Here is a 57,671-nt window from a genome sequence, read left to right as displayed (position 1 = left end):
GCCGTCTGTGGAAACATATCAATTGGCTCGACACTTTGCAGTGCATAGCCGCCATCCACCAGTTGGCGCAGGTCACGCGCAAGTGTGGCTGGATTACAAGAAATATATACGATGCGTTGTGGAGAAGCTTGCAAGAGCGCTGTGATGACTTCTGGACCACAACCAGCACGCGGTGGATCGAGTAAAATGACATTGGGGTGCACCTCGGAGGAAAGCAGTTGGGGCGCCACTTGTTCGACAAATCCTGCATAAAAGTGCGCATTGGTCAGACCATTTTGCCTCGCATTAAACTTGGCATCTTCAACCGCAGCTGACACACTTTCCACTCCATATACGGCTTTTGCCTGTCTACCCGCTAACAGTGACAACGTTCCAACCCCGCAATAGAAATCAAATACGACATCCTGTGAGGAAATCGCGGCGGCATTGAGCGCTTTCTCGTATAAAATACGCGTTTGAATAGGGTTCACCTGCAAAAAGGCAGAAGCCGAGATACGGAAAGTGAGCCCATCAATCTGTTCTTGAATCGATGCATCACCGTAAAGAACTTCTTCGGAAGCGTCCCTCTTTCGTACTCCATTTTTCCCGTCATTGCGCTTTTGTTGAATGACACTCACCAGGCGGTATCCCTGTGGCATCTGTTTTGCCCATGCGGCAGCAAGCTCACGACCATGCACAAGCTCGTGCATTCCAGTGAGAATGACGATCATCACCTCATGCTTATGGTTGGAGCGCACAATCAGTTGTCGCACGTCCCCGCTTTGCGACTGCTCATCATAAGCACGTACTCCATGCTGTTCGAATTGGGTAATGATGATTTGCAATAGCTCATCATAAGCGTGTGGACGAATCAAACAGGTCGTAGACTCGACGGGTTCATGCGTCCCTTCTTCAACAAACCCCGCAACAAAGCGACCAGCTCGCGCGGTAGCCGTAAGGCTGACTTTATTGCGGTAGCGCCATGGTTCTTCTTGACCAATCACAGGTTGCACCCATCGCTGTACATCCTCTGCAGCAAACTTCCCAATTCGAACAAGCGCATCCTTCACGACTTGACGCTTAAATTGTAATTGTGCTGCATAAGACAGATGTTGCAACTGACAACCGCCACAGACGTCAAAAACGGGACACAACGGCACGACCCGTTCGCTTGTTGGATGTACAATTGCTCGCAACTCTGCGATCGCAAACGAACGTTTGACTTGCGTGATTTGTGCCTCCACTGTTTCCCCTGGTAAAGCACCTTCAACGAAGATGGTAAATCCACGGTAGCGTGCCACACCTTCCCCGCGATAGCCAAGCCGCTCCACTTGCAATGTCACCGGATCCCCCATCGCTACAGGCGGCACAATTGCTTTCTCTTTACCCAAAATAAAAAACCTCACGATCTTCAGCGACTCATATTCATTGTTTTACAATAACCGACAAATGTTGAGGCATCACACGTACCTTTTGAGGTAACTTGCCACCGTATTCTCCGTCAATATTCAAATCCACTTCATCTTCTGAAGAAAGCATGATTTCGCTGCTGTGAAAATACAATACACGCTCATCACGCGTATGCTCACCACGCAGCGCTGCACTCACCAAGCGAATCATATCCCCAAGATTCGTCGGTTTCACAATCATGACGTCAAGCAGCCCATCATACACAAGCGCCTGCGGGGCAATATGTTCAAATCCACCCACAGAACGCGAATTTGTAATCAGACAAAGCATGGCTTTCCCTTCATAAGAGACATCCCCTGCCTGTACGTGCAGATGAATCGGGCGCAATCCCGGAAGTCGTTCAAGACTTTTCATATAATAAGCAAGTTGCCCAAGTACCGTTTTTAATTTGCTAGGCACATCGTATGTGATCTCTGCTAAACGCCCGCAAGCCGCGATGTTGACAAAGTAATGGTCAAGACCAATCTGCCCAAGATCCAGTGGCATCGTCCGCCGCCTTGCGACAATCTTTGCGGCATGTTCGATCTGAAAGGGAATTCCGAGGGCGCGCGCGAGATCATTGGTCGTCCCTGCTGGAATAATGCCAAGAACAGGGCGCTTATGCTGATCACACTGCGCGAGACCATTGACCACCTCATGCACCGTTCCATCTCCACCGCAAGCCACAACATAAGAAAAACCCTCTTGCGCCGCTGCAATTGCCGCTTTTGTCGCATCGCCAGCTCCTCTTGTCGCATGGCAAGACGCCTCCAGCCCCCCTTCCTCTTCGAGGATAGCAAGGACGTCTGCAAGATGCTGTTTAAACGCTTCCTTCCCTGCTGTAGGGTTGTAGATCACACGGATGCGCTCACGCACGTACCTCACACTCCTTAGCTTCCAATCAGCTCAAGGATGATGCGATTGACCAGTTGCGGATTCGCTTTACCTCTAGTCTCTTTCATCATTTGCCCGACGAGAGCGCCTAGCGCCTTTTCCTTCCCCGCTTGAAAATCCGCTACGGATTTAGGATTTGCCGCAATCACACGCTCTGCAATCTCGCGCAACTGCGCTTCATCCGAGATCTGGATCAGTCCCTGCTCAGCAATAACGACTTTCGCATCCTTGCCTGTCTCAAGCATCGTCTTTAAGACACTTTTGGCGATCTTAGAAGAAATCGTCCCATCATCAAGCAACCCGATGAGCTCAGCAAACTGCTCAGGCGTTACCTCAATTTGTTCAATCTCCAAACTATTTGCTTTTAAATACGCGAGTAAATCCCCCATCATCCAGTTGCTCGCACTTTTTGCATCGCGCACTCTACGTGCTGTGCCATCAAAAAAATCTGCAAGAGCGCGCGTTGCAGTTAACACTTCCGCATCATAAACAGGGATCCCGTACTCTTTCACAAACCGCTGCTTGCGTGCAGCGGGCAATTCCGGAATTTCTTTTAGCCTTGCTGCAATATATTCATCACTTAACTGGATACGTGGCAGATCGGGTTCCGGGAAATAGCGATAGTCATGCGCATCTTCCTTTGAACGCATGGCCAAAGTTACACCCGTTTCCTCATCGAAGCGCATCGTTTGTTGTACAACCGCTTCACCGCGCTGCAAAAGCTTTGCTTGTCGTTGCTCTTCATATTCTAAACCGCGCTGGACATTGCGAAAGCTATTCATGTTTTTAATTTCCGTCTTGGTTCCAAATTCCACATGTCCCACTGGACGCAGAGAAATATTCGCATCACAGCGCAGTGAGCCTTCCTCCATCTTACATTCAGAAATTCCACAATACTGCATGATCGTTTTTAGTTCTTCGAGATATAGACGCGCCTCCTCCGCTGAACGCAAATCCGGTTCGCTCACAATCTCAATCAGTGGAATCCCTACGCGATTGAGATCGACAAGTGATCCATCCCCGTACGGTGAATGCGTCAATTTCCCTGCATCCTCCTCTAAATGGACGCGGGTTATCCCGATGCGCTTTTTCTCTCCTTGTACAGTAATCTCTAAATAACCATGTTCACCTATCGGTTCATCATACTGTGAAATTTGATAAGCTTTCGGGCTATCTGGATAAAAGTAATTCTTTCGGTCAAATTTGCTGTGAGTTCGTACTGTGCAATGAAGAGCGAGTGCCGCGCGAATCGCAAGCTTGAGCGCCTCCTCATTTAACACAGGGAGAGCCCCCGGACTCCCTAAACAGATGGGACACACGTGTGTGTTAGGCGGTGCACCAAATTCGACTGCACAATCACAAAAAATCTTTGTCTTTGTCCCCAGTTCCACATGCACTTCCAGCCCGATGACAGTTTCCCAATTAGCCATTATGCCTGCACCCCCAACGCTGGTTTCAGCGGAGCAAACCCTGCAGCTTGCTCGTATGCGTGCGCAGTTCGCAACAATGTCTGCTCATCAAACATGCGACCAATCAATTGAAATCCGACAGGGAGCCCATCTGCCAAACCACATGGCACACTGATCGCCGGTAAGCCGGCCAAGTTTACTGGAATTGTACAAATATCATTCATATACATCGTCAATGGATCCTCTGTTTTTTCTCCTAAACGAAACGCTGTCGTCGGCGTCGTCGGTGAAACGATGACGTCCACCTTTGCAAATGCCTCGTCAAAATCTTGGCGAATGAGTGTGCGCACTTGCTGAGCACGCTTGTAATAGGCGTCATAATAACCTGATGAAAGTGCATAAGTCCCGATCAAGATGCGCCTTTTTACTTCCGATCCAAACCCCTCGCTACGCGTCTTGCGATACATATCGAGCAAGTTTTCTGCATGTTCTGCACGGTACCCATAACGCACCCCGTCATAACGCGCCAAGTTGGAAGAAGCTTCAGCTGGCGCAATGAGATAATAGGCAGCCAACGCATACGGTGTATGCGGTAAACTGACCTCCTCAATCCGCGCACCTAATCGTTCAAGTTGTCCAATTGCCGCTTCAACGGCCATGCGCACACCGGAATCAATATTGGGAGAGAAATATTCTTTCGCAATCCCTATACGCAAGCCTTGAATATCCCCCGTCAGACTCTCTATGTAGTGAGGCACCTCACGCGCGACAGAAGTCGCATCATAGCGGTCTTTTCCTGCGATCGCTTCTAAGACAATCGCTGCATCTTCTACAGAATGCGTAAGGGGTCCAATCTGATCAAGCGAAGATGCATAAGCAACCAACCCAAATCGCGAAACAAGTCCATAGGTTGGCTTTAATCCTACGACTCCACAAAATGCAGCAGGTTGACGAATTGACCCTCCTGTGTCAGAGCCTAGCGCATAGGGCACCATGCCCGCTGCTACAGCCGCAGCAGCCCCTCCGCTAGAACCGCCCGGCACACAGTCGAGCCGCCACGGGTTGCGCGTGGGAAACCACGCAGAATTTTCTGTAGATGATCCCATGGCGAATTCATCCATATTGAGTTTCCCCATTAAAATCCCAGACGCATCCTCCAATTTCTGTACAACAGTCGCAGAGTAAGGAGGATGATAGCCGCGTAAAATTTTACTTGAGCAAGTCGTCTCTACGTCTTTTGTGCACAGATTGTCTTTTAAGGCAAAGGGAATACCTGCAAGCCAACTCGTCAGCAGTTGATCTTGCAAATGCACTGCTCGTTCCTTTGCCTGCGCTTGCGTAACGGTTACAAACGCTTGAACTTGCTCATCAAATGCCTGAATTTGCTCTAAGCTAAAGTCGACCAGTTCGGAGGGTGACACTTCACGTGCCACCAGGCTCTCATGCAATTTTCGCAGTCCGCTAAAAAAGTCCATCTCTATCCCTCCAACACAGCCGGCACACGAAACTGTTGCTCTTCAACATCAGGTCCGTTCGCTAAAGCGATTTCTGGTAAGAGTGAAATCCCTGGCACATCTGGACGCGTCACGTTTTGTGTGACCCCGACATGACTCATCGCTTCAATCCCTGTGACATCAAGTTGTTGCAATTGATCCACATACGCCAAAATTTTTTCGAGCTCTTCTGATAAGACTCCAATCTCTTCTTCAGCAACCTGCAGACGCGCTAACGCGGCCACATGCTGTATCTCTGCTTTTGTCAGACTCAATGCCGTCCCCTCCCCAAACTTATCATTGTTGGATTATATCACAAAGGGGCAAGTGCATTGTCCGGCGACTGCACTTGCCCATAGCCGAGCGCTCCGTTTACTTCTTAGACTCTAGCTCCTCAAGGCGTTTTATTGTTCACCAATAAAATCACAATCGACACGAGTGAAAAACAGATTCCTAACAGATAGAGAAAAGTAACCGTCTGCTTTTGTGAAAGCCCAGACCGCATCAGATAATGAAAGGTATGCCCTTTATCCGCGATATAAATGGGGCGATTTTCCTTGAATCTGCGGAAAATCACATAAAATGCATCCATAATTGGCACACCAAGCGCAAACACTGGAATCACCATCGACACAAGCGTCGCGGACTTAAAGGCACCACCAACAGCAATAGCCGCAAGGACATAGCCTAAAAACGTCGCTCCAGCGTCCCCCATAAAAATCCGCGCGGGGTGAAAGTTGTGACGCAAAAAACCGAGTGACGTCCCAATCAAAATGATCGACAGCGAAGCCATAGCGACATGCCCTTTTACCAGTGCAATAAAAAAGAGCGTTGTGGCAGAAATGGCTGCAATTCCTGCAGCAAGTCCATCAACGCCATCAAGAAAATTCATCATATTGGTGATCGCGACAACCCACACCACCGTAGTAAAGACACGCAACCAAATAGGAAAAAAGATGAACCCATGAGCCATGAAGGGAATAGAAACCCCTTGAATGCTCACGCCAAAAATCGGTAATATACACGCGGCGAGGATCTGGATTAAGAACTTAGGCCATGCCGAAAGATCCTGTTTGCGCGTTTTATAGAAATCGTCAATAATCCCTAAGACAAAGATAATCAAGCCCCCCAGAGTAATTCCCCAAAACTCTGGAGCGCGATGCGTAAAGATCGCCGCAGTCACAATGAATCCACCATAGATCGCCAGTCCGCCTAGCAGTGGAATCGGATCTTTGTGTATCTTGCGTTGGTTAGGTATATCAACAAATCCCGTCCTAAGCGCTAGCTTTTGCACATAGGGGACAGAGAAATACACGATCACAAAACTGACCGCTAGAGCCGCGATGTAATACATCGAAAAAGGAGCCTCCCCTAGGTAATCCAAACCCGCTGCTAGTATACCAAATTCGTGTAGCCCGCGAAAAGGGACCAAGCCACAGAAGAGCTTGTTCTTATTCTATACATCAAATAGAGCACATATCCTGAAAAGAGACCTTGATGAAGAAAGAGGGATGCCTTATGGATTGGTATTTACTTGCTGACATTGTCACCGTGCCCCTTGCTTTCGCATTAGGTCGCTACTCCAGGCGATACCGCTTTATTCGCGTTCGCCGCCGCTATCGCCAGGACGTTGGAGAATTTATTCGCGGCCGCTAGACATTTCTCCATCCTCGTCAAGCAGTTTGATAAAGGCTTGTTCACTTAGGATGCGAAGGGGCAGTTCTGGGTGGGCGTGGATCAATTCTTCTGCTTTTGCAAGTTTTGATCCAGCGCTTTCCCCTGCCACGACATAATCTGTTTTGCGACTTACTGTGCTTGATACTTTTCCCCCGCGCTCCTCGATGAAGATTTGCGCCTGTTGTCTGGATAAATGTTCTAAAGTCCCTGTAAGGACGAATACCTTACCAGACAAAGGGAGATTTTGCATATCCGTAGCGTGTTTCAGATCGGTGTCAAAACGCAACCCAGATTGTCGCAATCGCTCGATGCGTGCCAAATTTTCAGGATCATGAAAATAGGCAACTACACTTTCTGCCATTTTGGGACCAATCTCCGGAATCGCTTGCAACTGTTCCTTCGAAGCTGCCATGAGATTGTCAAGAGTCCCGAAATACTTAGCGAGTGTCTGGGCCGCCTTTTCCCCCACAAGCCGAATTCCCAAGCCAAACAGCAAGCGTTCAAGTGGTTGTTGTTTACTGGCTGCAATCGCCGCAAGGAGATTGGTTGAAGATTTATCCCCCATTCGCTCCAACTGCATCAGATCTTCTTTCTGCAGCGTATAAAAGTCCGAGACATCGCGAACTACTCCCGCCTGAACCAATGCTTCAATCAGCATATCCCCTAGTCCGTCAATATTCATCGCTTTACGAGAAGCAAAGTGGATCAATCCCTCGATTCGCTTTGCGAGACAATTTGGATTGACACACCGTAACGCCGCTTCTCCCTGCGCACGCACAAGCGGTGTATGACAGACCGGACAGACTGTTGGCATATGAAACAGCGCTTCTTCCCCTGTTCGCGCTTCTGTCACGACGCGTACAATTTCCGGGATAATATCCCCCGCCTTTTGCACCACGACGAGATCCCCAACGCGCACATCTTTCTCTCGAATGAAATCTTCATTATGCAAGGTAGCTCGACTGACGGTGGTTCCCGCTAAAAAAACTGGTTCGATGACTGCAGTTGGCGTCACTACCCCAGTTCGCCCAACGCTTAATTCGATCGTTCGAACACGGCTTTCTGCTTGCTCTGCGGTAAATTTATAGGCTATCGCAAAGCGCGGACTTTTTGCTGTCGTTCCTAATTTTTGCTGAGCAGCAAAAGAATCCACCTTAATCACAACCCCATCAATGTCATAGGGCAGATTTTGCCGTATCGACTCCGCAAAACGAATGTACTCCATCACTTCAGAGATGGAAGCGCATCGTCTAAAATGAGGATTTACCGGGAACCCGAGTTCCTGCAATTTTGTCAGCGCTTCTTCCTGAGTAGCTACACTTTGCTCCGAAGAAATTAATGTATACGCAAAAAAAGCTAGATTGCGCTTTGCCGTTACACTTGCATCCAGTTGGCGCAGTGATCCGGCCGCTGCGTTGCGCGGATTCGCAAAAAGCGGTTCACCCGTTTGTGCGCGTTGTTCATTCAAACGCACAAATTCTGCACGTGGCAGATACGATTCACCGCGCACAACAATGCTCACAGCCTCGCGCAAACGAAGTGGCAGGGCACGAATTGTGCGCAAATTTTGTGTGATGTCCTCCCCTGTTACTCCGTCTCCGCGCGTCGCTCCGCGCACAAAAACGCCCTCCTCATAAATCAATGAGGTCGCGAGTCCATCTATTTTTAATTCACAGACATAGTGTACATCCTCACCGATCATCTGCCGCACGCGCGCGTCGAATTCAGACAAATCCGCTTCAGAAAAAGCATTCGACAGCGATAACATGGGGAAGGCATGTGTCACCTTGCCAAACCCTTCCGTCACTTCCCCGCCCACTCGCTGTGTGGGTGAATCAGGCGTTTGTAACTCTGGATACAACGCCTCTAGCTCAACTAACTCGTGCAATAAGCGGTCATACTCCACGTCAGAGATGAGTGGAGCATCAAGCACATGATAATGATAATCATACTCATGTAACTTGTGGCGCAAACTTTCCACTCGGCTTCGCACGTCGTCCGTCATGATTGTCCGCCTGCCTTTACAATCGGCGCATATTTGACCATCAATTTTCTCGTCCCTGTCGGAGCCGCAAATTCAATCGTAAGTTCCAAATCCTCCCCCGTCCCCGAACGAGCCAGCACGAGACCTTCTCCCCATTTGCGATGCAAGACGCGATCGCCAACCGACCAATTTTCTGTCAAATCGCCCCCGAAACTCTTTGGCGTCTGCTCAACGGCCATCCCCTCACGTGCTATACGCGGGAATGATCCAGTCGCTTTTTTGACATCCACCAATACCTCTTGCGGAATTTCCTGCAAGAAACGCGAAGGTGGATTGGCTTTCGTTTGGCCAAACAGCATTCTCGTATTGGCGCATGTCAAATAGAGTTCTTTCTGCGCTCGTGTAATCCCTACATAGCAGAGACGCCGCTCCTCTTCCATTTCGCGCTCGTCAGTCGCCGAACGAGCGTGTGGAAAAACACCCTCCTCCATTCCGACAAGGAATACCACTGGAAACTCCAACCCTTTGGCACTATGCAGTGTCATCAGTGTAATGCCATCCCCCGATCCACCCTCTTGCTCGGAATCCGCAACAAGCGCGACATCAGTTAGAAACCCAATTAACCCGCCTGTAGGATTGCGCTTCTCATATTCTTGTGTCACAGAAAGAAATTCCTCTACGTTCTCCAAGCGCGCCTGCCCTTCAATGGTTCGGTCAGATTTTAACATCTCACGATAGCCGCTACGCAAGAGCAATTCCTCTGTCAACTCAGTGACGGTAAGGTAGTCTTGCTGTGCCGCCAATTGCCGAATCAATGATGCAAATCCTTCGACGGCACTCACAAAACGGCCTGACAAACCAAGCATGTCCATCTGTTGAGTCACCGTAAACAGCGAAGTTCCCTGTTTTGCCGCAAGTTCCGCCATCCGCGCAATCGTCCCCTCACCGATGCCTCGCTTAGGTACATTGACAATGCGGATAAACGCAAGATCATCAGCAGGATTTGCAATCAGTCGCAAATAGCCTAAAAGATCTTTGATTTCTTTTCGTTCATAAAATTTGATCCCGCCAAAGACACGATATGGCACACCTGATTTCAAGCACATCTCTTCAATCGCACGCGACTGCGCGTTTGTGCGATACAAAACGGCCACATCGCTGTAAGCAAGTTCCCCTAATTGTCTGCGCCGATGTACTTCATCCACGATAAAACGCGCTTCCTCACGTTCATCAAATGCGCGATAAAAATAAAGTCGTTCCCCTTCGCTGTTTGCCGTCCACAACGTCTTTTTAGGTCGCTCGAGATTGTTTTCAATCACAGCGTTTGCAGCCGTTAAAATGCGTTTGGTCGAGCGGTAATTTTGTTCTAATTTAATCACTTTAGCATCAGGATAATCCTGTTCAAATGATAAAATATTTCCAATGTCGGCCCCGCGCCATTTGTAGATCGACTGATCGGAATCCCCTACCACACAAAGATTGCGGTAGCGATCTGCAAGGAGCCGTACAAGGCGATACTGGCTATGGTTTGTATCCTGGTACTCATCGACATGAATATATTGGAATTTAGCTTGATAATAATCTAAAACTGCAGGGTATTGCTCAAAAAGTTGTACGGTCAACAGGATAAGATCGTCAAAATCAAGGGAATTTTGAGCGCGCAATTTCGTTTGATAGAGTTTATACACCTGCGCTGCGGCTTCTTCATAAACAGTCTCCGCACGCTTCAATGCCGTATCTGGCGCAACAAGCACATTTTTGTACTGGCTAATTGCTGCCGCGAGGGATCGCGGTTCAAATTTTTTTTGATCATAATTCAATTCCTCACAACAACGTCTTACGGCTGACAGTTGATCCCCCGCATCTAAAATGGTGAATTGGCTAGTAAAACCCAATTTGTCGATCTCGCGACGCAAAATCCGCACGCACATCGCGTGAAACGTAGAGACCCACATCTCATCAGCCGCCTGTCCTACGAGACGGGCCACGCGTTCTTTCATTTCCTTTGCTGCTTTATTTGTAAACGTAATTGCAAGAATGCTCCAAGGTGCCACACGCTCTTGTTTCAACAAGTAAGCCATGCGGCGCGTGAGCACACTCGTTTTTCCACTGCCTGCGCCAGCGATGATCAGTAAAGGCCCCCTTGTACTCGTCACCGCCTCGCGTTGTGGTTCATTCAATCCACTTAATAACCGTTCCATCTCTTCCGTTGAAAGCTCCATCACCCAGATCACCTTCTTTATCTCATCGTGCCACTTTTGCGTAAAAAAAGACTGTCTTCAAGACTCCGCTAGCTGTTTTAGTGTTTCGATCACATCCGCACAGGCAGCAATGCCCGATTCCACAACTCGGCACGCAATGCCAAGCGGCGTTTCCCACCACTGTTCGGGAATCTGCGGCGTCTTTACAAGCACAGAAGTAAAAAGCGTACGATAAATCGTTCCGAGATATTCAGGCGCAAGTGTGCGATCCGATTCATCAGCGCCGTCACGAGCTACGCGAAATACAAATTGCATCGCCTGCCACAAATGATCCCCTGGCACATGGTGAAACTCTTTGTAAAGTGCCAATCGCTCTACGACATCTGGCTCATCCAATACAAATTCTACTCCAAGCGCTGCGAGCAAATCATGAGCGCGACGCTCTACTGCAGCAAATACGCGCAGACGTTCCTGCTTCATCACCTCATCAGTCAGTGCACTGCGCAAGACTTCATACATTTGTGCTTCAGTCATCGCACATCCTCCGGTTGCTTTGCATAGTGATCATATAAGCGCTGCGCGCGTTCACTTGCCTCATTCACACTGTTGCCAAGCGCGATGACATGGCCCAGTTTGCGTCCCACCCGCGCTGCTCTTTTCCCGTAAAAATACACATTTTCCTCGTGGTTTTGTGGATCTAAAAACCCTACGTGCTGATAAACTCGCTCATTATCTGTCAAAAATAAATCCCCTAACAAATTGATCATCGCTGCCGGCTTCGCCGTTACAGCACCCAAGTCAAGTCCACTTACAGCCCGCAATAACTGCTCAAATTGACTCGTAGCTGTCGACAACTGTGTATGGTGACCTGAATTATGGGGGCGCGGCGCCAATTCATTGACTAGAACTCGTCCATCCTTAGTATAAAACATCTCTACCGTCAACAATCCGATAAGCCCAAGCTCTGTCGCGATCTTGATTGCAATCTGCTGCGCTTGTTCCTGCGCATCTGCTGGCAACTGCGAAGGCACGGTGGACTTATGCAAAATGTGCCGACGATGCTCGTTATCAATGACTGGATAAGGAAGAATCTGGCCATTTTGTGCGCCCGCAACAATGACAGACATCTCCAAAGGCGTATCCAGCCACTCTTCCAACACACAGGGTAACTCCCCTAATTGGTGCCACGCATCCACTACCTCTTCGCTTTGCGTGATCTTGCGCTGTCCTTTCCCATCATAACCTTGCTCCGCTGTTTTCAGGACAGCAGGCACTCCGACCGCTTGCACCGCTGCGATCGCCTCTTGTTCCGAATGCACAAAAGCGATGCGCGGCATAGCAATTCCACACTGTTGTAAGAAATTTCGTTCTCGCTCGCGATGCTGGGCAACAAACAAAATTTCTGGGTCCGGATAAGCCTGCGTAAATTGCGCGATATAGCGGACGCTCTCAATGGGCAAAAGTTCTGTATCATACGTCACAATAGACACGGCCTGGGCAAATTCGGCAAGCCGTTCACGATCTTGTAAATCACCAACCCACACCCGATCAGCTACGAATGCTGCTGGCTCATCCTGCCTTTGCGCGTACACATGCATTTCAAATCCTAATGCTTGTCCCGCCTGACAAGTCATTTGTGCAAGCTGACCTGCTCCAAGAATCCCAATGGTCCTTTTTTTTAAAGACATAAACCCCATCTCTCTTATAGAAAAATTTTCACTCTTATTGTTCAATTGGCAAAGGATCTTGTAAGACGCGTTCTGTCTGCTCTTGGCGATACACCTCAAGCCGCTGTAACAATTCACTGTCTGAGAGCCCAAGAATGGAAATCGCAAGCAATCCTGCATTCTTTGCCCCTGCCGTCCCAATCGCGACGGTAGCTACCGGGATTCCTGCCGGCATCTGAACAATTGACAACAAGGAATCGAGTCCTTGCAGTGCCTTAGACTGCACCGGAACCCCAATCACAGGAAGAGGCGTCATCGCTGCTGTCATCCCCGGTAAATGCGCCGCTCCGCCAGCTCCTGCAATAATTACTTTGACTCCTCGGGTATGCGCCGTTTTTGCATATTCATAAAGACGATCAGGAGTCCTGTGCGCTGACACAATCTGTACTTCGTGGGGTACCTGAAAATCGCGCAACACATCCACTGCCGCACGCATCGTCTCGTAGTCTGACTTACTGCCCATAATCACGCCGACAAGCGCTGTATCCTTCCCTCGCATACGACACTCACACCTCACCATTTAAAAAGCTTCCTCTGCAGTTGCAACATGTATCTCAACTATACATGAGCTCCACGTCGAACGCACCTGCAAACAGCAAGTTAAGCAGTCCTTGAGTAACTTTTCCTATAATAACAAAAGGCCACTTCTCTCTGTGTTTTTACACAGTAGACAAGCAGTCTTTGAAACGACTCGCGCAGTTTGTCTTGGTAGTCATAATCGGATACAGAAAGTGCTAGAAGGGGCCAACATCAAGCTGTCTTCCGTAGCGAGTAACACCTTGGGGAAGTCTGGGCGTGCCATGCTCGAGGCGATGATTCAGGGAGAGAATAGCTCTGAAGCACTTTCGAAACTGGCGAGAGGACGATTGAAATCAAAAATGGAACTACTATCCAAAGACATCCTCATCTCTGATAAGGCTAGTTCCTTATGCGCTTCTTAGAACGTAGAACTCGTTTATTTTCAGGATAGAATGTAACAATAAGACAATTCGAGGTGATCGTTGTGTCTACTATCTCATCCTAGCATCATCATCTCGTCCAATCCTCGACGCGCAATCCCCTGACCCGTCCAAACTCTCTCGTATTGTTTGTCACTAGTGGGACGTCAAGTGACAATGCATGTGCCGCGATCATCGTGTCAAGCGGACCAATGGGTTGTCCTTGTCTCTCCATTTGAGCACGTATGTCTCCGTACATAACTGTGATCGAAAACGAGAAGTCTGCAATATCGAGAGGCAACAGGAACGCCTCTAACGCAGCCTGATTTCGTTCCTTATTCTGACTCTTTGAGACACCGTACTGTAACTCTGCCACTGTCACCACGGAGACGCCAATCTCGCCCGTACGAAACACACGCATTCGATTTACTAATTCATCCGACCGTCTCTTGATGAGATATATACAGATGTTGGTGTCCAGCATGTAAAGCATCAAAATGGTTCCTCTCGTTGTTGCTCCGCTGGTTGCTCACGCTCGACCATAAAATCGTCTGAAAATAAGTCCAGTGATTGCGCCAACGAGTCCCACGCGTCATCCATGGGTAATAAGACCACTGCGTTACCGACGCGCTTTACAAAAACCTCTGAACCGTTAAATCGGAATTCTTTGGGCAAACGAACCGCCTGGCTACGCCCTGACTGAAAAATCTTTGCTCGCTCCATAAAACCACCTCCAATGATATATATCGAGTATACACCGATTAAGGAACGAATTAAACGCGGAAACATTCTGCCATTTACCACATGGTCTTCCTCAAGATTACAGCTCGAAAACGCAGTAAGCGCCGGGATACGAAAATGAATTTTCATGCAAAATCATCCACAGGAAGTTTACTCAATATGCTCCCGCTTTAGTCCCCAGGCTCCCTCGTACGATGTTTATGTTCCACCCGTAATTAAAGCCCTCCTCGATACTGTAGACTTAGCCACTTTCCTGAATACGAATGGAGTAAGTACTTTCACGGATGACATTAAACGTGGCGATTTCTTGTGAAGTCGCCATCTCCCAGTGAAAGCTCCCGTTTCAATACTACAAACAGAATGCAACTTGTCTAAATGCATAGTAACCAATACCTTCCGATAGCGTAACCTTTGAATAACGGGTATCCACACCAAAATGGCTAAACAAATCCATGGAACATTACAGTTAACGCCACTAACGAGCATCATCCAATTCCTGAATCACCCGAGTCCCTCCCAGTAGATATACTGCGTGAAGTCAATTGGTAACGAGCGTTACATACTATTCATGCTGCGTACTCCTGCGCTTATGCGACGTAGCGGTCGCAAATCAGCGTTGTATTTGCATACATTCAGTACGTTTACACGGTCATGCGTCGCTTAAATAAGTAACTAAAAAGTACAGTCAAGATTCTCCCGTGAGTAACCATTGCAACTGAGCGCACATTTGCTTCATGGATGATCCTACGTACGCAGCCAACAATGCGATGAACTCCGTTCCAATTCTATGGTATCCCTACGCTGATATCCGTGAAGGGTGTAGGGAGAGACGTTTTTCAACTTTCGATCGTCAATAAAATCTTTAATCGCAAATTTGATCAGCAAAAAACCACTTGTTTACTGAATTCTAGCTCAGGAAACAAGTGGCAGTAGTTCCGTGAAAACGTGACAGCCTGCGGCCACATGGTTTTCACAACTTAAAAATGCGCTGTTTTCCGCATCGTTGTAACATTTGGTCGGAATGACAGGATTCGAACCTGCGGCCTCACGGTCCCGAACCGTGCGCTCTACCAAGCTGAGCTACATTCCGTCAACAAAAGATAATATATCACCTTTCTTCGCTTGCCGTCAAATTCATGAGCCAGCGATCAAAAGCAATAGACTTGATTCGCGTTGCATGATCGGCGAAGATAAAGGAATAAGGAGGCTGCAAACCATGAAGCCCTATGAACTTGTCTTATTCGATTTCGATGGAACACTGTATGATTCGGAAGCTCACTTCGACACCTATATCGATCTGATTGGCACGCATTTAAACGACGCACAAGCCAAGCAATTGCGCAAACTATATGAACGTACACGGGCAGGGGAAGGTGTACTGCGCATTGGGGAATGGTACGATCCAGAATCCCAAGTCTCCAAACCAGCTGACGCGACTCATCCCAGCAACAGAAAATATTATTTAGGTGATTATTGGTGGCTTATTCACACGCTCGGACATCGTTTAGGAGTTACAGACGAACAACTCATCGACAGTTTTTTTCGCACACGTGACTACATGATGACTCATACGGATGAAATTCATCTCGTTGTCGGGTTAAAAAAGTGGTTACAGACCGTTGCAAAGCGACAAAAACCGATTGCAATCCTCGCGACCAACAGCCCAGAACCCGATAGCGTAGCGATTCTACAACAATTAGGCGTATACCCCTACTTCACTGAAATGATATACAATGCGCGAAAACCAACTCACATGCCGCAAATTCTTGAGCATGTCAGCACAACGTACCAAGTGCCGCCAAATCGCATGCTTTGTGTGGGCGATCACTACTATAATGATATTGATCCAGCGCTGCAATTTGGCGCAGACACTTTATTCATCAATCGACACCGCGTCTCCCATCCGCACAATTCGACCTACGAAGTCCATACAAGCGAAGCATTGATGGAATATTTAACAGATATTCTCGCCACGTAACCCTTTGGCGAGTCTTTATCGCAAACGTCTTGACCGCTCATCGCTTGAGTCGATCTAGCACCAAGTGATAACCATCTGCTCCATAGTTTAAACAACGCTTGACACGACTTATTGTCGCAGTACTTGCCCCTGTTTCCGCCTCGATATGACTATATGTCATCCCTTGGCGCAACATACGCGCGACTTCCATGCGTTGGGCGAGTGATTGCACTTCACCTACCGTGCAGAGATCATCAAAAAAACGATAGCATTCTTCTACCGTTTCAAGCTGTAAAATCGCCTCAAACAATTGATTCACTAGGCGATCGCGCAATTTATCTAACTGCATTCGGACCACCCCTCCTTGATCACACAGATTGATCGGAATGCTTTTCTGTTTCCTGTTCTTTTTCCATTTCACGCTGGCATTGCTCGCAGTAACCTAGCACTTCAAATCGATGTCGCAATACATGAAACCCTTTCGGGATTGACAGTTCCGGCATTGGACAATGGTCAATCACCATCGTTCGACCACAGCGAATGCAAATATAATGATGATGATGTCCCGGCTGACAGATGATCCGATACTTTGTCTCATTGTCTTCAAACCGCGACTCCTCAATCATCCCTTCGTCACGCAGCGTTTTCAAGTTGCGATAGACCGTTTCATAACTCATCGTTGGATGTTTAGCTTTCATGTAGTCAATGAGTTCACGCGCACTGATATAACGGTTGTGGCACAATAAAAACTCAAGGATTTCTCGGCGTTTTCCCGTCAAGCGGTACCCGCGATCCTTCAGTTCAGACATATATTCTTCTGTTCCCATGGATACCACCTCGGTTTCATTGTAGTCCGCCGCACACATCCGTTGCAAATCAATCTCCATTTTCACAGTGAACGAGAAAACAGAGGATAGTGGGCATTCCCTATCCTCGCCAACTCCTTTTACGAGAATGTTCAGGATTCAATAAAGAGTCAATAACTCTGGATGTTCCAACCATTTCTTCACTTCATTCATAAAGCGGACCCCTTTAGCCCCATCGATCACCCGATGGTCAAAAGACATGGACATCGTCATCATCTCGCGAATTACGATTTGGCCTTCACGCACGACCGCGCGCTGCTCGATTTTATGCACGCCGAAAATCGCCACTTCCGGATGGTTTAAAATTGGCGTTGCATACGTTCCGCCAATCGCCCCCACATTTGTAATGGTAAATGTACTTCCCTTTAGTTCACTCAGCGAGGCCTTACGCGTCCGTGCACGCTCAATAGACTCATCTAACTCACTTTGCAACTGTACGATTGTTTTTTTGCGTGGATCCCGTAAAACAGGAACTAGCAGCCCATCCTTCGTGTCAACTGCAATCCCAATTTGCGGTTGCTTATAGATTACTAATTCTTGTTTCTCTTCGTCCATATGCGCATTAAACTCAGGATATGCGCGCAGCGCTGCAAGAACAGCCTTCACGAAAAATGGCATGTAGGTCAGACGCGCTTTGGCATCAAGCACACGCATCTGCGCGAGAAGACGTTGACGCAATGCCACAAGTTCTGTAACGTCACAATCGTCAAATGCGCTGACATGAGGTGCAGTGAACGCAGATTTCACCATGTGATCTGCAATCGCCCGTCGCAACCCGCGCAGTGCAACTCTCTCCACTTCCGGTTGGTCCACCTGAGGCTGTGTGGGTTCAGGTACAGAAGAAGGTGTTTTTACACCAGATTCTTCATTTTGCGGCAATGGCGGATGCATAAGCGCAAGTTCAACATCTTGCCGAGTAATTCTCCCCCTTGGCCCTGTTCCCGTGATCAGCGTCAAATCAACACCGCGTTGTCGTGCATACTTTCTTGTTGCTGGTGCTGCAAGTACCCTCTGTCCATGATCAGCGCCATGCGTTAAGGAGTCTGCTCCCTGCGAATGACTATACTGTGCGAGTGCAACATTGTCTTGTAAGTTTTGCACGGGTTGCAAAACTTGCGCTGTTGCAGCTTTGACAGCGTCTGCTTCATAGCGCACCAGCATGTCCCCCACATGTACGACCGTTCCGATATCGCCACATAATTCCGCAATTTTACCCGCACGAGGCGATGACAATTCGACAAGTGCCTTATCTGTCTGGACTTCTACTAATGGTTGGAAAGCTTCGACCATATCGCCTACTGTGACTAACCAACGCACGATCTCCGCTTCATGGATTCCTTCTCCTACATCTGACAAGCAAAAAAGATCACTCATCCGCCCGATCCCCCGCTCTATAACCTTGCGCCAATCTCATAGTTCATCGCTTGAACGATCCCCTCCGCGACTCGCGCAGCATCTGGCATATACGCATCTTCCAAGGCGAACAGTGGATAAGGCGTATCATAGCCTGTCACTCTCATGACTGGCGCCATCAAGGCGTCAAGTGCCAGATCGTTGATTGTCGCAACGATTTCAGCACCAAAACCTGCATGACGAGGTGCTTCATGCAAAACGACAGCACGCCCTGTCTTCATGACACTGTCGCGAATTGCATCACGATCCAGCGGTGACAAGGAACGCAGATCAATCACCTCTACAGAAATACCATGCTGCTTGCGGGCCAAATCCGCACCTTGTAAAGCGACAGGAACCATCGCGCCCCATGCAAATACGGTACAATCAGTTCCTTCTTGTACCACCCTTGCTTTTCCAATCGGCACAGTATAGTATCCTTCAGGCACTTCTTCGCGAAATGAGCGATAAATGCGCATCGGTTCAAAGAACAATACCGGATCAGGATCTGCAATCGCTGCAAGTAACAACCCTTTTGCATCATAGGGAGTTGCAGGTACAACAACCTTTAACCCCGGGACATGTGCAAAAATGACCTCTGGACTGTCACAGTGGAGTTCAGGTGCACGAATTCCACCGCCATAAGGAGCGCGAACGACCATAGGCGCACTAAAACGCCCTTGGGAACGCATGCGAATGCGCGAAACATGGGAGACCAACTGCTCATAGGCAGGATATGCGAACGCCAAAAATTGAATCTCTGCAATCGGGATCATACCATTGACAGCTAGCCCTATGGACGCTCCAATAATCGCGGCCTCAGCGAGCGGTGTATCCATTACGCGCGTCTCCCCAAATTCTTCTTGCAAGCCCTCCGTCGCTCGAAAGACGCCCCCATTTTTGCCTACGTCTTCTCCCAAAATTATGACGCGCTCATCCTGTTGCAGCGCAATCCGCAACGCATCTGTAATCGCTCCAATGAGGGTCGTATTAGCCACGTACGCTCTCTCCTTTTGCTTGCCGCGACAACGCCTCCTGTTTTTGTATAGCCAGTTCCTTTGGCATGTCGCGATACACATGATCAAATAATTGGTCAAGTGTTACGGGAGGTTCACTTTGCATATCCAATATCGCTTCAGTCACTATTTCCTCCGCGTGTTTGCGCACTTGCGTTACCCATTCTTCAGAAAATGCCCCGCGCTCGCGCAACGCGTTTTCCGCGCGCAAAATCGGGTCCCGCGCCTTCCACATCTCGACTTCGCTCGCATCACGATAGCGACTTGCATCATCTGCGGTCGTATGCGAACCCATCCGATAGGTGACCGCCTCAATCAAGGTAGGTCCCCCACCACTTGCTGCTTTTGCCACCGCTTCGCGCATTGCCAGATAGACAGCAATCACATCATTGCCATCTACTGTGACCCCTTCCATGCCATACGCAGTTGCCTTCTCAGCAATGCGCTGCACTTTTGTCTGCTTGCGCGAAGGCAAACTGATCGCATATCCATTGTTTTGACAGAAAAACACAAGAGGCAATTCCATCACCGCAGCAAAGTTCATCGCCTCATGAAAATCCCCTTCAGAAGTAGCCCCATCTCCAAAATACGTGACGGCAATCTGATCGAGTCCGCGCAATTTTGCAGCCAGTGCAGCACCTGCTGCATGCGGAATTTGGGTGGCAATCGGCACCGACACAGGGAAGAGATTGACGCCTTCAGGTGGCATCGCACCATCATAACGTCCATTCCAATAGAGCAAGATCCGCTTTAGCGGCATCCCATGCACATAAGCTACAGCGTGTTCGCGATAGGAAGGAAATACAAAATCTTGCACCCGTAGCGCCAGTGCACTGCCAATTTGCGCCGCCTCTTGTCCCTCCAAAGGAGCATACGTACCAAGGCGCCCCTGGCGTTGCAGCGCTACAGCGCGTCGATCCAGTTGACGCATCATCCACATCAATTCATACATGCGTTGCAACATGTCTGTCGACACTTGCGGCTCCTTTTGCGACACTCGAATTGAATCGACACTCATTCCGATTCCCTCCCGCACTCTCCTAGCAACCCTTGTAATCTGGAACGCGCTTTTCTAAAAATGCCTTGACGCCCTCCTTGAAATCCTGTGTCTCTGATGCGAGTTGCTGATAGAGCGCTTCCCGTTCTAGTGCATCCGTGAGCGCTCCTGTCGCCCCTTCATACATTGCACGCTTCGTCAATCCAAGCGCCACAGTTGGCCCAGCCGCAAGCCGTCGCGCCAATGTGTCTGTTTCTGCCATCAACGCATCGTCAGGCACCACTTTACTTACAAGCCCTAGCGCTAACGCCTGCTCTGCATTGACCGAACCGCCGAGCATAGAAAACTCCAAAGCTCGCGCAACGCCGATAATACGCGGCAAATAATAACTCGCCCCGCTATCGGGAGCCAATCCGATGCCACTAAACCCGTAAACAAAACGTGCGCTCGTAGAGGCGACGCGAAGATCCGCTGCAAGCGCCAGACTCATGCCAGCCCCTGCTGCAACACCGCCTATGCTCGCAATAATCGGCTTGGGAAGATCGCGCATCGCTTGGATCAAAGGATTGTACATTTCGCGTACGATATCGCGAATCCGTCCGGCTCGCTCATCAAGCGCGACGGACAGATCTTGTCCCGAACAAAATCCTCGTCCCTTGCCGCGGATTACGACCACGCGAATCTGCGCATCCGCAACCGCTCGTCGTATCCCTTGCACAAGACCACTAGCAAGCTCACGATTAAATGCATTGAGTACTTCTGGGCGGTTCAACCACAATGTAAGTACGCCCTCTTTATACTCTTGTAATACAACTTCCTCCAAGCACATTACCTCCTTTATTACTTATTGCTCAAGTACTTCTGCAAAGTGGAACATCGCGAGACCAGCAGCAAACGATTGAAGTTGTGCCCCTGCCGCTTTTGACTCTGGCGATTTGAGCGCCTGCATCAGTGCGTCACGATTTTCAAAATAGATTTCAGCCATCACATAATATTCGGGTTCGCCCCCGCGCAAATCAAAAAAACGTGATACTTCTGTGCGCAAGATGCCTGGCGTCTTCGCATTTAACTCCAAATGTTCGCCGAAATATTTTTCATCAAATAATTCTCGATTCTCAGGTTGTTTGTACAGCACGACCATTTTGACCATTGGGAAACCTCCTTCTATCATTCGCAAGACAACGCTTAGTATGAAAGCGGTTACGGCCCTGCATAAGCATCCGCTTTGCTCTTTTCAATTTGTATATTACACTAGAATTGTTGAAATACAATGGGATTGTACTTAGTCATACGGACACTATCGAAGATCCTTCTACCATGTAAACACTCTATTGTTCATTCGACCATAGATCAATCACAGTTGTCTCAAGCGCGCGAGCAATTCGCGTCAATTTTTCAATCTGAGAGCCGCGTACGCCGGATTCGATGGCATAAATATAACTAGCGGAGACTTCCGCTTTTTTAGCAAGTTCCTGGACCGACATTCCTAATTTTAAGCGGCGTTCGCGTACACGTGCCCCCAAAGCTTCTTTCATAAAACAGCACCTCTATTTACTCTATTGTATAACATATTTACTCGTTAGAGAAATACAAGGATGTGAGATTTTTGGAAAAGTCCTCGATTTATTTGCGATCTTATCTAGCTGAGGATTGCAATTACCTGGTAGATCGCTGTATAGCCGCTTACGCAACTAGCACTAGCGATCACTGGCGAGTCCGGGAATGGCCATTTGCTTCCCCGCTTGCCGCTTATGAACAGTGGCTCTCCTTCTCCTTGCAAACTATCGATCACTCAATTCCCTGCGCCCACGCAATCATCTTGAAACACCAAAAGGAACATGAGACAGTCGTCGGGCTGATTGCAATCACCCATTATGACCCTCAGTTCCATTGTGGATTATTAGGTACCTATATTACACCCACAGAGCGGGGAAAAAGTATCCAAATGCATGCAAAAAAAGCGCTATTCCAACTTCTCCCCACCTCTGTCGAGACGTTGTATGCCGTCATTTCCATCCATAATCACTCATCTTTACGAGGAATGGAAAAGCTTCCTTACAAACATCTACTCGATGAACGACAAGTACAGAAACTTCCTCCCTTTATTGCGTCAGAAATCTGGAAAACGAGAGATCCCGTGCACGTTTTCCAGATTGATCTCGCACCCTATCGCCAATCCCGTGAGTAAGAGGAAAAAATAACTCGGTTCATGTATAATGCACTTCAAGATAGATCATGGTTGGATCTCACTCAGGAGGAACATATGGCAAAAGAAAAGGAATTTGTTAAAGAAATTACCCCCCAAAGCGAAGATTTTTCGCGTTGGTACATCGATACGATTACAAAAGCAGATCTCATGGACTATTCACCTGTGCGAGGGTGCATTGTCTTCAAACCAGATGGCTATGAACTTTGGGAAGCAATTACGCGCGAGCTAGATCGCCGCTTTAAAGAAACTGGGCATCGCAATGCCTATTTCCCACTCTTCATCCCAGAAAGCTTTTTTGAAAAAGAAAAAGAACACGTGGAAGGTTTTAACCCCGAATTGCCTTGGGTGACTGAAGTAGGAGGAGAAAAACTGGAGGAACGCCTTGCGATTCGCCCGACCTCAGAGACGATTATCGGCTATATGTATAGTCAATGGATACAATCCTATCGCGATTTACCTTTGCTAATCAACCAATGGGCAAACGTAGTACGTTGGGAGAAACGTACATTGCCATTTTTGCGCACAAGTGAGTTTTTGTGGCAAGAAGGACATACTGCTCACGCGACTGCCGAAGAAGCAGAAGCAGAAACACGCCAGATGTTAGACGTTTATACGGATTTTGTCGAAAACGAGCTAAGTATCCCCGTGATTCGCGGCCAAAAGACACCTTCAGAAAAATTCCCCGGAGCTGTAGCTACGTTTTCCATTGAAGCGATGATGAAAGATGGAAAAGCGATTCAAGCTGGAACCTCTCACTATCTTGGAGATAACTTTGCGCGCAGTTTTGAAATCAAGTTTCTTGACCGCGATAATGAACGCAAATACGTCTACACCACTTCTTGGGGCATGAGCACGCGAATCATTGGCGCTTTAATCATGGTTCATGGCGATGATCGCGGCCTGCAACTCCCGCCTCGCATTGCCCCTACGCAAGTGATCATCATCCCGATCGGGCCTGCAAAAACACGCGAACGCGTACTGCTGGCGACAGATGAAGTCTATGCTCAACTGAAAGCGGCAGGTATTCGCGTCCGCGTCGACGCGAGAGAGGATCTAAGCCCTGGATGGAAATTTAATGAATACGAGATGCGTGGTATCCCTTTGCGTTTGGAATTAGGACCTCGCGATTTAGATGCCAACCAAGCTGTGCTTGTACGTCGTGATACGGGGGAAAAAGAGACCGTTTCACTTGACGACTTGGCGCAACGTGTTCCGGTATTGCTAAGCGAAATCCAACAGTCCATGTATGATCGAGCACTCGCTTTTCGCGTCGAACGTTCTGAACCTGTTTCAGACATCGCCCAATTGCATGAGGTTGTTCGCACGAAGCGCGGTTTTGCACTAGCTGGTTGGTGTGGAGATCGTGCTTGTGAAGCGAAGATCAAGGAGGAAACCGGCGCAACAAGCCGCAATATTCCATTTGATCCACCACAGACCCTATCTACTTGTGTCAGTTGCGGAAAGGCGGCAGCTCATACTGTCTGGTTTGCCCGCGCCTATTAAAATCTTCCAAGAATTTTCAGTTGTTTCATCGTCTCTTCTTGCACCTTCGCATGGCAATCATGCGAAGGTTTTTCTTTACTCCTATTATTTCCCTTTAAAAGCGCTTGCCCTCTTTACACATTTGTATAAGTTAAGGTACAATAAGGCAAATAATATACATAATGAGGTGCCGCAATGAATCGAGTAACACGATTTAGTGGAGCGAAGATTCGCGAATTGCGCAAGGCGCATGGATGGTCACTGGAAGAATTATCGCGCCGATCAGGGCTATCCATCAGCCATCTGTCCGCGTTAGAAAAGGGAAATCGAAAAAGCCCCTCAGTAGATTTAGTATACGATCTTTCTGAAGCTTTTCATGTCTCAATGTATTACTTTATGGACCGTGAGAGCACATCTGACGTACCTAGTAGCCGCTTTTCTTATCCTTCAGAAACATCGCCTGGCAGTAGCGAATCCACTTCGCATTCTCCACTGCCAAGCGACGAGCAAATTTTCCACTGGACTCGGACATTGCGCCCGGAAACACTCGCTTTTATGCTTCACGAAGACGCAGAGGCATATCTCACTTTTGCTCACAACCTATATGCAAATCGCCATTCGACAGCACAACTCGTGCAACTCATGAATGAATTTATCCAAAAAGCCAATGAACCCGCACCCTCACAAGATGGTTTCCCCATAGATGCAAACCATTCTACGGATTGACCGCCGTGAGTAGTTGTTCAAGTTCATCGACAAGTTGACCATAGATCGACAAAGCCTGTGTAATAACACTTGGATCTGTCATATCTAGACCAGCTTCCTGTAACACAGCGAGAGGATAATCTTTTGACCCACTGCGCAAAAATCCGAGGTATTTTTCTGCCGCTGATGAACCCTCTTTGCGAATGCGATCTGCAAACACCAGGGCTGCGCTCATCCCTGTCGCATACTGATAAACATAATACGCGCGATAAAAGTGTGGAATGCGCGACCACTCTGCCGTCGAACGCTCGTCTTCTGCATAGGCGGGTCCGTGATAAAACGTGTTTAAACGCGAATACATTTCCGAAAGAGAATCATGAGTTAACGCATGACCCTCCTCAACTGCTCGATGTGCATCTAACTCAAATTCGGCAAACATCGTTTGCCGGTAGATTGTGGATCCGAGATTATCCAATTGCTGATTGATCAGTGTCGCACGAGCAAGCGGATCCTCCGTGATGTCTAACAAGTGATTGACGAGTAACGTCTCATTGACTGTACTCGCAATTTCAGCAAGAAAAATCGAGTAGTGGGAGTAATGAGGAAGTTGTGTTTTCCCCGCAAGATACGTGTGTACACTATGCCCTAACTCATGCGCTAATGTTGATACGCTGTCGTAATTCCCCTGATAATTGAGAAGTACATAAGGGCGTGTTGCATAAAACCCCGTAGAATAAGCACCACTGCGTTTTCCTGGCGTCTCAAACACGTCAATCCAGCGCTCATCAATCGCTTTTTTCAAGATCTCTTGATACTCGTCACCAAGCGCACGTAACCCTTCTTGTACGAGTGAAAACCCTTTTTCAAACGAATAGTCATCCAAGTTCGCTTGTGCAAGCGGAACGTATTTGTCGTACAAGCGCACGTGATCAAGCGCAAGAATGCGACGTCGCAATTCGACATAACGATGTTGGTACGAGATGTTTTCGCGCACCCCTTTGATCAAAGCGTCATACACAGCTTCCGGGATGTGATTCGCAAATAACGCCATCTGACGCGCTGTTGCGAAATTGCGCACGCGCGCAAGACGCACGTCTGCCTTGACACTGTTTGCATACAATGCACCAATTGCGTTTTTATGATGCAAATAGGTGTCATATACATGTTCATAAGCAAGTTGCCGCACCATCCGATTGGAATTTCGCAGCAACAGTCCTAGACGTCCCTCTGTCACTACGTACTCAGTTCCATCTACGGTAAACGCGCCATGCTGGAAATCTGCATTTGTGAGTTGACTAAACACCTGCCCAGCCGTTCCAAGAACATCGTGTAAAGAAGCAAGTGCTGCTTCCGTCTCGTCAGATAAGACATGAGGTTTATTGCGAATAAGATTGTCGAGTAAGTGCCGATACGCATTTAATTCTTCGCTCTGCACATAACGATCCAATTGTTCCTGAGGCAAAGCTAACAATTCGGGCTCAAAGAAGCTATCCTTTTGCGCAAATTCGGCACTGAGCATCTGCACTTTACTTTGCATGGCCTGGTACAAAGACTGTCGTGTATCCTGATCCGCTAAGATGTGCGCATAAATCTGCAACTTTCCGAGGCGTTCACCGAGCACTTTGCTCACTTCAAAATAGCGTAACAGCACGCCTGCTCCATCGCCCAGATGCCCGCGAAGCGACGCAAACGGATCGTCCTCAACCTGTTTGCGCACTGCTTGGAACTCTTCCTCCCACGCTTCATTTGTCGCAAACAGCGCTTCCGTAGACCACTTGTACTGCAACTCAATTTGATCTCGCTCACGCAATGCCCCCATGCGCCTGCCCCCTTCTCTTGATCTTACGCACTACGCCTCGACCCAGTTGCCATTTCGAAAGACAGCGATCCATTCCCCATCAGGCGTTTGTCCATCAATATTCAGCTCTTTTGACCCGATCATAAAGTCAACATGCTCTACACTTTGATTGACCCCGTGACGCTCTAATTCAGCTTTGTCCATCTTTGTCCCACCCTGTAGACATACTGGATAAGCCGAACCAATCGCAAGATGACAGGAGGCATTTTCATCGAATAACGTATTGTAAAACAGTGTGTGAAGATTAGAGATCGGCGAATCATAGGGGACCAATGCAACTTCTCCCAAATAATGCGATCCCTCATCCGTTTCAATGAGTCCCTTTAGCGCCTCATAACCTTGTTCAGCCGAGAAATCGACAATTCTTCCTCGCTCAAACGTCAACACTAGATTCTCAATTAATACCCCATTGTAATGAAGTGGCATCGTACTATGCACAACCCCATTTACACCCTCTCGCTTAGGGAGTGTAAATACTTCCTCAGTCGGCATATTGGGGACAAATAACGTTCCTTGTTCATTGGTAGACTCTGCGCTAATCCAGATATGCCCCTCTGGCAATTCAATGGTCAGATCCGTTCCCGGTGCCTGATAGCGCAGTTTTTTAAATTGATGGGCATTTAAATACGCCGCCCGCTGCTGCAATTTTGTAATATGTTCTTGCCATGCACCTACTGGATCTTCTAAGTAAATCCGCGTAGTTTTAAAGATGGCGTCCCATAGTGCAGAAATTTGTTGCTCTTGCGGCAAGCCTTGGAATACCTTAGCAGCCCACGCACTCGTTGGAATCGAGACGATCAACCAACTCACACGCATATTTTGGATCGCTTCGCGCATTTTAGCGAGTGCCGTCAAACGCGTTTTTTGTGCCATCGCCACACGCGCTGGATCCACTGCATGTAAAAGATCTGGGTCTGCCGCATAGACTGTTAAAAATGCTGCATTTTCCTCGACCAATTGCTCCGCTTGCAAAACTCTCCACTTTGGAAACTCTGCAAACGCCTCCTCTGGGGCTTGCTGGTATTTGATGAGATCCAACTGTTCGTCGCCCCATTCCACATACACGTGTTTCGCTCCTGCCGCATATGCCTCACGAGCAACTGTGCGCACGTAATCGACTGCTTCAAGCGGCGCTGTAACGAACAGGGTTTGCCCTTTTTGCAAATTCAGACCCACTTGAATCGTAACCTTGGCATATTTCTCTAGTTGCAAAAGGAAGTCTTCCAAGTTCCCACCCCCATTCCGTTCAATTCAATGCACAACCTGATTCTTTTGTATCTTCGGCGATTATCCTCCGTAAAAAAGCCCCGTTTCCTTTAATGTCAGCGGATCGCCTGATCTATGTACACCTGCATCGACTACTTCTCCCACATAAAGCACGTGATCTCCTCGATCGATCACATCAACGACCTTACACTCAAACCAAGAAAGAGCTGCTTTCAAAATCGGGCTACCTGTCGTTGCGGTATAAAATTCTACATCCCCAAATTTATTGCCTACGCGCGACACGGGTTTAAAAAACGAAAATGCTAAATCTTTTTGCCCCGTCTCTAACACATTCACTGAGAAAACACCGCTTTCACGAATCCCATCACAGGAAGTGGTGTCTCTCTTAACGCCAATCGCTACAAGTGGCGGACTAAAAGACGCCTGAGTCACCCAATTGCCTGTAAAGGCATTCACATCGTCTCCCACTTTTGTTCCAATTACATACAACCCATACGTAATTCCACGCAATGCAGTTTTTTTCGCTTGTTCATCCATTTCGCTTACAACCTCCCTCACATCTTCGAACTGTGCCGCCACATTCCCGGCATCCTTATCATAGCGAATCCAACAGGAAATTTCACCTAGTCACTGACATGCTTTCCAAAACCCCATCCCACAGTGCCATTCTCGCTGCAAGTGCTTGTTGTGCTGCCTGGTGCGCTTCTTGTAACTTCTTTGCATCCCCCGCGCACAAATCAGCTAACAACTGCTGAGCTAGGGGCCCATGTTGGTCACTATCTACCTCAATATGGCGATTTAAATAATACATGAACCGCGAAATTTGCAAACTCCCGCTGAGTTCATCCACAATCTTCTGAAACATTCCAGGAATAATGTCTTCTCGTCCATAAAAAAAGGCCGCACACACTTCATGCGTCTGCCCATTACGAGCAACATCTAGCGTATGCGCGACAAAATGATGTACAAATTCCGGAACGCCATTTTGTTTTAGCGATTCCAAGGGGTCAACTCCCCGACGTACATCCTCTATAAAATTGAATATTCCTTGTGTCTGAGCCCCGCACTCTTTCATCGCACTCACATACAATTCAAAATGGCTCGCATATGCTCCGAGTCCATCTTCATCAGATTCTTCTCCAAGCACAATTTCATTAATGAAGCGCGCATATTTTGCATTCCCTGAGGGCGTCCAAGGAACTTTTACACACGTAACATCTTGTTGTAGTCGCTTAAGCAAACTCATAAAGTCCCATACTGCAAATACATGGGATTGCATGTAGATCTGCAATTTTGGCAAACTGTCTATCGATTCATACACGGGATGCCGGAGCAATTGCTCACGCGTTTTCGCAATCTGATCTAGATCCATCACTTGCATGAACTTCACCTCGAGTAAAAAGTATCGTTCCATTCCAAGCTAACGTATCAGACTCCTCCCGATCACGCAAGGAAACCCGCCCTATAAGTGGAATAATCAAAAGTGACGGGGGCGTACCACCCGTCACATAAAAATCATGCCCGTGAATCGCTTTCTCGCATTCATCAAGCTTTGCCTACCGCAAAAACGGCGAGGAGTACACTCAGGAGAAAAAACATTCGATGCATAAAGCGATACGCGTCTTCATCCTTCATCTTCGATCCTCCCTTTCTTGGGTAGTTGTCCACGCGGAAGCGACAAAGGCCATTACCTATTCGGCCTCTCTATTTAATTCGACGACATCCTAGCGATTTTTGTTCGTAGCATCCCTGTCTGCATACAAAAAAGATGCCGAAAATAACTGGGCATTTTACCACACAGATGAAGACTTGACCCCTAAACTTCAGGTTCCATCTGTTTTAATGAGCAAATATAGTACAATAAAGAAGGACAAATGCATGACCTAATGAGCGGGAGGCAATGAAAAATGAAGCGCATTCTCCTCATCGCCACTGGCGGAACCATTGCTTCTGTGAAAGGACCCCAGGGATTAGTCCCACGTCTTTCACCTGAGCAACTTGCTATGTACATCGCAGGTGAACAAAATGCGGATTTTACAGTTCAATTCTTACAGTTGTTAAGTCTGGACAGCACCAATATGCAACCAGAACATTGGCAGCAGATCGCAGAATGCATTGCAGACAATTACAGCGAATTTGATGGCTTTGTCATTACCCACGGCACCGATACGATGGCTTTTACAGCAGCAGCACTTTCCTACATGCTGCAAGGAGTAGGAAAGCCCATTGTACTTACAGGTTCACAAGTCCCTATTCAAGAATATAAAACGGATGCGCGCAAAAATTTACTTGATGCGCTACGTCTAGCTTGTGAAGATTTAGGCGGAGTCTATGTCGTTTTCAATGGACATGTGATTGCCGGAACACGCGCCGTGAAAATGCGAACAAAGAGCTATGACGCTTTTGAAAGCATTAATTATCCTCCCGTCGCCCATTGGAATGGTACGACCTTTGAATATCAATGGGTACCGATAAAACACGAAGATCAGAAACCGAGATTCAACACTGCATTGAACCCAGATATTTTTTTGCTGAAGTTATACCCAGGAACAAAGCCCGAACTCTTCGAGCATCTAAAGCCCCTCTATCGTGGCATCATCATCGAGAGTTTTGGCAATGGCGGTGTCCCCTCGCTAAAGCGCAATCTCCTGCCACAAATCGAAGCTTTAGCAGATGCAGGTGTCGCCATTGTCATCACGACACAATGTCTTCAAGAGGGAGAGGATCTTAGCTTATACGAAGTAGGGCGTAGAGTCGCACAAAACCCTAAAATTATTCTTTCCTACGATATGAACACCGAAGCCATCGTCCCCAAGTTGATGTGGGCATTAGGCCAATCGGATGATATCGCAAGAATAAAGGAGATTATGGAAACTCCAATCGCTTTTGATCTCGTTCACTAAATCAGCCGTTCATGATTCACAAAAACGAGCCCTTTTCACTTACACTAGATGTGGCACAAGTGAGTGAATGGCAACGACATCTGCGTGACGCAATGTTGGGATCATCTGAACAATCGATTGCTGATGTGTAAAATACAAAATCTGTGTCTTCTCTGCAAATTCCGCTAGTAATTCGAGTGTTGCCGCTGTTCGCTCATCATCAAAATGAACGAGTATATCATCCATGATCAATGGCATGGGCTGTACGTGAGTAAGATGTTTCCATACAAAGGCTAGGCGCAGGGCAAGAAACAGTTGGTCTCTCGTTCCATCGCTCATCTGGCCTATCTTGCGCCGAGCACCATCTTTTGCAATAGCAAGAAGATAAGGGATCTCCTGCTCGTATTCCACTTGTAACTCTGCATATTTTCCTAACGTCAAACGGCTAAAAAATTCACTGGCTCGCTGGAGTATCCCCGATTCATTTTGCTCTCTAAATTGACCCATCGCATGCTGTAAGAAACGCCTCGCAAGTTCCGCACGCAGATACTCATTCCAATAGCGATCTACCTCAGTCAAATAAAACTCTGCTGTTTGCGCATGCAGTGCCGCATCTGAACGAGTCCCGTCCATCTGCGCAAAATCCCGTCGCTTCTTGCCAAGTAACTCTGCTTTTAACTGAATCTCATCATCCTGTCGCGCGATCTCTGACTCAAGTGTATCAATCCGCGGTTGAATAAGGTCATAGGCTGGTGCAAGTACCATTTCTTCCTCGAGTGCTTCTTTTGTCATACCGTCTCCACTCACGTAAAGCTGTTGAAGTAGCGCCTCTTGTTTAGCAGAAAGTTCCTGACTTTCTCTCCATTTATCAATTAGAGAAAGTAGTTCTCCCAAATTTTTGCACGCATATTTCCCCAGTTCTCTTGCGAGTTGCTCTTTTTGTGTCTGAAGATCTTGCTTAGCACTGGCAATAACGGATTCTAAATGCTGCAAACGCCGATAGATCTCTTCACTGCGCGCTGCTTGATTGCGCGCTTCTTTCAAACGTTCACCCATCAATCGAACCCATGATCCCCAATGAATGTCGTCTGGTACTTCTTCTTGAATGCCTTTTGCAACGTAACTTGCTGTTCGCTCAAAATCTGCGCATATCTCTTCAATTCGTGTAAGATCCTCTTGCTTCTTTTTCAACTCACTGCTCAATGAAAAAAAGTTCCCTAATCGCTCAAGCAGTGCGGAAGATCGAGATACTTGCATGGGTAAAAAGGGATAATGCACACGCAGTTGCTCATATTCACTTTCTCCTTGCTTTTGCTTTTGCAACCATATGACTTGCTGTTGCTGCACCTTCGAATGATTTTTTGCAAGTTTCAATTGTTGTTCACTTAGTTGATCCCATTTGTGATTTTGCCCTTGCGCTGTCTCCACGATCTGTCGTGCAATAGCCATTGCTTCTTTACGAGAAAGAAGTTTTCCTTCTAAACTGTCGTCCATCGCTGATATGGCCTTTCGCAAATGATTCTGATCAGTTTGTAATTGTTGCTCAATCGCCAACTGATCGGCTTGCAAAGACTGAATCATGCGCAGTTCTTTTAGCCATTCATTGTAATGATCTGAGATCCACTCTTTCATCTCGCGTGGGGATTTTGGTTTAATGCCCGATGCTTCCCACTCTTTTTCCCACTGTACTTTTAGATCTTCCAAGCCTTCTTCCAGTACCCTCCGATTTTTTTGCAAATCATCCAGTAACTGCTCTTGTTTGACTTTTTGCGACACCAGTTCTGCTCGACTCGCCACGCGCTTCACTTCACGCCACAAGACATCGACTGTCTCATCCGCTCGCATCATCGCCGCTTCAAAGGCCTGAGCTAAAGATGTAGTGCCAGCAAAATCCGCAATGGCCATCACGTCTTCAAATGATTCTAGCCACACCTTTTTTATCAATCTCCAACCTTGATTTCGCCGTTCACGCACTGCGTATAGTTCCGATTCATCTGGTATATGCCCTGCTAAATCAAACGCAGTAAGTTCTGCGTTGAGATCTGCTAACCGCTTTTGAACAGCGAGTTCATCACGCACCCGTTGCTCAATTTCCTGTTCCATTCGATCCCATTTGACAAGATACACTTCTCTCGTTTCATTTAAAGGCAGGGAGAGATCGTGCAGTCTCTCCATACCGCCTTGCCAAATCTGCTGCTGACGCAGTTTCTTGGTAAGAGACTGTATACTCTTCTCAATTTGACCTTGCATTTCATGAAGATGTTCTTCTAGTTCCCCATGCCCAAGCACTTCCTCTAAAATTGTACGCAAGATAGAGATGTCTCGTTTCCCTCCTAATTGTGACATCTCAAGTTGGATTTCTTGGTGTTCACTCTCAATCTCTTGCAAGTCCTCTAAACACCGCTGCAACTTATGATCTATTTCCTGCCAATCATCTGCCAACTGTTTGATGCGTTCACGATCGACTACGGCGATGCGCCACGTAACAACTTCTTCTAGCCCGTGATCCGGTGCAAGTTCCTGTGCAAGTTGTGCTCGAACACTCTGCATTTGTTTGATTGTAGAATGTAGGTTTGGCACTTCTCGCAATGCTTCAGCATAACGAGAAAGCTCTGCCTGTAACCCTTCAATGGCATCCTCCCATTGTAGCAAGGCCCTGTTAACATGCACACTCTTATACTCATCTCGTTCCTGCTCAAGACGCAAGTGATAGGATTGTAACTGTTTTGTACTCTCTTCAATCACATGCACAATACCTTCAATGCGATGATCCGCTTCTTTCGCAAATTCTGTCACAGTGCCAAGCGCTTGTACCGCCTTTTGGGTTTCCCGTAAATTGAGCAGCACGCCGCGTACGCGTAATACACGCTGCAATCTTGCTACCTGCGCACGTTTCTCCTCCACACCTGTACGCATTAAGCGAATTTCCTGTTCGAGTCGCAAAATTTCGCGATTCATTTCCTGCCAATGGTCCGCACGCAATGAAGTTTTTCGCACTGCTTCTTTCTGTTCCTTATAATTCTGCCAGGCCTGATTTAACTTTTTCTTAGAATTTTTACGCCACGAGGGATCGAAAAGTTCCTTTGTTTGTTCACCTAATTGCTGAAGGATCGACTGAAGTGAAGTAAGTCCACTCGCTGCTTCAAACAGCGAGATTTCTGCCTGCCCATCCGCACGCAACAAACTTTCTCCACCTTGGCGCAAACGCTCATGATTAAATCCAAAAAACAGTTGAAATCGCTCGCGATCCATTTGCCCTAACCACTGATCTAATACTCTTTGCACCTGAGCTGCCGAATGCCTATCCGTATCGAATAAGCGCAACTGCTTGCGATAGATCTTACGAAGAATCACAAGTTCAGTTTGTCCTTCACCGCACAGTACACCCCGTAACGCCGTTTCTCTACCTCCATAGGATGCTTTAAAATCTTCTTCTACTTCACCCCCAAAAAGCAAATCAAGCAACACTTTTAACAGAGTGCTCTTCCCTGCTTCATTGGGACCATAAATGACATGCAAAGATTGTTTGCCTCGTTTAAAATCTAGGTGAAAGGGGGCGAAATGTAGTAAGGCAGGAACCTCTAAACGTTCAATCTTCACTCTCCTGATCCTCCTTGCAACAGTGCGGTGAGCATCTGCCTTGTTTCTTCACGAAGTACCTGTAAGTCTTCGTGTGAGTCCAATAAACCATGATCGGATAATTTCGTATATTCACCCATCCGCCCCAAAAACTTCTTCATGTCGCTCAGAAAGTCTTGTATTAATTGCTCATCTTGCGCAGCTGCTGAAATCGCCTCTGTTAACGTCGGCAACAGATCCTGTGCCTCTTTTAACACGTTTAAAGCGATTGCAGACTCCGTTTGAAACTGCACCTTCTCGATCCATAGGCGCGCTCCAGCTAAAAGATAAGATGCTGACAAAACCTCATGCTGATAACGTTCACGCTCTCGCAAAAAGAGCTCATGCAAGAGAGTTTGTCCGACAATGATGACCCGTAAAATCAGTGGATACCCTGCGTTTCGTGCAATCACTTGCAAGAATTCTTGATTCAACATCAAAGCAAACATTTCTTCAGATTCTATCCCTGATAGATCAAGAGTAATGACCTCAAAACGCAGCACATCCAAACTGCAATGCCGCAATTCTACATGAGACCCATCGACAGTAACTAGCGTACAACCTTTATCTCCCGTTTCGCGAATGTGTCTCCCTTGAATATTTCCTGGATAAACAATAAAAGGATTTTCATAAAGTATCTGGCGTTTATGGATGTGTCCAAGCGCCCAGTAATCATATCCCTTTTGAACGAGATCTTCTAAGCGACAAGGCGCATACGGTTCATGGCCCGGCTGTCCTTGCAGCGATGTATGTAAGATTCCAATATTAAAGTATCCTAGAACTGGGCTGGGGTACTCAGTTACCAGATCGCTGAACACTTCACGCGTTGCAAATCCTTGGCCATGGATCGCTACACCAAGATCATTAAGCAAAATTGTCTCTGGAGATGTTTCAGAGAAACGATATACATTTTTAGGAAGATTCAGTTGATGTGTCATATGACTCGCAGCATCGTGGTTGCCGCGGATTAAATACACTGTAATACCATGCTCCCCTAACTGCGCCATGCAACGATTAAAATAAAGACCTGTCTCATAATCCTCCCAGTCGCCATCATATACATCGCCCGCAATCACAACAAATGCAACATGTTCAGCTATACTAAGATCAACCAAATTCTGCAAGGCTCTGCGCGTCGCTAAGCGAATATCTGCTTCTGGGAGGTCATCACGCGCAGATAAACCTCGCAGTGGACTATCTAAGTGAAGATCCGCACAATGAATAAATGTAAACACAGATGACAACCCCCTGCCGCAAATCATGAAAAGATTCTCCTGTTGTACAAATCTCTAAATCTAGTATGACATGGGATAGATGACAATACCACTCCAGAAGCAAAATTCGCGTTACAATACGCTCACTTTCTCCAACGCCTACAAAAAAACCTTCGTCTCTCCATACACACAGACGAAGGTTTTTATCCTCTTTTGATCACACATCACAACTTTGCCACAACAGATTACAACTTGTCTGCATACTTTGTGCGCAATATTTGTGCAGCCTCTGAGCAAGCTTGCAACTTCTTGACAGCCGTTTCTGGCGTATTCATCGGACGTTGCGCAAATGTGCCAAATCCACAGTCTGGATTCAAAAATATACGCTCTGCCGGCAAGTACGTAAGTGCTGATTCTACTTTCTCTACAATCTCTGAGGCAGCCTCTACCTCCGATAAGCGCGGATTGACAACACCGAGACCCACTTCTGTCTGCTTCAATGCTTGTAGTGCATCCAATTCACCAGCACGCGGCGTCGCATATTCTAATACCAATTGATCAACTTGTAATTCTGATAAATACGGCATCAGCGGTTCATATGGCCCACGCAACAAGACATCTTCATGTGTACTCCAATTGCCACGACAAACATGAACGCCAAGCCGTGTGCCCTGTCCACGCATCCCAGCCATTACATCGTTAATCAAGTCCGTTGCGAAACGCAGTTCTTCATCTGCATCTGCCTTTGCAGTGAGTGCTCCGCACATAAATGTGCGATTCGCATTTTTCTGCGTGAAGACAAGTTCCGTTAACACGGGTTCATCAAATTGGACAAAATCTACTCCTGCCTCTATTAATTCTTGCAATTCCTCGCGTAAAATTTTCACTACGTCTTGGGCCAGTTCTTCTTTTGTCGGATAAGTTCCCTGGGATAACCCCTCTACCCACATGGAACGCGTAAGTAGGTATGGCCCTGGTAACGCCACTTTAATCGCACGATCTGTATGTTGCTTTAAAAAAAGATACTCGTTCAATGCAAGCGGCTTTACCCGACGAATACGCCCCACTGCAGCAGGATTAGAAAGTGAGTAAGCCGGAACATCAAGCGTCCCTAAAATCTCTTCAAATCCCGCTTTATCTTCCACATAATCAAGCAATTCAGCAACTGTCAACATTTTCACATGATCCAATTTATCCGCGACAAATGAAATAAAGTTATCACGTCGTTGTTCACCGTCAGTTACGAGATCAACACCTGCCGCTTCTTGTAAACGCACACTATCTATGATCGCACGAGCTGTGATACGCTCAAATTCTTGATCATTCATGCGTGCAGACCGCTTATCTCGCAAAGCTCGTAACACTTCACGCGAACGAGGCCAACTTCCCACGACAGTTACCGGAAATAGCGGTAAATTGCGTTCCATTTCTTTACTCCTTCCCTTTTTGTTCCCTAATTAAGACAAAACATTTTTAAAATGTAATTTCTAAACGCACATTGAGGCGACAGGTGCGTTGCAAAGTTTGATACATAGGAGATCGAGCTACAGTTTGTACAAAGAGATTACGTACCTCCTGCTCCTCTGCACTTGAGGCGACATAGAGAACCCCTGTAATTTCTTCAATCGCTGGACTCCCCTGTTCTTCGAGTCCTATCGCATAGAGTACATTGCCTAAAGATGCCCGCAGCGTGCATTCGATTTCATCAAGCAACACCTGCGAGCGAGAAGCGGTGGCTTTTAATCCGACAACAAGATCCGAACCTAGCGCTGCCAAGAGAAAATCAACCCCAGAAGGAGCATCTACCGTCGCTCCAAAATCTGTTGGCTGTCCCACCAAGAAACTGTGATTGCGTGCGTACGCTTGAGCGAGCAGTCCTTCTTTCCCGCGAATTCGAACCGACCATTTATAACCCCGCGCTGCCTCAAGTTCTGATTGAAGTTCTGCAATTTCTGCTTTTTTCCGAATAAAAAACGCACGATCTGCTGTTCTCGTCTGTACTCCTAAAAAATCGTGTCCAACCATCCGACACCATGCAGGTAAATCAACTACCACTGAGGGTTCTCGACTATGTACTTCTAAGACACCACCACTTGGAATCGGCTCCATCGCTTTTTTGATAATAAGCAAGAGCCCTGATCCGCAGTCAAGATCTCCTCCATCACACACTCCATCAGAAGTCCATTGCTCTCCCATGGACATCCTCCTTTTTGAGACCCTTTAATAACTGATACAAGCTGCTCCTGACGCCAAAAACTCCACAAGTGCAGCTCCCCCAACAATCGTTGCACCAGAAATGAGCTGTTCTTCCCCTAAGCCACGTTTTTTTACACACGGACTACATACCCAGATCGTTCCACCTGCCTCACGAAAGCTATGAATCAAATCGAGTATGGGTGCAAACCCTTCTTCATGAATGTCATCTGCGTATCCTTTTTGGGCGAGATATACTCCTTCTGTACTGAGAAATACCACTGTTTCCTGTCCAGAAGCCACAGCCGCATTCGCCACTACAAAACCTAGCGTCGCCTTGTCAGTATCATTTTTGGCCGTTGTAATACTTACGACTAATTTCGCCATTTACTGATCCTCCTTGAATTCAAAAATCTGTATAGTTTCCAGCAAATCTACACTCTAGTATACGTTCAAACTCGTCAAATACAAACTTATTTTTATAGGTATATATTCTTTTTTGTAATTATTCATTTATAACATGAGTAGCCACCTATTTTTTATAAAATAGTCGCTTGATCGTAAGAATCACGAACGGGCCGATTGGCTTCGCAACAAGTTATGATGGCTATCGGGGAAGGCCCACTAGCAAGCATCTAGGGCAAATGGCAAAGGAGACCATGCGCCCTATTTGCCTCTGTTCGAATCAAGATAAGATAAATCTTGAAACAGCGCTTCGAGACGTAGCAATTCCGCTTGTGCCAAATGCAAGGAACTATTTTCTCCCGCATCACAAGTGGTCGTAAAGAGTAACAAGCGAATAGCTAAGAGTGAATTTCGAACATCATTTACCAATGTTGAAGGAACTAAATTTAAGGTCTCCATTTTAACCCATCTCCTCAATGATCGCCTTGTATCCCTTTTACGCAAATCAGCACATGAACTGCGTAGTAAAGGGAATTCGATGATTGTAAACTGCGTAGTTCCATTATGGATCAACCGCAACCTTTTCATGAGGTTAAAAAGAACTTATTTTATAGTCCTTCTGGACTTCTTTCACCACATTCTCAATCCAGCGCGAGCAGCACTGTAAAATCTGGACCTACAATGCGATTTCGGCCACCACGCTTACCTTCGTATAACCGGTGATCAGCTAGCCGATAAGCATCTTGATAAGAACCCGCCTCTCTAGGAATTTCTACATATCCACCCGTAAGTCCAAGTCCATAACTACCAAATGGACTATTTTCCATCCATTCCCTTACTTTTGCGGAGAAATGGAAATTTTCATCCACCTCGTGCAAAACCAAAACCCACTCATCACCACCAATTCGCGCAATCCAGTCTTTTTTTGTGATGCGTTTTCGAAAATGCCGGGCCACTTCTTGTAATGCGATATCTCCCGCTTGATGTCCGCGGGTATCATTTAATTCTTTAAAATGATCTAAATCAAACAAAACAAATGCAGCAGGTGAGGGATGCGACAAAGCATAATACATCTCCATATGTGCCTCAAGCGCTCTGCGATTCCATACCCCTGTGAGTGGATCTTCGTTTGTTTTTCGCTGTAAAATCTCTCTTTGCTCCACAACTTCAACTGCAAGATGATAAAAATTCATCAGTGACAAAAAAGCGGCTGATTCTTCTTCATCAATTGGATCATGGAAAAGATAAAGTACATCCCTATGATTCCTCCCACGTATCCAATCATGACGAAGTACATGGTAAACTGTCCCGTTGTAATCAAATGTAAGAGATTTTAGATTCTGTGTGCTATCAATGGGAACTAACGCAGCTTGTTTCATTTTTTCCTTCATTTCTGAAGGAATTTGAAAACTACCAAACCATTCAAATTCTTGCAGATGAAGATCAGTAATCTTCAGAAATCCGCCACCTTGAACTTGAAAAAATTGTAAGAATAAATCACGAAATTGACTCCATAAATCCTCGGAACGTGATTCAAATAACACATAGCGTGAAATCTCTAAAATCCAATGGAAAACCTCGTGATCATGTCGTAAACGCTGTAATTCCTTGCGATAATTCTTGGGGAAAGCAAGTGAAATCACCCCTTGATATTCACCGCGCGCTGAAAAAAGGGGGAAAGCGAGTCCATGATAGGTTTTCTGTTGTTCTCGCCACTCTCTGATCACCCATGTATGCTGCAAAGTCGCCTGATTGACGAGATCTCCGATGATCTGACTGCGCTTTTCATTGGGGGGTGAAGACCAACTTTGCGTTCCACGTGCATCTACATGGAGCAAGACCATGTCTTCGGGCACATCTTCAACCATCGCTAAGAGCCTGTTTTGCATAGGATTCTCACTCTCACCTCTCCATACTGCTCCGCACAGAACGCGCTTTTCCTGCCCTAAAATAGTTCACAATCGCGCTACACCTTCGTATGATCTTCGTGTTGTCAAACGCCAACTCGCCTTAGATGAGTAACTCGATCCAAGGCGTTAGCTTCTTCATGCGGAGGAGGTGACCAAGCCGAACTAGCGCTAACAATGAAAGGAAAAAGGCACATCCACAGCCATTCGATACCTAAATTGCTCGATATTATTTTACACCAATTTTGCTTTACAAGTAGGACAACCTGTGCAATAATGCGAATGCCTTACGGCGAATCATCTTGCAGACGCGTGTAAGATCGATCAACCGAATAAGCGAAAGCGCGGACGAACTGACTTTTTCGCCTGAAGAAACCGCTGATTGACAACCGTCCAGTCCAGATTCCGGAAGAAAGCATCGATATATTCTCCACGTGACGTCCCATAGTCGATATAATAAGCGTGCTCAAACACGTCCATCGGCAGAATAGGAATTGATTGGATCACATGTCCGTTGTGTTGATCATCTGTGATATAGATAAAAAGTTCATCCTGCTCTGGATCAAATGCAAGTACTGCCCATCCGCGACCCGATAACCCAGACCCACGAAACTCTGCAAGAAAACGATCGTAGGATCCATATTGACTATGAATCCTTTTTATGACATCCCCTTCAGCTTTCCCTTTCCCCCCTAACTCTGCAAAATACAGTTCATGCAATTTAGCGCCATCCAAAGCGTAACTTTCTCCGCGCTTGAGCGCACGAATTTCACTATACGTCGCATTGCCTTTTACAAGATCAATCTGATCGAGTTTCGCGCGTGTTTCGTTAGCTTTATTGACATACCCTTCATAGAGTTTATAGTGTTCCTTCATCGTACGCGCCGAAATCCCATCTAACTTCAGTAGACGCTCAGGCAAAGGTTGTAGCTTAATCTCCTTATACACACAAATTCCCCCTAGAAAATCAGACACACTTGCAGTATTTTATGCGATCGCCTACGGTTCGTGTTGACAGATGCCTAGGTTGCCTCTCACTTATTAGATGTTAAAAATTATATATAGATAAAATTTTACCTATTCACGCAACCTATACGTTGCGTTTACCCTCTTCACAGGCTGTCACCGTGGAACTCACGACTCATTTCATGGGATTTTTCGCCTTGTTGAAAATGACGACTTCCTCCTGCAAGAGGGTGCTCAATAGCTTTTCGGGATCATACCATCGATGCCTGCCTTGTGTAAATTCATCTATCTAGTTCTTATCTTGTGGGTCAAGAAACGCTACGCTCATCACTCCCTGAATCAGAGGGACTTAGAGACGATTCTTTAGAAGATTGTTGAGTGCGCCCTAAATGCGGACTGGTTTCTTCATGTAGTCCACCATATCTTGTCCATAAAAGTCGAACAATCAGAATAAAACAAAATGCCCCTACCTCAATTGCTAAATTTGAATCGTTGCTTGAAAGCAGAATCTTCCGTGCAAGAACTGTTAAAACGACATCCATCAAGCGATTCGGCGATAGCTGCGAATAAGATCGAGGATTTCATAGACGAGTAATAATGAAAAAATATCTTCCGTCATTCCACGATAATTTGTTGAAAATAATTCAGGATGGAAAAGGAACTCTCCCCACTTCGTCGCAAAACCTATGATGCCCATAATCAGAGTAAACAAAATGAGCGCCACAATGGTCCAACGAATAAATAAAAGCATCTGACGTCCAAACGAAAAAATATGGCGATCCAATTTTGCTCCTCCTCATTTTATCCAGCTTGAGTATACCATAAAGCTTTCAGTGAACATCTGACTTCACGAAATGCTCACAACGTTTCCTGATAAAGTTATTTTAATTTTTACTCTTCATAAATCATCTTTACTGTCATCCCGCCATCGATAACTAAATTTACTCCAGTTATGAAACTTGCTTTCTCATCAGCTAGAAAAAGGCACGCTTGCGCAATATCTTCTGGCTTCCCTACCCGTCCAGCTGGATGCTGTAAACGATCTCGCGTAGAATGAACAGGAATTTGTTTATCAACCCTTTTCTTCCAATCAGATACTTCAATCCACCCGGGGCTAATTGCATTTACTCGTACTTGCGGCCCAAGGCTGATTGCTAATGAGTGAGTGAGTGCAAGCAGTCCCCCTTTTGACGCTGCATAGGGCTCTGTATCTGCCTCAGACATTAACGCACGCGTAGAAGCAATATTAATGATAACCCCATTGCCAGCTTTCATGATTGCTTGTCCACAGTATTTTGCCATCATATAAGGACCACGCAGATTGATCGAAATCACTCTGTCCCACTCTGAAACATCCCGCTCGAATATCGATTTTCTATCAAAAACTCCGGCATTGTTCACGAGTACATGGATAGCCCCGTACGTACGTATCACTTGTTGGGCAACATTCTGTACATCTGATTCACGAGAAACATCCGCATGAATAAATGATGCACCACTACCAAGACGTTGAAGACGTGCGAGATGCTCTCGACCCGCCTCTTCATCAATATCGACGATGACAACAGAAGCCCCAGCATTTACAAAAGCTGTACTTACAGCCATTCCGATCCCTTGAGCGCCACCTGTCACGATAACAACCTTCCCGTCGAAACTCAAGAAAAACCTCCCCTTTGCCTCTTCATGAAACAACACACATGATCCACCGCGCGTGTAATTATGCGCTACAATAATGACTAGGTCAAATAACAATCCTAGAGAAGGGATACTTCAAGAAGTACATGAAGTGGAAATGATGCCCAAGCCGCACACCGTCACGGGTTTCCGCTAACGCAGCATAAATTAGCCAACTAGTTTACGTATGAGAAGGGGGATTGGTATGAGTAACGTCTTGGTTTTTGGAGGTACCGGGTTTCTCGGCAAAGCATTAGTACAAGAATTAGCGTCAAAACACCGCGTTTTTGTAGTTAGCCGCAAGCCTTCGGAGCATCAGGCGGAGCTTCCTAACATAGAAATGATTTCCCTGCATGATTTTATTTCATATCCAAACAAACTTCCTACATGTCATATTTACATCAATTTGGCTGGTGCGTCTATATCTAAACGTTGGTCAGTAGCGTATAAACGCAAGATTTTAGAGAGCCGTTTAGAAATGGTAGATTTTTTAACTCAATATCTTGTTGCTCGATCGCAACATGAGGGAGTCCTATTGCAAGCATCCGCAATTGGGTTTTATGGAACTAGCTTGAATGATACTTTTGAAGAGTCGAGCTCTCCAAAAAATGTTGGATTTTTGCATGAAGTGGTAAGTAAGTGGGAGGAGAAATCATCCCAGATTGAGCAACTTGGACTTCGGGTAATTCGAGCACGATTGGGCGTTGTTTTTGGAAATGACGGGGGTGTGTTTCCGACGCTTGTTCACCCATACCGATACTATTTGGGAGGCCCATTAGGAACAGGAGATCAATGGGTTTCGTGGATACACATAAAAGATACTTTGCGTATGTTCAGTTGGGCAATAGATCACCCAACTATTCAAGGGATTATAAATGTAACTGCGCCATATCCGGTACATATGAATGATCTTGCAAGAGAGATTGCTACTTGTCTTCAAAGACCGAGTTGGGTCAAAATTCCTCCGTTTTTACTGCATGCGTTATTAGGTGAACGGGCCAACTTAGTGCTGGAAGGTCAAAGAGTTATACCGGATAAGGCGATAAAAAACGGATTTAGTTTTCTATATCCAACCGTTCAATCAGCAGTGTGTGATCTTTTGAAACGTACATTTTGATGAATCGGTGGTCTTGTTCGACGTCCCGATCACTCAAAAGGGGCTGTCCCAAAGTCATGAGAATGACTAAGAGATGGCCCCGAGGTAAGAAATGTACGCGTTTGGAAACCAAATCCCGTGAGATTTCGTCTACACTGCATGGTTAAGAGGAGGGTATTCCGTGAAAAAGATGTTTGTTTTTTTCGCAAGCCTACTAGGTATAGCGACGTTTCTTACAGGATGCGGTGCTGAAAATGCAAACAATGTTATAAGTACAATGAAACAACACGTCTCTCATAAGGTAACTTTTTACCAGCTTCCTTTGAAAATTGTGTCCATTCAAATGCTGAATTCTCATATGGGTTGGGCACTCGCTGATCAAACACCCGATCAATGGGACATCCTCTACACTCATAATGGCGGTTCCAATTGGATAGAAAAAAACGTCCCCTCATCTCTCATGCCTCTGTCAGAGATCGGAAATAGCGCAGGAGAATATACACCACTTGATCGTGGAACACGGCCAACTCACGGCTATTCTTTCCTAGTTGAGAAAAACACTGCATGGCTTGGAACGATTCAAAATTCAACAATGGAGATTACGCACTTTACCATTAACAGAAAAAATGCAATTTCTTTTTCAGACTCAACGTTGCAATTACCCAAAAAGAATGGCTTTCAAAATCTATACCTTTCTGTAACAAAGACCCACCTGTTTGTACTCGTATCCGCACCCCTTCTTTCTGGATCTTATAAGGCCCTTTATACATCTAGCATCATAAATCCTAGTAAATGGGAAATGATATCTTCCACAATGTATCCGTCCTTCAAATTGCCAATGTCGTGTTTTGTAAACGGAATTTCCTTCATAAATAATAAAGAGGGTTTCTTGGCAATGACCAATACAGGACAATGGCCCTCAACTAAAATCCCATTGTTGGTTACCCGTGATTTCGGAAATAAATGGATCGATGCGATATCTGGAAACAATTCTCCTACATCAGCCATTCATTACTATGTGAATTCTGGAGTTCCAGTCTTTTGGGGTAGAAACAGAAGACAAGGTACAATGTTTATTGAAATGGTAGGTTCTTCTAATCAAGTATCCATTGGACAGAGCGATGATGATGGAGAACATTGGACGTTTGGTTCACCACGCGTATTAGATATTGCAACCTCATTACAGGCTGTTCCTTACGATCAAGTGAATTCACAAACTCTTTTTATTGAAGGATCACAGTCTAATGTGCTCTATCGAACGACAAATAGTGGGAAATCCTGGTCAACTTTGCACGCAAATATTCATTTTCACAATGCTCCATTAAACTTTATCAATTCCAATATAGGGTGGGTTGCGATAAAAGGAGTTCTTTATCAAACTAACGATGGGGGACGATTTTGGACTTCTAAAATGATAAACCGAGGATAGAGCAGTATCATTTTCGTTGAGTCAGTAAACTCGTAGTTCTGGACAGAGGTCCAGTCCACCACAGCCGATTTAGATTTGCACGAATCAGTGCGGGTCAATCGTGAGATGGCCGACAGGCTCGAAAAAATCGGTTCGTCCTCAACTCGTTCCTAAGCACGCTGATTAGTTAACCCTGTAAGATATTTACTAAACAAAAAATCCCTTGTAGCACAAGGGATTCAGAGTCTTTACTTTGGAGCGGGTGATGGGAATCGAACCCACGCTATCAGCTTGGAAGGCTGAAGTTCTACCATTGAACTACACCCGCATGAGAAATCATGCATTTGAATCATCACAAGTAGATATGGCGTGCCCGGAGAGATTCGAACTCCCGACCTTTTGATTCGTAGTCAAACGCTCTATCCAGCTGAGCTACGGGCACTCGTTTTGGGGACACGAGTAGAATATCATCCTGCGGAATCTAAGTCAAGCCATCACGCCCACTTTTTTTAAAATGAATTTGCGAGAAAGAGGTGTTCCTCTTAATGTAATGTAAGATCACACAAATTTGAAATCAAACGCATCATATGCTCTTTATCAATGATTTTTCTCTTGAAATTCATCAGAATTGTCAGGTACACTTACACATAAGGGGATTTATTCTCCGCTTACTCTGTATAAATCCTACATGTATCGTGTACATATGAACTGAATAAGGGAGAATGAAGATGTGGACTAAGAAACTGCCAATGATATCAGCTACACCCCGTGCAACCGCTTCTCCCCTGACTGATGATTCAAAAGAAAATTTAAAAATGCTCGTATACGAATCCCAAGCAACAACTGATAGACTTTCAGCCGTTGTAAGGGAAGTTGAAAGTAGCGCGAATGTCCTGCAGTCGATCGCCGATCAGTCTATTTCGATTGAAAAAAACGTAAATCAGGACGGTCAAGCGGCAATTCAATCACTCGCGGAAACGACGGATGCCGCTTCAGAGATCGCATTCGCAGCCCATTCAATTGCACAAGCTATGAATGAATTGCACAACAAAACAAATGCAACACAGGTCATCACTCAGGGAATCATCGCTTTACTTGCAAAGACTGAAGCAATGATGCAAGAAATTGATGAAGTAGCAAACGCAATCCAGGATAAAACACATCAGTTCGCGCAAGAGGCAAGTCGTGTGCAGGAAATTCACGAAATCATCCAAAGTGTTGTGAAACAAAAGAATCTACTCGCTTTAAATGCATCGATTGAAGCTGCGCGAGCAGGTACCGAGGGCAAAGGGTTTGCTGTAGTAGCCGCGGAAATTCGCACGTTAGCCGAAAAGAGCCGTACTGCAGTCGAACATTCGAATGAAATTCTGATAAATATAGGAAATGGAATGACTTCCATTGTTCAAGCTGCTGAACTCGGCCAATCCACTGCAAAAAAAGGCAAAACAAACATCGCACAAATGGTAAACGAAGTCAGCCATATGGCCACTCATTTCAATGAATTGAGAATACAGGTGGAAACAGCAACCCGTGCGAGTCAAGCCCAGTCGATCGCAACCGAAAAAGTAGAGACTCGCGTAACCCATGTCACACATCTAATGCAAGACACGCTCGGTCAGATGAACCTGTTGCTCGATAAAATGCAGGAGCAACGCAAACAAATTGATCTCTTAACTCGCTCAACCGACCATTTGCGCAAAACTTCACAACTCATCCATACTGCCTTCGCTGAATTTTCTACAACCTTCGGTGTTGATGACCCTTTGCAGGCGAGAGTAAATAAAAAAGTAATTGAACAGGTCCAGGATCTCTTATCTCAAGAAGCAAGGCAACCAGAAATGATAGAATTAAACGCACATACACATGAAAAGCGGCTGCAAGACCTAAAAGCCCGAATGCCCATCTTTGAAGCAATCTGGTCTAATTTTTCGGATGGTCGATTCATCTTTTCCGATCCACCTGCTGGTCTCCTCAACGCGAGTGAAAGACCCTGGTGGATTGCCGCAATGAATGGTCAAAAGTATTTGTCTGAAATCTATATTTCTGCGATTTCAAGGCGCCCCTGTCTAACAATTTCAGTCCCGATCAAAAATCAGGAGGGCGTCGTTATTGGATGCCTTGGTGCTGATCTGTCACTTGATACACTTAGCCATTGACTGAATACTCGCGGGGACTTCATACACCCCCGCGATTCCTATTTTATAGCGACAGAATATACCTGCCATGGCCCTTACACAGTCCACCGAAAACGTCAAAACACGTTTACAAGATCAGCAAATGTGATCACTCCGGGCGTAGAAAGATCTATTGAATGCTTGACAAACTGTGCTTGTTCGCCGTCTTTATCTCCTAAGCAACTTACGATGAAATCAGCTTGGCTCAAATCTTCATGCCGCGTAAAATCATTATACGTAGCTAACACGTAACAACCTGCTGCTTTTGCAGCTCTCACCCCAATATTTGAGTCTTCAATGACAAGGCATTCTGTAGGTTTAATATTGAGATGTTTGAGTGCCCTCTGATAAATCTCGGGGTGCGGTTTTTTCTCAGCCACCATATCTCCAGCCAAAACAAGTTCAAATTTTATCCCAGCAAGCACTTGTTTAGCGATGGTATTTGCCACTTTTACGTGTGAAGTGGTACATATGCCGATAGGGATATGTGCGCTATTAAGTTCTTCCATAAAGCGTCGAATCCCCGGGCGAAGCGGCATCGAGGATACCATTTGTAAAAAGATCTCCGTTTTTCGTTCGTGTAACTCTTTTGTGAATTTCGTCAAATCAGATGGAATATCCCCACTATAGTAATGCTCAAAATAGTGCCGAATTCGTTCCTTGCCACCCCCCGTTTGAAGCAGTTCGTGATACAATTGTACATCCCAGGAGATATCGTATCCAAACTCCTGAAATGCTTTTTCAAAAGCAATTCTATGCCCATCGCGTTCCGTGTCAATCATCACTCCGTCTTGATCGAACAAGACAGCCTTAATCATCTTTGCTTCCATCCCTTCAAACTTACTTAAAACCACACAGAGATGGCTTTTGCTATGAATGCCTGCTTCGTCGAGGTTGCCTCTAAATAAGCAGATCTTATCACTTGTTGCGGCGATTATCCAAGTTACAAAATAGCAAAAAGATTTGACAACCTATTCTCCCTTCTATACCATAAGGGGTATATGTGCAACTTGTTATAAGTAGGGGTGTTAAGCGATGGATGTTCTGATTATTGGCGGAGGCGTTGCTGGGCTGAGCTGTGCCCTATACACAAGGAAAGCAGGTATGAAAACGCTAGTCCTAGATCAGCAAAAATCACAGATAAGTCAAGTGAAAGCAGTATTTAATTACCCTGGGGTAGCGCAGCCAATCTCAGGAGACCAGTGGCTTTCAGAGGCACGCCAACAAGTAACGCAATTAGGCGGAGAAATCGTAACTGCTACGGTGACAGGGTTTACAACCAAGGATAGACCCTACACTGTACAAACAGAAGACGGGCAGTCCTATACTGCGCCTTATCTTGTGCTTGCCGTCAACTTAGGCTATGAACTTCTAACAAAACACGATTTCACACTCTCAGTCAACGAACATGTCCCAAGCAAAAAAATTCGCTATGTGAATGAAACGTCTTTCGACGGAAAGACTCCCTACGAAGGGATCTATGTCGCAGGTCTGTTAGCCAATGTACCCAGTCAATCTGTGATTGCAGCAGGACAGGGAGCTTTTGTAGGTGTGCAAATCGCGAGCGACTTTTTGCAAAAACCATTTATGTGGCATGACTAATCGCAGCGCTTGTCATCAAGGCTTACAAACCTGGGAAAACCCATTGGTTTGTAAGCCTTTTTCTCTGTTCGACAGAAAAACGGTATGCGGTCACTAGACCGTTGCAATTAACATATATTGATCTTCATTGGGAGTCCATTCTTCGATATGTAAAAGACCAATTTCCTCCATTTGCTCGCGCAAATGTGCTTTCCCCAATCTCTCTGATACAGGCGGACCATATGCAGTAGGCTTCTTCTCCCACTCAATAATTCCAATTCTCCCTCCTTTTTTTGTAATTCGCTTCAGTTCAGTTAACGCAGCAGGTAAATTTTCTACCTCGTGTAAGACAAATGCGCATAGCGAACAATCAACTGCGGCAGTCTCTAGGGGTACTTCGTGTGCATGTCCTAACACGGCCTTGACATTCGTCAGTCCAGCATCACCTGCCCGTTCTTTTAGTGCAATCAGCATTTCCGGTTGAATATCGATACCATACACTGTTTTACTTGTGCGTTTTGCGGCAGGTAAAGCAAAATATCCCGGCCCAACCCCTACATCCGCAAGTGTAGTCTGCTCTGTATGTCCAATGCGATCAAGAATTCTCTCTGGCGGTAACATCTTTTGCCGATCTGCCGAAAGTAACCGATCTAAATGGGCAGGATTAAATCTGTGACCCATGTGACCCCTCCTATACAATCCTCTGTTCAAAATGATACAAACAAATCTCGAGCATCTTACTTGATGTTCTATCTCGCTCTTTCATTATACGCTGTTCACGTATAAAGAGGTAAAATAGCGAAAAAAATCCCCCATGGTAATTGGGAGACGATCAGTCTACGACTTATTTTCTCACTGTTATCGACTGCGCATGAGCGCCTCAATCGCCTGACGAATCACGTCATCTGCAGGTGTCCCTTCATCAACTTCCCTGCGAATACACCGTTCCATATTCGCCCCAACAATATACATCAGCACCCGATCTACCGCAGAACGAACGGCTGTAAGTTGCGTGATCACATCTTGACAACCGCGTTCATTCTCCATCATACCAAGTACACCGCGTACCTGTCCCTCAATGCGACGCAAACGATTTTTGACTTCTGCAGGATACTCCATCTGTTCATTAAAACGTTGCATCTCATCTGCCATTCGTTTCGTCCCACCTCTCCGCACCGTGGTACAACATTATTTTTTTACTGGACCCCGCCAAGCAGTAATGCCTCCAGCAACATTGATAATATTTTCATATCCCGCTCCCTTTAGAATGCGCGCCGCTTGCACACTGCGGTGACCACTGCGACACATGAGATAAATTTCGCTCCCCTTGGGAATTTCGTTTAACCGGCGCGAGAGTTGACTGAGTGGAATATTTTTCATCCCAGGGACATGACCACTCTTATACTCACCCGGTTCTCGCACATCAAGGAACGTTTTGCCTTCTTTACTTTTTAGTGCTTCTTCTAACTGACTCGTTGAAATCGAGCGAACACCGACACCTGCCTTACGCTTTGTAAACGTATAGACAACGAGAAAGACCGCGATGATCAGAAGAATAAGCGTTGTTGTATTCATATTCCATCCCCATTCATATGTTCATATAAGCCAAGGGCCTCGCCCTAAAAACAAGACAAGGCCACTTTTTCTATATCCAAAACAACATTTGAGATCGCTCAATTATGCGCCCCAAGCGGAAAGCCCACCCGTCAGAGAGCGAACATTCGTATAGCCGCGCTGACGCAAGATATCGCACGCCTGCGAACTGCGATTGCCGGAACGGCACACGAGAATCACTTCTTCATGCGGACTGATTTCATGTAAGCGATGAGGAAGTTCACCGAGTGGGATCAATACCGATCCTTCGACATGACCCTCACGATATTCGGAAATCTCACGCACGTCAACGACTTTCATCCGATCGCGCGCAAAGAGTTTGCTCTTAAATTCAGGAAGGGTAATCGTCATGCATCCCGCCATCACATAGCGACTCCTTTCATTGTCCAATCGTCTGCAGTATTTTCTCCATAAACATGTTCTCAGGCACAGCGCCTTCCATGCTGCCTGTTTCGTTGATGATCGTCTTAGGAACCCCATAGACATCAAATCGATCCGAGAGTTCTGGGAACTCAGAGGCTTCTACCATGTCGCCTACCACCTGATCACTCACAAATGCTGCCATATGGGCAAGCCGCACCGCGGCTGGGCAATAAGGTCAGGTAGGGGTCACAAAAACTTGTAGATGGACCTTTTGTTTGAGATTTTTCAATGTCTCGATTGTTTTTGCTGTCAAGGAGGTTTTTCCTGTAGAAACCATCATGATGTCTTCAATCAACGTTGAGAATTCATATCCTGAGGGAATTCCGTAGAATCGAATTCCATAGTCCTTCTCTTCGCCATCAAGCAAAACAATGGCTGGAATTTTATTGATTCCGTATTTTTTCACGGCAATTTCATCTGTATGATAATTATATACTTCGACTTCAAGCAGTGGTGATAACTCCGCAAGTTCAGTGACGAGTTGTTTCGTCTGTGGGCAATACGGGCAATCTAAAGCTGCCTCAAAAAACACCATGCGCACTTTGCCAGTCAACGCAGCAAAGTGCGATTTAATTGCCTCTTGGTCCTTTTTTCCGATCAGCACGCGCAACCCCCCATTTTACTCCTTCGCCTAGGCGAAAATGCCACGCGCAGGCAAAACTAGGCTTCGTCGCGCGTGGACCTATTTATTTCGCCAAGGAGGCAAATACTCCTACAAGCTTACTCCACATCTCCATCCCAACCAGACATACCGCCCATGAGATTGTAGATGTTTTTATAACCCATACTGTGCAAGAAATTGCAAGCCGATGAACTGCGACCGCCGCTCAAGCATACGATGACCGCTTCCTCGTTTTTGTCAATTTCATGATGACGATGTTGCAATTGACCCAAAGGAATCGACTTCGCTCCAGGAATGTGACCTGAATTATACTCGTACGGCTCGCGCACATCAATAATTTGCAAGTTTTTATTGGCTTTCATACGCTCTTTTACGTCAATTGACATCCATTGTGGTACTGCCATAATCAAAATCCCTCCTGAAATCTCCTCTAATATCCCACGTTGTGACCGAATGCTTATCACACACCATTCGGTTTACAGTTTGATTATATACCCTGCAGGGTATATAATCAAGTCAGGACTCAGGATTTTGCCGGATCCATTCATCATACATATTCACAAACAGATCAAGCCCGCGTTTGCGCGCCAAGATATCTTCGCGCCAGCGCTCTAATTCTTGCCGCCCTTCTGAAGTTAGCATATAGATGCGACGTGGTGGACCACCGTCTGGCGTATCCCAAGCAGAGTGCAGCAACCCATGTTCTTCCATGTCGCGCAACACGCGATAAACCCCGCCGCTGTCTATGGTCCAATCCGGCAACAACTCGCCGAGTTCTGTCATCAGTGCGCCGCCATGTGCAGGTCGTTTCGCGATTAATAGTAGCAAAAATGCGGGCAAATGCTTGCCTGTTTGACGTTTTTGTCTTGAATCTGCGGATAGGCTGCCCGTAAAACTCACTCTCCTTTTATCATGGCCACTTCTCGTAGTCCTTTATCCCTACGCAAGCGCGGATAAAAGACAAACATCATCGCCAAAAGTGCGACGCAAACTGCGATCCAAAACGCAAAATCGAAACCTGTCACAAACACATGGCTTGGCAGCACTCCCATCTCCGCACTCTTGACGCGCGTCCCGCTAAAAAGCTGCATTCCAAGTGAAAGTGCAAGCGCAGCGAAAGTGACACCAAGCGACCGACCGAAATTGCGTTCAGACGCGATTAATCCGCCGACAATACCTGTCATTTCCTTGTCAGCTCGGTTGAAGATTTCTGCGTTGTTCGGTGAGCTAAACATACCAGCCGCTATGCCTTGCAAAGTCAGTGCACCAATGGCAGACAAGAGTGATGCGTGCGTCCCTAGTGAGGCAAACCAAATATCAGCCGCCACAAACAATCCTATTCCCAAAGCAGCAGGACCAACTGTCCCATAGCGATCGCTTAAATAACCGCCGATTGGCGAAATCACCAACATGGCGATACTCTGTGGCGTCATCAAAAGTCCAATCTCCCAGACTGGTAAATGCAAGACTTCTTGTAAATATAGCGGCATCAAAAAAGCCGGAAACAACATCAAGATCCAGTATAACAGACCGGCCCCCATTGCTGCTGAAAAGAGTGGGCGTTTAAACACCGACAATTCGACAAGCGGTTCTGGATGGCGCGATTCTACGCGGATGAATGCATACAGCAAGAGCGCTGTTACAATCGTCAATGCTCCATCTTTATAGGATACGGCAGCATGAGACAGATCTGCAAACAGCGTGAGAAAGCTCACGACAAAAGCGGCAAAAAGCACACCGCCTAGCAGATCAAAACTGCGTTGTAACGGCTTTCCCGGGAATTCTGGCACATAGCGTAAAATCCCCGCAACACCAAGAATTCCAATGGGAACATTCACATAAAAGATACTAGGCCACCCAAACCAGGAGATGAGCAGCCCGCCTAAGATAGGACCCATTAACGTTCCTGCCGCAACCACGCTACCGATCGTGCCAAGTGCCCGTCCACGCATCTCTACAGGGAACATTAATGTGACAATTGACATGACGTTTGCCTGCATAATGGCTCCCCCTACGCCTTGCAATCCACGAGCTGCCACGAGATCAGGAAAATTGGGGGATAGTCCGCAAAACAATGAACTCAAAGAAAAAATCATAAGACCAATGACGAAAATTCGCCTGCGTCCGAATACATCAGCAAGTTTCGCAACGATTGGCAAAATCGCAGTGATCACCAACAAATACATCGTCACAACCCATTGTAAGGAAGCCACGCTCAAATGAAATTGATGCGATAACGTCGGCAGCGCGACATTAACGATACTGCTGTCGACGTTTACCATAAACGTTGCAGTTGTTACAAAGGAAAAAGCAAGCCACAACTGTCGTCGTGTCATCATAAATCCCCCCTGAATACAGAATAACACAGCATACTGATATAGTCATCTATATATCAGAAAGTCTGCAGGTTGTTTGCGAGATTGTATACTTAAACGCAATCGTGTATAACTATTCTAAAGTGGTTCTCTGACGAGCCTATCTAAACAAAGCCTATCCCCCTTGTGCAGTACCCGTCAATACGCGTACGATGTGAAATGCTTCAACCTTGTCAGCTGCGACAAGATTTGCAACAAAGGCATACGATGTAGGCAAGTGCTTAAGAACGAGATCAAAGAAGCAGTGCAAGATCAGAAAGGAGCTTTTCGATGGAGCTTTATGGAACAAGTAGAATTTTAGAAAATGGGGAACTTGCGATTGGTGAAATTCCCGTCTCAAAACTTGCAAAGACATATGGTACACCTCTTTACGTTTATGACGAGTTGTTTATTCGCGAACAAATGCGCGCTTATCAGCGCCCATTTCAGCATGCGCATTTACCCTACCGTATCGCATACGCTTGCAAAGCATTTTGCACCATTGGCATTTGCCAAATTGCAAAATCTGAAGGCATGTGGCTCGACGTGGTTTCTGAGGGTGAATTATATACTGCACTGCAAGCAGGATTTAATCCAAATCACATTTGTATGAATGGAAATAATAAGAGTGAGCGAGAATTGCGTTATGCCGTACATGCAGGCGTCGGGCTCATCATTGTCGATAACTTCTATGAAATTGAGTTACTCGCTGCGATCTTGCGCGAACAACGGCGCTCACTTGACATTCTTTTGCGCGTTGCACCAGGCGTTGAGGCTCACACGCACGAATTTATCTCAACCGGACAGCAAGATTCGAAATTTGGTTTTGACTTAAAAAGCGGACAAATTGAGATGGCCGTTCGTCGCGTAAAAGAACATGAAGAATTGCATCTCGTCGGCCTACACTCACATATCGGGTCACAAATCTTCGACGTCGAAGGATTTCGTTTGGCTGCTCATCGCCTTGCCGAACAATACGCATTTCTGACAAGCAATTATCAGTTGGAACTGAGTGTCTTAAACCTTGGTGGAGGTCTAGGTGTTCGTTATACAGAAGAAGATACGCCTACGCCCATCGAACGACTTACAGCAGAATTGATCCATGTGACACAAGATGCATTTTCATCTTTTGGGATTCCCTTTCCCCTGCTGATGCTAGAACCAGGTCGCAGTATTGTGGCACAAGCTGGAACGACACTCTATGAAGTCGGGAGTCGCAAAGAAATTCCAAGCGTCCGTACGTATGTAGCAGTCGATGGCGGCATGACGGATAACCCTCGATTAGCTCTCTATGGAGCAAAATATGAAGCTGCCATTGCGACACGCATGCACGAAAAACCAACTGAAAAAGTATCAATCGCAGGTAAATGTTGTGAAAGCGGAGATATGCTTGTTTGGGATGCGCAGTTACCCGAAGCAAAAGCAGGAGATCTTCTCGCAATTTCTTGCACGGGGGCATACAATTATTCAATGGCAAGCAATTATAATCGCATCCCTCGACCAGCGGCTGTACTTGTTAAAGAAGGCTTTGCACGTTTACTTGTAGCACGTGAAAGCGTAGAGGACATGTGCCGATTAGACTGCATTTTGGATGAATAACTCCGCTTTACATAGCGACACAAAAACCGCAATCATCCATCGCTGGACTTGCGGCCTTTGTGTCGCTTGTGTGTAAAAGAAGGTTTTCCTTCTCACGCTTAGCAGTTTACAGTAACTACCTTGCCGAAGCTGCAGACGACAAATGCCCGCTCGCCACCTGGTGTATTTTCAATGACTTAGGTGTACCAACGCCATAATGATAAACCATTGTCCCGCCGAGCGATCCGGTGATACTCACCATGATCACAGCTAGCAACAGCAAAAACGTCGCAAGCAGTGAGGAGCGTCCTCTCCCTGTACGAAACAGCGACCAAGCTTGTTCACGCCCCTTTGCTTCGCGCATCGGATACTTGCTAAACACTCGTACAACCCACGCAGCCAGTGCAAAAACACCTGTTAAAACGGCATCCCGTTGATGAGCAGACAACAATTGCTCAGTCGCTGGTGTGAATTTCACATACTGTTCTGCGAGGATGCCAGCTAATGCCGTGGCAACAAGTGCAAATAGCGAGAGTGTAAGAATCCAAAAACTCGCGCGATCAAAAAATCGATCGCGCCGATTTTTTGTCCCGTAGCGCACAATTTCAACAAACAATGCTAGATATAACAATACGATTGGGAAGTGAACGATCATCGGATGAATCGTGTGGGGAAAAAGACGCGTCCCAATCGCAATCCATGCCGTTAAAATTCCGTTCCACACCCCTTGTAAAAATGCCACTTCGACCAGTCCATCCTTTCAAATGGAGATTCTTTGACCTCGCTACCATAATACAATAGAAGGCCTGAAATCAACCTGGAGATCGTCCATCATTCCGTGGCAAATTGACAATCTGCTTTTTCTTAGTCCATCGACAGGCCGCCATTAACCGGCACATAGACACCTGTAATAAACTGTGTGTCATCGCTAACATACATCGCAATTGCGTGTGCGATATCTTCTGGCGTCGCCACATGGCCAAGCGGCGTCACCTCAGCTGTGTGTTTTAGGTATTCCTCTGGTTGAAAACGTGTAGCGTCAGTTTGTACAAGTCCAGGCGAAATGACGTTAGCCGTAATTCCCATGGGCCCATACTCTTGCGCAACAAAGCGCGCAAACTGAACGAGTGCCGCCTTTGCTGTTCCATGTGCCGCCATACGTGGCCCTGGACGTCGTGCAAGCCCACTTGCGATATACACGATGCGTCCGTAATGCTGACGCACCATCACTCGTGTTACACTTTGCGTCAAATAAAAGGCAGACTTCATCTCATCGTTTAACTTTTGTGCAAATTCATCCCATGTCATATCTGCAATCGGTTTCATAGCAAACGACATATTGGCGTTGTTGACGAGAAGATCAATTGTTCCCCATTTCTTAACAGCGACGCCAACCATCTGTTCGACCTGCCCTACATCGCGTACGTCCGCTTGCACAGCCAGTGCTTCTCCGCCTTTTTGAACAATCTCAGCAACTACTTGTTCTGCACTGGCCTGATTTCCGACGTAATTCACCACAACGCGCGCTCCGCGCTCGGCAAGTAATTTGCTTGTCGCAGCTCCGATTCCACGTCCGCCACCAGTGACTAAAGCGACTTTTCCCATTAAACTACTCATCAATCCGCCCCCTTCTTGATGTACAAAAAATACACTGCGTTCGATCGCCGTCCGTCACGAGCTGATCATAGCAGATCGAGTAGGAGGGGGCGGCTAGCCCCCGACCTCTCACACCACCGTACATGCGGGTCCGCATACGGCGGT

57 protein-coding genes, 3 tRNA genes and 2 pseudogenes (1 of these 62 running past the window's edge) are annotated in these 57,671 nt (G+C 46.5%); 12 read left to right on the top strand and 50 right to left on the bottom strand.

Features of this window, described 5'->3' with window-relative positions; genetic code table 11:
• From rlmD to BM613_RS09810, 6 genes are all read right to left on the bottom strand, one after another.
• Positions 1 to 1,370, bottom strand: partial view of a 23S rRNA (uracil(1939)-C(5))-methyltransferase RlmD gene (gene rlmD / locus BM613_RS09835; protein WP_109431000.1) — the 5' portion only. Its footprint begins 40 nt before the window's first position; only the first 1,370 of its 1,410 coding nucleotides appear in the window; it begins with the start codon at positions 1,368 to 1,370; the stop codon falls past the left edge of the window.
• Between the two features lie 34 nt (positions 1,371 to 1,404).
• On the bottom strand, positions 1,405 to 2,304 hold the full coding sequence (locus BM613_RS09830; protein WP_109430999.1) for a YegS/Rv2252/BmrU family lipid kinase: 900 nt from the start codon (positions 2,302 to 2,304) through the stop codon (positions 1,405 to 1,407).
• Between the two features lie 14 nt (positions 2,305 to 2,318).
• Positions 2,319 to 3,752 (bottom strand): Asp-tRNA(Asn)/Glu-tRNA(Gln) amidotransferase subunit GatB, encoded by a 1,434-nt coding sequence (gene gatB, locus BM613_RS09825; RefSeq protein WP_109430998.1) that lies wholly within the window; start codon positions 3,750 to 3,752, stop codon positions 2,319 to 2,321.
• Entirely contained in the window at positions 3,752 to 5,206 is a 1,455-nt protein-coding gene (gene gatA / locus BM613_RS09820) for an Asp-tRNA(Asn)/Glu-tRNA(Gln) amidotransferase subunit GatA (protein ID WP_109430997.1), read from the bottom strand. The genes gatB and gatA overlap by 1 nt, the downstream gene beginning before the upstream one ends.
• Before the next feature lie 2 nt (positions 5,207 to 5,208).
• Positions 5,209 to 5,499: an Asp-tRNA(Asn)/Glu-tRNA(Gln) amidotransferase subunit GatC gene (gatC, locus tag BM613_RS09815; protein ID WP_109430996.1), complete on the bottom strand. Its 291-nt coding sequence runs from the start codon at positions 5,497 to 5,499 to the stop codon at positions 5,209 to 5,211.
• A gap of 119 nt (positions 5,500 to 5,618) precedes the next feature.
• The gene (locus tag BM613_RS09810; protein WP_109430995.1) at positions 5,619 to 6,578 is read right to left on the bottom strand and encodes an MraY family glycosyltransferase; all 960 of its coding nucleotides are present in this window, start codon (positions 6,576 to 6,578) and stop codon (positions 5,619 to 5,621) included.
• A gap of 164 nt (positions 6,579 to 6,742) precedes the next feature.
• Between BM613_RS09810 and BM613_RS15080 the strand changes: the two genes are divergently transcribed.
• The gene (locus BM613_RS15080) at positions 6,743 to 6,880 is read left to right on the top strand and encodes a hypothetical protein (RefSeq protein WP_181363034.1); all 138 of its coding nucleotides are present in this window, start codon (positions 6,743 to 6,745) and stop codon (positions 6,878 to 6,880) included.
• Here the strand turns inward: BM613_RS15080 and ligA are convergent.
• Genes ligA through purE form a run of 5 tightly spaced genes read right to left on the bottom strand, consistent with a single transcriptional unit; the run spans position 6,864 to position 13,312 of the window.
• A complete protein-coding gene (ligA, locus tag BM613_RS09805) occupies positions 6,864 to 8,906 on the bottom strand; it encodes an NAD-dependent DNA ligase LigA (protein ID WP_109430994.1) in 2,043 nt (680 codons plus the stop codon). The two genes, BM613_RS15080 and ligA, sit on opposite strands and share 17 nt — an antisense overlap.
• A complete protein-coding gene (gene pcrA, locus BM613_RS09800; RefSeq protein WP_109431010.1) occupies positions 8,903 to 11,107 on the bottom strand; it encodes a DNA helicase PcrA in 2,205 nt (734 codons plus the stop codon). Before pcrA ends, ligA begins: the two co-directional genes overlap by 4 nt.
• A 57-nt stretch (positions 11,108 to 11,164) precedes the next feature.
• Positions 11,165 to 11,620, bottom strand: coding sequence for a hypothetical protein (locus BM613_RS09795; RefSeq protein ID WP_109430993.1), 456 nt, complete (start codon positions 11,618 to 11,620; stop codon positions 11,165 to 11,167).
• Positions 11,617 to 12,774, bottom strand: coding sequence for a 5-(carboxyamino)imidazole ribonucleotide synthase (locus BM613_RS09790; protein ID WP_181363033.1), 1,158 nt, complete (start codon positions 12,772 to 12,774; stop codon positions 11,617 to 11,619). The genes BM613_RS09795 and BM613_RS09790 overlap by 4 nt, the downstream gene beginning before the upstream one ends.
• 34 nt (positions 12,775 to 12,808) lie before the next feature.
• Positions 12,809 to 13,312, bottom strand: a complete 504-nt coding sequence (gene purE / locus BM613_RS09785) for a 5-(carboxyamino)imidazole ribonucleotide mutase (protein WP_109431009.1) — start codon at positions 13,310 to 13,312, stop codon at positions 12,809 to 12,811.
• 217 nt (positions 13,313 to 13,529) lie between these two features.
• Here purE and BM613_RS15550 point away from each other — a divergent pair.
• Positions 13,530 to 13,691: pseudogene (locus tag BM613_RS15550) on the top strand (IS110 family transposase); the annotation flags it as partial.
• Positions 13,692 to 13,842: 151 nt separating this feature from the next.
• Here the strand turns inward: BM613_RS15550 and vapC are convergent.
• From vapC to BM613_RS09765, 3 genes are all read right to left on the bottom strand, one after another.
• Positions 13,843 to 14,235: a type II toxin-antitoxin system tRNA(fMet)-specific endonuclease VapC gene (gene vapC / locus BM613_RS09775; RefSeq protein WP_245926343.1), complete on the bottom strand. Its 393-nt coding sequence runs from the start codon at positions 14,233 to 14,235 to the stop codon at positions 13,843 to 13,845.
• A gap of 8 nt (positions 14,236 to 14,243) precedes the next feature.
• On the bottom strand, positions 14,244 to 14,621 hold the full coding sequence (vapB, locus tag BM613_RS15545; protein ID WP_245926342.1) for a type II toxin-antitoxin system antitoxin VapB: 378 nt from the start codon (positions 14,619 to 14,621) through the stop codon (positions 14,244 to 14,246).
• Between the two features lie 884 nt (positions 14,622 to 15,505).
• A tRNA-Pro gene (locus BM613_RS09765) sits at positions 15,506 to 15,582 on the bottom strand.
• Between the two features lie 126 nt (positions 15,583 to 15,708).
• Here BM613_RS09765 and BM613_RS09760 point away from each other — a divergent pair.
• The gene (locus BM613_RS09760; protein WP_181363032.1) at positions 15,709 to 16,470 is read left to right on the top strand and encodes an HAD family hydrolase; all 762 of its coding nucleotides are present in this window, start codon (positions 15,709 to 15,711) and stop codon (positions 16,468 to 16,470) included.
• Between the two features lie 37 nt (positions 16,471 to 16,507).
• On the opposite strand, the gene BM613_RS09755 is transcribed toward BM613_RS09760, so the two are convergent.
• From BM613_RS09755 to BM613_RS09720, 8 genes are all read right to left on the bottom strand, one after another.
• Positions 16,508 to 16,798, bottom strand: coding sequence for a YerC/YecD family TrpR-related protein (locus BM613_RS09755; RefSeq protein WP_109430989.1), 291 nt, complete (start codon positions 16,796 to 16,798; stop codon positions 16,508 to 16,510).
• Positions 16,799 to 16,817: 19 nt separating this feature from the next.
• Positions 16,818 to 17,336, bottom strand: coding sequence for a Fur family transcriptional regulator (locus BM613_RS09750; protein ID WP_245926341.1), 519 nt, complete (start codon positions 17,334 to 17,336; stop codon positions 16,818 to 16,820).
• Positions 17,337 to 17,414: 78 nt separating this feature from the next.
• Positions 17,415 to 18,689 carry a dihydrolipoamide acetyltransferase family protein gene (locus BM613_RS09745; protein ID WP_109430987.1) on the bottom strand — a complete coding sequence of 425 codons (1,275 nt, stop codon included), beginning with the start codon at positions 18,687 to 18,689 and terminating at the stop codon, positions 17,415 to 17,417.
• Positions 18,690 to 18,706: 17 nt separating this feature from the next.
• Complete coding sequence (locus tag BM613_RS09740; protein WP_109430986.1) at positions 18,707 to 19,705, bottom strand: alpha-ketoacid dehydrogenase subunit beta; 999 nt, start codon at positions 19,703 to 19,705, stop codon at positions 18,707 to 18,709.
• Positions 19,698 to 20,741, bottom strand: coding sequence for a pyruvate dehydrogenase (acetyl-transferring) E1 component subunit alpha (gene pdhA, locus BM613_RS09735; protein WP_109430985.1), 1,044 nt, complete (start codon positions 20,739 to 20,741; stop codon positions 19,698 to 19,700). Before pdhA ends, BM613_RS09740 begins: the two co-directional genes overlap by 8 nt.
• A 22-nt stretch (positions 20,742 to 20,763) precedes the next feature.
• Complete coding sequence (locus BM613_RS09730) at positions 20,764 to 21,543, bottom strand: enoyl-CoA hydratase-related protein (protein WP_245926340.1); 780 nt, start codon at positions 21,541 to 21,543, stop codon at positions 20,764 to 20,766.
• 21 nt (positions 21,544 to 21,564) lie between these two features.
• Positions 21,565 to 21,870 carry an EthD family reductase gene (locus BM613_RS09725; RefSeq protein ID WP_109430983.1) on the bottom strand — a complete coding sequence of 102 codons (306 nt, stop codon included), beginning with the start codon at positions 21,868 to 21,870 and terminating at the stop codon, positions 21,565 to 21,567.
• Between the two features lie 178 nt (positions 21,871 to 22,048).
• Positions 22,049 to 22,255 (bottom strand): helix-turn-helix transcriptional regulator, encoded by a 207-nt coding sequence (locus tag BM613_RS09720; protein WP_109430982.1) that lies wholly within the window; start codon positions 22,253 to 22,255, stop codon positions 22,049 to 22,051.
• Between the two features lie 71 nt (positions 22,256 to 22,326).
• Here BM613_RS09720 and BM613_RS09715 point away from each other — a divergent pair, with 71 nt between their 5' ends.
• The 3 genes from BM613_RS09715 (at position 22,327) to BM613_RS09705 (ending at position 25,137) form a co-directional block, all read left to right on the top strand.
• Positions 22,327 to 22,908: a GNAT family N-acetyltransferase gene (locus BM613_RS09715; RefSeq protein ID WP_181363030.1), complete on the top strand. Its 582-nt coding sequence runs from the start codon at positions 22,327 to 22,329 to the stop codon at positions 22,906 to 22,908.
• A gap of 75 nt (positions 22,909 to 22,983) precedes the next feature.
• Positions 22,984 to 24,432 (top strand): proline--tRNA ligase, encoded by a 1,449-nt coding sequence (proS, locus tag BM613_RS09710; RefSeq protein ID WP_109430980.1) that lies wholly within the window; start codon positions 22,984 to 22,986, stop codon positions 24,430 to 24,432.
• 174 nt (positions 24,433 to 24,606) lie between these two features.
• The gene (locus BM613_RS09705; protein ID WP_109430979.1) at positions 24,607 to 25,137 is read left to right on the top strand and encodes a helix-turn-helix domain-containing protein; all 531 of its coding nucleotides are present in this window, start codon (positions 24,607 to 24,609) and stop codon (positions 25,135 to 25,137) included.
• On the opposite strand, the gene pepF is transcribed toward BM613_RS09705, so the two are convergent.
• From pepF to BM613_RS09685, 4 genes are all read right to left on the bottom strand, one after another.
• Positions 25,127 to 26,935, bottom strand: coding sequence for an oligoendopeptidase F (pepF, locus tag BM613_RS09700; RefSeq protein WP_109430978.1), 1,809 nt, complete (start codon positions 26,933 to 26,935; stop codon positions 25,127 to 25,129). The two genes, BM613_RS09705 and pepF, sit on opposite strands and share 11 nt — an antisense overlap.
• Positions 26,936 to 26,965: 30 nt before the next feature.
• Positions 26,966 to 28,201: an aminopeptidase gene (locus tag BM613_RS09695; protein WP_109430977.1), complete on the bottom strand. Its 1,236-nt coding sequence runs from the start codon at positions 28,199 to 28,201 to the stop codon at positions 26,966 to 26,968.
• Between the two features lie 60 nt (positions 28,202 to 28,261).
• Entirely contained in the window at positions 28,262 to 28,738 is a 477-nt protein-coding gene (locus tag BM613_RS09690) for a flavin reductase family protein (RefSeq protein ID WP_109431007.1), read from the bottom strand.
• Positions 28,739 to 28,820: 82 nt separating this feature from the next.
• Complete coding sequence (locus tag BM613_RS09685; protein ID WP_245926338.1) at positions 28,821 to 29,615, bottom strand: DUF3050 domain-containing protein; 795 nt, start codon at positions 29,613 to 29,615, stop codon at positions 28,821 to 28,823.
• Between the two features lie 493 nt (positions 29,616 to 30,108).
• On the opposite strand from BM613_RS09685, the gene BM613_RS09680 reads away from it, so the two are divergent.
• A complete protein-coding gene (locus BM613_RS09680) occupies positions 30,109 to 31,104 on the top strand; it encodes an asparaginase (protein ID WP_109430976.1) in 996 nt (331 codons plus the stop codon).
• Positions 31,105 to 31,143: 39 nt separating this feature from the next.
• Here BM613_RS09680 and BM613_RS09675 read toward each other — a convergent pair whose 3' ends face one another.
• From BM613_RS09675 to BM613_RS09625, 10 genes are all read right to left on the bottom strand, one after another.
• On the bottom strand, positions 31,144 to 34,683 hold the full coding sequence (locus BM613_RS09675; RefSeq protein WP_181363029.1) for an AAA family ATPase: 3,540 nt from the start codon (positions 34,681 to 34,683) through the stop codon (positions 31,144 to 31,146).
• On the bottom strand, positions 34,680 to 35,936 hold the full coding sequence (locus tag BM613_RS09670; protein WP_109430974.1) for a metallophosphoesterase family protein: 1,257 nt from the start codon (positions 35,934 to 35,936) through the stop codon (positions 34,680 to 34,682). Before BM613_RS09670 ends, BM613_RS09675 begins: the two co-directional genes overlap by 4 nt.
• Positions 35,937 to 36,160: 224 nt before the next feature.
• Positions 36,161 to 37,342: a cobalamin-independent methionine synthase II family protein gene (locus tag BM613_RS09665; protein ID WP_109430973.1), complete on the bottom strand. Its 1,182-nt coding sequence runs from the start codon at positions 37,340 to 37,342 to the stop codon at positions 36,161 to 36,163.
• A 46-nt stretch (positions 37,343 to 37,388) separates the two neighbouring features.
• Positions 37,389 to 38,111, bottom strand: coding sequence for a sulfurtransferase TusA family protein (locus BM613_RS09660; protein WP_109430972.1), 723 nt, complete (start codon positions 38,109 to 38,111; stop codon positions 37,389 to 37,391).
• 24 nt (positions 38,112 to 38,135) lie between these two features.
• Positions 38,136 to 38,495 (bottom strand): DsrE family protein, encoded by a 360-nt coding sequence (locus tag BM613_RS09655; protein ID WP_109430971.1) that lies wholly within the window; start codon positions 38,493 to 38,495, stop codon positions 38,136 to 38,138.
• Positions 38,496 to 38,774: 279 nt separating this feature from the next.
• Positions 38,775 to 38,972 (bottom strand): hypothetical protein, encoded by a 198-nt coding sequence (locus BM613_RS09650; protein ID WP_109430970.1) that lies wholly within the window; start codon positions 38,970 to 38,972, stop codon positions 38,775 to 38,777.
• Between the two features lie 182 nt (positions 38,973 to 39,154).
• Positions 39,155 to 40,402 (bottom strand): GGDEF domain-containing protein, encoded by a 1,248-nt coding sequence (locus BM613_RS09645; RefSeq protein WP_109430969.1) that lies wholly within the window; start codon positions 40,400 to 40,402, stop codon positions 39,155 to 39,157.
• A 342-nt stretch (positions 40,403 to 40,744) separates the two neighbouring features.
• Positions 40,745 to 41,368, bottom strand: coding sequence for a superoxide dismutase (locus tag BM613_RS09640; RefSeq protein WP_219930670.1), 624 nt, complete (start codon positions 41,366 to 41,368; stop codon positions 40,745 to 40,747).
• Positions 41,369 to 41,927: 559 nt separating this feature from the next.
• Positions 41,928 to 42,170 carry a hypothetical protein gene (locus BM613_RS09630; RefSeq protein ID WP_109430967.1) on the bottom strand — a complete coding sequence of 81 codons (243 nt, stop codon included), beginning with the start codon at positions 42,168 to 42,170 and terminating at the stop codon, positions 41,928 to 41,930.
• Between the two features lie 107 nt (positions 42,171 to 42,277).
• Entirely contained in the window at positions 42,278 to 43,045 is a 768-nt protein-coding gene (locus BM613_RS09625; protein ID WP_109431004.1) for a glucose 1-dehydrogenase, read from the bottom strand.
• A gap of 232 nt (positions 43,046 to 43,277) precedes the next feature.
• Here BM613_RS09625 and BM613_RS09620 point away from each other — a divergent pair, with 232 nt between their 5' ends.
• Positions 43,278 to 44,177, top strand: a complete 900-nt coding sequence (locus BM613_RS09620; RefSeq protein WP_181363028.1) for a TIGR01777 family oxidoreductase — start codon at positions 43,278 to 43,280, stop codon at positions 44,175 to 44,177.
• A gap of 160 nt (positions 44,178 to 44,337) precedes the next feature.
• Entirely contained in the window at positions 44,338 to 45,585 is a 1,248-nt protein-coding gene (locus tag BM613_RS09615; RefSeq protein ID WP_109430965.1) for a WD40/YVTN/BNR-like repeat-containing protein, read from the top strand.
• Positions 45,586 to 45,818: 233 nt separating this feature from the next.
• Here BM613_RS09615 and BM613_RS09610 read toward each other — a convergent pair.
• Together BM613_RS09610 and BM613_RS09605 are read right to left on the bottom strand one after the other, a co-directional pair.
• Positions 45,819 to 45,892, bottom strand: a tRNA-Gly gene (locus BM613_RS09610).
• 37 nt (positions 45,893 to 45,929) lie between these two features.
• Positions 45,930 to 46,006: transfer RNA gene (locus BM613_RS09605), tRNA-Arg, on the bottom strand.
• A gap of 286 nt (positions 46,007 to 46,292) precedes the next feature.
• On the opposite strand from BM613_RS09605, the gene BM613_RS09600 reads away from it, so the two are divergent.
• Positions 46,293 to 47,720 carry a methyl-accepting chemotaxis protein gene (locus tag BM613_RS09600; protein WP_181363027.1) on the top strand — a complete coding sequence of 476 codons (1,428 nt, stop codon included), beginning with the start codon at positions 46,293 to 46,295 and terminating at the stop codon, positions 47,718 to 47,720.
• A gap of 95 nt (positions 47,721 to 47,815) precedes the next feature.
• On the opposite strand, the gene BM613_RS09595 is transcribed toward BM613_RS09600, so the two are convergent.
• Positions 47,816 to 48,592, bottom strand: a complete 777-nt coding sequence (locus BM613_RS09595; RefSeq protein ID WP_109430963.1) for an HAD-IA family hydrolase — start codon at positions 48,590 to 48,592, stop codon at positions 47,816 to 47,818.
• 181 nt (positions 48,593 to 48,773) lie between these two features.
• Here BM613_RS09595 and BM613_RS09590 point away from each other — a divergent pair, with 181 nt between their 5' ends.
• Entirely contained in the window at positions 48,774 to 49,340 is a 567-nt protein-coding gene (locus BM613_RS09590) for an NAD(P)/FAD-dependent oxidoreductase (protein WP_109430962.1), read from the top strand.
• Positions 49,341 to 49,433: 93 nt separating this feature from the next.
• Here BM613_RS09590 and BM613_RS09585 read toward each other — a convergent pair whose 3' ends face one another.
• The 9 genes and pseudogenes from BM613_RS09585 to BM613_RS09550 form a co-directional block, all read right to left on the bottom strand.
• Positions 49,434 to 50,000, bottom strand: coding sequence for a class I SAM-dependent methyltransferase (locus BM613_RS09585; protein ID WP_109430961.1), 567 nt, complete (start codon positions 49,998 to 50,000; stop codon positions 49,434 to 49,436).
• A gap of 177 nt (positions 50,001 to 50,177) precedes the next feature.
• On the bottom strand, positions 50,178 to 50,438 hold the full coding sequence (locus tag BM613_RS09580; RefSeq protein ID WP_109431003.1) for a metal-sensitive transcriptional regulator: 261 nt from the start codon (positions 50,436 to 50,438) through the stop codon (positions 50,178 to 50,180).
• A gap of 69 nt (positions 50,439 to 50,507) precedes the next feature.
• Entirely contained in the window at positions 50,508 to 50,894 is a 387-nt protein-coding gene (locus BM613_RS09575; protein ID WP_109430960.1) for a rhodanese-like domain-containing protein, read from the bottom strand.
• Between the two features lie 102 nt (positions 50,895 to 50,996).
• Positions 50,997 to 51,296: a rhodanese-like domain-containing protein gene (locus tag BM613_RS09570; protein ID WP_181363026.1), complete on the bottom strand. Its 300-nt coding sequence runs from the start codon at positions 51,294 to 51,296 to the stop codon at positions 50,997 to 50,999.
• A gap of 16 nt (positions 51,297 to 51,312) precedes the next feature.
• Positions 51,313 to 51,519, bottom strand: a pseudogene (locus tag BM613_RS15925) (thioredoxin family protein); the annotation flags it as partial.
• Between the two features lie 12 nt (positions 51,520 to 51,531).
• The gene (locus tag BM613_RS09565) at positions 51,532 to 51,960 is read right to left on the bottom strand and encodes a thioredoxin family protein (RefSeq protein ID WP_245926336.1); all 429 of its coding nucleotides are present in this window, start codon (positions 51,958 to 51,960) and stop codon (positions 51,532 to 51,534) included.
• Between the two features lie 116 nt (positions 51,961 to 52,076).
• Positions 52,077 to 52,382 (bottom strand): rhodanese-like domain-containing protein, encoded by a 306-nt coding sequence (locus tag BM613_RS09560; RefSeq protein ID WP_109430958.1) that lies wholly within the window; start codon positions 52,380 to 52,382, stop codon positions 52,077 to 52,079.
• Positions 52,383 to 52,494: 112 nt separating this feature from the next.
• Positions 52,495 to 52,878, bottom strand: a complete 384-nt coding sequence (locus BM613_RS09555) for a PadR family transcriptional regulator (protein WP_245926335.1) — start codon at positions 52,876 to 52,878, stop codon at positions 52,495 to 52,497.
• A complete protein-coding gene (locus tag BM613_RS09550) occupies positions 52,875 to 54,314 on the bottom strand; it encodes an MFS transporter (protein WP_181363025.1) in 1,440 nt (479 codons plus the stop codon). The genes BM613_RS09555 and BM613_RS09550 overlap by 4 nt, the downstream gene beginning before the upstream one ends.
• Before the next feature lie 309 nt (positions 54,315 to 54,623).
• On the opposite strand from BM613_RS09550, the gene lysA reads away from it, so the two are divergent.
• The gene (lysA, locus tag BM613_RS09545) at positions 54,624 to 55,931 is read left to right on the top strand and encodes a diaminopimelate decarboxylase (protein WP_109430956.1); all 1,308 of its coding nucleotides are present in this window, start codon (positions 54,624 to 54,626) and stop codon (positions 55,929 to 55,931) included.
• Positions 55,932 to 56,046: 115 nt separating this feature from the next.
• On the opposite strand, the gene BM613_RS09540 is transcribed toward lysA, so the two are convergent.
• Together BM613_RS09540 and BM613_RS09535 are read right to left on the bottom strand one after the other, a co-directional pair.
• The gene (locus BM613_RS09540) at positions 56,047 to 56,652 is read right to left on the bottom strand and encodes a DUF2231 domain-containing protein (protein WP_109430955.1); all 606 of its coding nucleotides are present in this window, start codon (positions 56,650 to 56,652) and stop codon (positions 56,047 to 56,049) included.
• 122 nt (positions 56,653 to 56,774) lie between these two features.
• Positions 56,775 to 57,527 (bottom strand): SDR family NAD(P)-dependent oxidoreductase, encoded by a 753-nt coding sequence (locus BM613_RS09535; RefSeq protein WP_109430954.1) that lies wholly within the window; start codon positions 57,525 to 57,527, stop codon positions 56,775 to 56,777.
• Positions 57,528 to 57,671 lie beyond the last annotated feature (144 nt).

Origin of the sequence: Sulfoacidibacillus thermotolerans (genome assembly GCF_003144315.1) — a bacterium.
Classification (GTDB): domain Bacteria; phylum Bacillota; class Bacilli; order Alicyclobacillales; family SLC66; genus Sulfoacidibacillus; species Sulfoacidibacillus thermotolerans.
This window is presented reverse-complemented; position numbering and strand designations above follow the sequence as displayed.

Excerpts from the sequence above, each read along its gene's own strand:
- gatB (WP_109430998.1), bottom strand. The coding sequence starts at position 3,752 with ATGGCTAATTGGGAAACTGTCATCGGGCTGGAAGTGCATGTGGAACTG.
- gatA (WP_109430997.1), bottom strand. The coding sequence starts at position 5,206 with ATGGACTTTTTTAGCGGACTGCGAAAATTGCATGAGAGCCTGGTGGCA.
- BM613_RS09810 (WP_109430995.1), bottom strand. The coding sequence starts at position 6,578 with ATGTATTACATCGCGGCTCTAGCGGTCAGTTTTGTGATCGTGTATTTC.
- BM613_RS15080 (WP_181363034.1), top strand. The coding sequence starts at position 6,743 with ATGGATTGGTATTTACTTGCTGACATTGTCACCGTGCCCCTTGCTTTC.
- ligA (WP_109430994.1), bottom strand. The coding sequence starts at position 8,906 with ATGACGGACGACGTGCGAAGCCGAGTGGAAAGTTTGCGCCACAAGTTA.
- pcrA (WP_109431010.1), bottom strand. The coding sequence starts at position 11,107 with ATGGAGCTTTCAACGGAAGAGATGGAACGGTTATTAAGTGGATTGAAT.
- BM613_RS09795 (WP_109430993.1), bottom strand. The coding sequence starts at position 11,620 with ATGACTGAAGCACAAATGTATGAAGTCTTGCGCAGTGCACTGACTGAT.
- BM613_RS09790 (WP_181363033.1), bottom strand. The coding sequence starts at position 12,774 with ATGTCTTTAAAAAAAAGGACCATTGGGATTCTTGGAGCAGGTCAGCTT.
- purE (WP_109431009.1), bottom strand. The coding sequence starts at position 13,312 with ATGCGAGGGAAGGATACAGCGCTTGTCGGCGTGATTATGGGCAGTAAG.
- vapC (WP_245926343.1), bottom strand. The coding sequence starts at position 14,235 with ATGCTGGACACCAACATCTGTATATATCTCATCAAGAGACGGTCGGAT.
- vapB (WP_245926342.1), bottom strand. The coding sequence starts at position 14,621 with ATGAAAATTCATTTTCGTATCCCGGCGCTTACTGCGTTTTCGAGCTGT.
- BM613_RS09760 (WP_181363032.1), top strand. The coding sequence starts at position 15,709 with ATGAAGCCCTATGAACTTGTCTTATTCGATTTCGATGGAACACTGTAT.
- BM613_RS09755 (WP_109430989.1), bottom strand. The coding sequence starts at position 16,798 with ATGCAGTTAGATAAATTGCGCGATCGCCTAGTGAATCAATTGTTTGAG.
- BM613_RS09750 (WP_245926341.1), bottom strand. The coding sequence starts at position 17,336 with ATGGAGATTGATTTGCAACGGATGTGTGCGGCGGACTACAATGAAACC.
- BM613_RS09745 (WP_109430987.1), bottom strand. The coding sequence starts at position 18,689 with ATGAGTGATCTTTTTTGCTTGTCAGATGTAGGAGAAGGAATCCATGAA.
- pdhA (WP_109430985.1), bottom strand. The coding sequence starts at position 20,741 with ATGAGTGTCGATTCAATTCGAGTGTCGCAAAAGGAGCCGCAAGTGTCG.
- BM613_RS09725 (WP_109430983.1), bottom strand. The coding sequence starts at position 21,870 with ATGGTCAAAATGGTCGTGCTGTACAAACAACCTGAGAATCGAGAATTA.
- BM613_RS09720 (WP_109430982.1), bottom strand. The coding sequence starts at position 22,255 with ATGAAAGAAGCTTTGGGGGCACGTGTACGCGAACGCCGCTTAAAATTA.
- proS (WP_109430980.1), top strand. The coding sequence starts at position 22,984 with ATGGCAAAAGAAAAGGAATTTGTTAAAGAAATTACCCCCCAAAGCGAA.
- BM613_RS09705 (WP_109430979.1), top strand. The coding sequence starts at position 24,607 with ATGAATCGAGTAACACGATTTAGTGGAGCGAAGATTCGCGAATTGCGC.
- pepF (WP_109430978.1), bottom strand. The coding sequence starts at position 26,935 with ATGGGGGCATTGCGTGAGCGAGATCAAATTGAGTTGCAGTACAAGTGG.
- BM613_RS09690 (WP_109431007.1), bottom strand. The coding sequence starts at position 28,738 with ATGGATGAACAAGCGAAAAAAACTGCATTGCGTGGAATTACGTATGGG.
- BM613_RS09685 (WP_245926338.1), bottom strand. The coding sequence starts at position 29,615 with ATGGAACGATACTTTTTACTCGAGGTGAAGTTCATGCAAGTGATGGAT.
- BM613_RS09680 (WP_109430976.1), top strand. The coding sequence starts at position 30,109 with ATGAAGCGCATTCTCCTCATCGCCACTGGCGGAACCATTGCTTCTGTG.
- BM613_RS09665 (WP_109430973.1), bottom strand. The coding sequence starts at position 37,342 with ATGGAACGCAATTTACCGCTATTTCCGGTAACTGTCGTGGGAAGTTGG.
- BM613_RS09660 (WP_109430972.1), bottom strand. The coding sequence starts at position 38,111 with ATGGGAGAGCAATGGACTTCTGATGGAGTGTGTGATGGAGGAGATCTT.
- BM613_RS09655 (WP_109430971.1), bottom strand. The coding sequence starts at position 38,495 with ATGGCGAAATTAGTCGTAAGTATTACAACGGCCAAAAATGATACTGAC.
- BM613_RS09650 (WP_109430970.1), bottom strand. The coding sequence starts at position 38,972 with ATGGAGACCTTAAATTTAGTTCCTTCAACATTGGTAAATGATGTTCGA.
- BM613_RS09645 (WP_109430969.1), bottom strand. The coding sequence starts at position 40,402 with ATGCAAAACAGGCTCTTAGCGATGGTTGAAGATGTGCCCGAAGACATG.
- BM613_RS09600 (WP_181363027.1), top strand. The coding sequence starts at position 46,293 with ATGTGGACTAAGAAACTGCCAATGATATCAGCTACACCCCGTGCAACC.
- BM613_RS09590 (WP_109430962.1), top strand. The coding sequence starts at position 48,774 with ATGGATGTTCTGATTATTGGCGGAGGCGTTGCTGGGCTGAGCTGTGCC.
- BM613_RS09585 (WP_109430961.1), bottom strand. The coding sequence starts at position 50,000 with ATGGGTCACAGATTTAATCCTGCCCATTTAGATCGGTTACTTTCGGCA.
- BM613_RS09580 (WP_109431003.1), bottom strand. The coding sequence starts at position 50,438 with ATGGAGTATCCTGCAGAAGTCAAAAATCGTTTGCGTCGCATTGAGGGA.
- BM613_RS09575 (WP_109430960.1), bottom strand. The coding sequence starts at position 50,894 with ATGAATACAACAACGCTTATTCTTCTGATCATCGCGGTCTTTCTCGTT.
- BM613_RS09570 (WP_181363026.1), bottom strand. The coding sequence starts at position 51,296 with ATGGCGGGATGCATGACGATTACCCTTCCTGAATTTAAGAGCAAACTC.
- BM613_RS09560 (WP_109430958.1), bottom strand. The coding sequence starts at position 52,382 with ATGGCAGTACCACAATGGATGTCAATTGACGTAAAAGAGCGTATGAAA.
- BM613_RS09550 (WP_181363025.1), bottom strand. The coding sequence starts at position 54,314 with ATGACACGACGACAGTTGTGGCTTGCTTTTTCCTTTGTAACAACTGCA.
- lysA (WP_109430956.1), top strand. The coding sequence starts at position 54,624 with ATGGAGCTTTATGGAACAAGTAGAATTTTAGAAAATGGGGAACTTGCG.
- BM613_RS09535 (WP_109430954.1), bottom strand. The coding sequence starts at position 57,527 with ATGAGTAGTTTAATGGGAAAAGTCGCTTTAGTCACTGGTGGCGGACGT.